Raw genomic sequence first — 56482 nt, 5'->3', positions numbered from 1 at the left:
CACCATGCCCCCGCACGCACCGGGACCAGGCGGCTGCGCGTCGCCTGGAGGAGGGCGCACGCCCCGGTGCCCGGTGTTCCCCGGTGGGCCCGGATCGCCGCCTACGTCATCCCCTTCACCGTGCTTCCCTCCGGCCTGTGGCGGATCATGACCGTGATCTTCCACATCGGCGACGACGCCACGCACGGCAGGGGTCAGCTCCCGTCGTGGCTGCCGGGGCCGGTGTACATCGTCGCCCTGTCCGTCCTCTCCGAGCTGCTGGCCTTCACCGCCGTCGGGCTGATCGCCGCGTGGGGAGAGGTCTTCCCGCGCTGGATCCCGCTGCTGGGCGGCCGCAGGGTGCCGCCCCTCGCCGCCGTCCTGCCCGCCGCCCTCGGCGCCACGGTCCTGACCGCCCTGTGGACCACCGCCTTCGTCACCTCGATGTACGGGTTCACCATCCAGGGCACGCCACTCCCGGACGACTTCCCCACGAAGGCGATGCACGGCTGGCAAATCGCCTTCTTCAACCTCACCTACACCCCGCTCCTGCTGTGGGGACCGCTGCTGGCGGCGGTCTGCTTCGCGTACTGGCGGAGGCGCTGCGGCCGCACCGCCCCCGCGGGCGCGCCCGGGACCGCGTCGTGACCGGTCCGACCACGTACGGGGCACCACCCGGCGGAGGCCGTCCGAACCGGCCGGCCCCGCGCCCCGGGCGGATGACGCCGCTTCCGGACCCCGCCCTATCGGCGGGCCAGGAGCTCCGCGATCCGGGAGAAGCCGTCCGCGCCGTGGCCGAGCGCCACGGCGCGGCGGGCCAGGCCCTCGGCGGCGCGCATCACGCCCGCGTCGATGCCGTGGGCCTCGGAGGCGTGCACGACGTGGGCCATCGTCGAGACCGCGGAGGTCAGCGGATTGCCCTCGCCCGAGTAGCCGCCGTCCTCGATGTCGTCGGCCGTCCCCTGGAAGATCGCCGGCAGGATCGCACCGATGCCCCGGGCGAACGGGGCCAGTTCACGCGGCGAGATGCCCTCCGCCCCCGCCAGTGCCAGCGCGTGCGCGTAGCCGGTCATCGACGTCCAGAAGACGTCGAGCAGCGCGATGTCGTAGGCCGCGGCGCGGCCGATGTCCTCACCGAGGTGGGTGTGGCTGCCGCCCAGGGCGCCGAGCACCTCCCGGTGCTCGCGGTGGAGCTCCTCGCGGCCGCTGAACAGCAGGACCGCCTCCGGCGTGCCGATCGTCGGCGTCGGCGTCATGATGGCGCCGTCGAGGTAGTGGATGCCGTGCTCGTCGGCCCACCGCCCGGTGTCCCTGGCCCGCCCCGGGGTGTCGGCGGTCAGGTTCACCAGGGTGCGCCCCTTGAGCGCGGCCGTGACGGCGTCCCGGCGCAGCACCGCGTCCGTGGCGTCGTAGTTCACCAGGCACACCACGGTCAGCGGGCTCGCCGCGACCGCCTCCGCGGCGCTCGCGGCTCCGATCGCCCCCCGCTCGACCAGTTCGCGGTCCCGGCCCGGGGTGCGGTTCCACACCGTGGTGCGCACCCCGGCGGCCACGAACGCGCCCGCCAGCGCACGGCCCATCGGGCCGAGCCCGATCACCGTGACGGCGGCCGCGGAACGCCCGGATGCGGCCCGAGGGGAAGAAGACATGACGGAACTCCCTTGTACATGAGGTGGAAGGGCAGGAACGGAACAGCCCGGGAAAGGGGCGGACGATGGCACGCGGCAGGGTCGACCGCCCCGGCGTCTGCGGGGTGACCGCGGCCGTCGCCGTGATCGACGGCAAGTGGAAGACGTTGCTGCTGTGGCTGCTGGAGACCGCCCCGCACCGGCCCGGCGAGCTGCGCCGCAAGATCCCGGAGATCAGCGAGAAGGTGCTGACCCAGACCCTGCGCGAGATGGAGTCGGACGGACTCGTCCACCGCGAGGTGTACGACGTGGTGCCGCCGAAGACCGTCTACTCGCTGACCGGGTTCGGCCTCGAACTCTCCCGGGCACTGGCTCCGCTGTCCGACTGGGGCCACCGCCGTCTGGACCGGCTCGCCGCCGAGCACACCGTGTCCTGATCCCGGTCCCTCTTCCTCCCTTTCCCGTTCCGGTTCCCGCTCCCGTTCCCGGTCACCACCAGGCTCTCCCCGCGTGGTCACGGCGACAAGTACCCACAAAAAAGTGGGTACTCGGACGGGCGCCGCACCCCCGGCGCCCGGAGCTCAGCCCACGGCCCGCCCGGCGTAGCGGTGGGCCCACGGCAGTGCCTCCTCCAGCACGGCCGATACGCCCAGCAGCAGGTCCTCGCGCCCCCAGCCGGCCGTCAGCGAGACCCCGAGCGGCAGGCCCTGCGAACTCCAGCCCAGCGGAAGGCTGATGGCCGGGAACCCGGTGGCGTTCGCCAGGACGGTATTGCCCGTGAACGCGGTCATCGCGGCCAGTTCCGCCGCCGGGTCCGCGTCGTCGCGGAGCCGGCCGACGAGCGTCGGCGGGGCCGTCACGGTCGGGGTGACCACCACGTCCACGTCCGCGTGGGCGAGCGCCCAGGCGCGGGCGCGGGCCTGGACGACACCGATCGAGGCGGCCAGCCCGGCCGAGGTGAACTCCCTCGAACGGGACAGGAGATGACGGGTGATCGGCCGCAGGGACGACTCGTCGAGGGCCATGACCCTCGACCCGACCAGCGCCGTGAACATCGCCCGGAACCCCTCGGTCAGCTCGGGGTCCGGCGCCTGGTCCCGGGCGAACACCTCGTGCCCGAGCCCGGCCAGCGTGCGGGCGGCGAGCTCCGCGGCCCCGGCGACCTCGGGATCCACGGGCGCGCCCGAGACCGATCCCTGGGCCAGCGCGATCCGGAGCCGCGGCACGGGTGCGTCGCACGCGCGCTCGTAGCCGTCGGCGCCGTCGATCCGGGGCGGATGCACGGTACCGGCGCCGGTGCGGGCGGTCAGGACGTCGAGGAACGCCGCGGTGTCGCGCACGGTACGGGCGATCGGCCCCTTCACGGAGAGCCCCATCCCGTCGTTGCCCACCGGGCCCGCGGTGACGAGCCCGCGGCTGGGCTTGAGCCCGACCACGCCGCAGGCGCTCGCGGGCGAACGCACCGAACCGGCGGTGTCGCTGCCCTGCGCGATCGGCACCAGCCGGGCCCCGACCGCGGCCGCCGCCCCGCCACTGCTGCCCGCCGCGCTGCGACGGAGGTCGAACGGGCTGCGCGCCGGGGCGGACACCTCGGGCTCGGTGTAGCAGGCGGCCCCGAACTCGGGAACGGTCGTCTTGCCGAGACCGATCAGCCCGGCACCGGCCATGACCTCGACGATCTCGTCGTCGTGCTCCGGAACCCAGTCGCGGAACAGCGCCGACCCCAGCGTGGTGCGTACGCCCGCGGTGGCCTCCAGGTCCTTGACCGCGGTGGGCACGCCGAACAGGCGCGGCAGCCCGGCCCGGTCCGCCGACCGCAGGACCCGTTCGGCCTCGGCCGCCGCGGCGCGGGCCCGGTCGGCCGACACGGTGGTGAACGCCCCCACCCGGTCACCGGCCTCGATCCGGGCCAGCAGGTGGTCCACGACTTCGGTGGGACTCGTGTCGCCGCATGCGTAGGCGGCGACCAGCTCCAGCGCCGTGAGGTCGTGCAACTCCGTCATGCGCCCTCCCATTGAAGTTTCGTTACGCGTATCGATATGGTGCGGGCATGGTGGGCGAAAAGGCAAGCAACCCGAAGAACGGCCGCCCCCGGGCGGTGACGCTCGACGCGATCCTGGACGCGGCGACCGAACTCTCCGACGACCAGGGGCTCGACGCCGTGACCTTCCGCGCGCTGGCCGACCGGCTGGGCGTGTCACCGATGGCGATCCACCGCACGACGGGCGGCATCGAAGCGCTCCAGCACGCGCTGGTGTCCCGGATCGTCGGCGAGGCGACCCGGTCGGTGCACTGGCCGGACGACTGGCTCGGCACCGTCCGGCTGTTCGCGAACACGCTCCACGACCTGCTCATGCGGCACCCCGTCATCCTCGATGCGCACCGCCGCGCGCCGCTCGTCGGGCCCGGCGCCGACGACGTCGCGCACCGGGTCGTGGCGGCGCTGCGCGGTGCGGGGCTCGACGAGGAGGCCGCCGCGTACGCGTACGGCGCCCTGCACGACTTCGTCACCGGCCACGTGGCGATCCGCCTCGGCCGCGGAGACCTGGAACCGCACCGGCTCCCGCCGGAACGCCGGGCCGCGTCGGTGTTCGCGGAACACCACGACTACGACCGGAGGTTCGCCCTCGGCCTCGACTTCGTCATCGGCGGAATCGCCGCAGCGGCTTCGGCGACCCCTTCGCCCCACGCAGCCCGTACAGCCCGTGCGTCCCGCGCATCCCGCGCATCCCGCGAGGAGCAGAAATGACCCCCTCCCCGACGGACCCGACGGACCCGACGAAGACGGACCTGCCCGAGACGCACCACGTGGCGGCCCCGGGCGGGCGCCGTATCGCGTACTGCTCGTACGGCGACCCCGCCGCCCCGCCCGTGATCGTGCTCCACGGGACCCCCGGCAGCCGCTACGAGGGCCTCGCCCTGCGGCGGGCGGCGACGGACGCGGGCCTGCACCTGGTCTTCCCGGACCGCCCCGGGTACGGCGAGACCGACCCCGTGCCCGGTCGCGGCTTCCACCGCTGGAACGACGACTTCGTGGCCCTGCTCGACCACCTCGGCCACGAACGGGCCCCGCTCGTCGCGATCTCGGGCGGCGGCGGGTACGCGCTCTCGGCGGCCCAGCGGCTCCCCGGGCGGGTGACGAGGCTGATCCTCGCCTGCGCCGCCGTTCCCGGAGCCCCCCGCGAGGCGTACGCGCGCCGGATCCCGCTGGTCAAACTGCTGAACCTGATCGCCGTCCGGGCCCCGGGGGTCGCCCGGCGGATGCTCGCGGGGCAGGGCGTCTTCAAGAGGGCCAGGAACGAGCCGAACCTCGACGCCTGGCCCCGCGCCGACCGGCTGATCATGACCACCCCGGCCTTCCGGGCGCTGTCCGGCCTGGACACGGCCGAGGGGCAGCGCCAGGGCACGGACGCGGCCGTCACCGACCTCGCCGGCTACGCCCGCCCGCTGCCGGACCCGCTGGGCTCGGTCTCCGTGCCGACCCTCTTCCTCCACGGCGAGGCGGACGGCAACGTCCCCGTCGAGGTGGCGCGCTGGGCCCACGCACAGATCCCCGGCGCCGAACTGCGCACCGTCCCCGACGGCGGCCACCTCTTCCTGCTCGCGGACCCGGAACCGCTCCTGCGCGAGCTGACCTGAGCGAGGCGCGCGGGCCGGTACGCGTGCGCACCGGCCCGCGCTCCGGCGGTGGCTCAGCCGGCCGTGCCGCCGCCGGCCCGCAGGTCCTCGGCGGTGTCCTGGTACGCCTCGGCGGCGCGGGTGAAGTAGTCGAAGAGGGTGGCGCGCTGCTCGGGGGAGTAGCCGCCGAGCAGTTCGCCGATCCGCCGACGGGCGTCGGCCATGACGTGGTCGAGCTCCGCGGGCCTGCCGACCGGTTCGACGATCACCTTGCGGCGGTCGTCGGACGAGGGAACGCGGCGTACGTACCCGGCCTGCTCCAGCCGGTCGACCAGCCGGGTGGTGGGGCCGGTGGTCAGGCCGACGCGCGTGCCCAGTTCGCCCGGGGTCATCGAACCGGCCAGCTCCAGGACGTTCAGCGCGTACAGGTCCGTCGCGCCCAGACCGCAGGCCCGGGCACTGGCGTGGGCGTGCAGCAGGATCGCGCTCAGGTACCGGCGGTAGACCCGGCTCGCATCCGGCTGCGGATGGGGCGTTGACACGGCGATCCTCCACTCCCTAATCTCTTCCTCAACGAAGAGACTTCTTAAAAGAAGAAGCTTCTTCAGAAAAGTAGCTTCGTTCGCGAAGGTACCACGGGAGGGAATGCCGGATGAGCGCCGAGAGCACCCACACCACCGCCACCACCGAGATCCGGGCCCTGCTGGACCGGGCGCGCGCCGCCTGGAACCGCGGCGACGGCACCGCCTACGGGGACTGCTTCACCGAGGACGCCACCGACGTCACGTTCACCGGCACCGTCTACCGCGGCGGGCAGGAGATCGGACGGGCGCACCAGGCCCTCTTCGACACCTTCCTCAAGGGCACCGAACTCCACCTGGACGTCCGCGACATCCGCACCCACGGCCCCGCCACCGCCGTCGTCGTCACCCGCGGCGAGGTCTCCAGGAAGCCGCCCCGCAGGCTCGGCAAGATCGCCACGTACACCCTGGTCCGCACCGACCGGCGGGGCTGGCGGATCGCCGCCGTGCAGAAGACCCGGCGCAAGGGCCTGCTCGAAGCCGTCTCCTTCGGGCTCCGGCCCGCCACCAGGCCCGCCACCCCGCCGAGTTGAGCCACCCGGGCCGTTCGCCGCGCCCTACTGCCAGGTCGCGGCGTCGGGGTCGATGCCGTGAGCGCGCGCGTCGGCGTCCACGACCTGCCGGAACCAGGCGGCGAGACCGGTCCGGATGCCGTCGTAGTGGGCGGCGAACCCCGGATCGGCCTCGTACATGCGGGCCAGGCAGACCTGCATCTGCCGGGTGAGGGGGAAGTACGAGGCGAAGACCTCGCGGTGCCGTTCGGCGAGCCGGTTCGCCTCCGGGCTGCCGGGGACGACACCGGCGTCCATCGCGTCCGCGAGGGCGCGGTCGAGGCCGGCGACGGCGTCGGCGACGGCCTGCCACTCCTCCGGGCCGCGCGAGGCGGAGAGTTCGGCGTACTGCCGCCACTGCGTCGTGTCCCCGTAGTGGCCGCGGGCCTTGACGGGCCCCTCCGGGTCCCACCCGGGGCCGAAGATCGCGGCCTGCTGCTCGACGGTCAGCAGCAGGCCGCGCTCGTGGGCGTCGATCATCCGGTCCAGGCCGGCCCCGAGCCGCCGGAGGCGTTCGATCCGCTCGGCGACCTGGGCGCGCTGCGCGCGCAGCGCACCGGGCACGTCCGCGGTCGAGTCGTCCAGGACGTCCCGGATCCGGTCCAGGCCGAGACCGACCTCGCGGTAGACCACGATGCGGTGCAGGCGTTCCAGATCACCGGCGGTGTAGAGCCGGTATCCGGCGGCCGTGCGCATCGACGGGCGGGCCAGGCCGATCTCGTCCCAGTGGTGCAGCGCCCGGACGGTCACACCCAGACGCGTCGAGACCTGGCCCACGGTCAGGCCGTCGGCCCCGGACCCGGCCGCGGCTTCCGTTTCGTCTGCGTCAGGCATGCTCCTCATTGTTGTCGGTTCCGTCGCGGTCCAGGTCCGGCGGAGTGATCCCGATGGCCTCAAGGTTCCGCGCCTCCTGGCTCGCCGGGTCGAAGGGCTTCGCCGCGGTGACGACGATCCGGGCGTTCTCGGGAGTGATCACCGTCACGTCACGCGTGTTCCAGGGGGTGTCCCGCGGGCCGTCGACCGAGTCCGGACGCAGGGCGCGGCAGTTCGCGACCACGGAATCGATCTGGCCGAGCACGTACGAGAAGCTGACGCCCATCGCGGGCGGCTGCTCCGGAACGCTCTCCTCCGCGACGAGGAGCACGTCCTGGAACGCCCATCGGCGCAGGTGCACGAGGGTGCCGGGGATGCTGAACAGTTCGAAGAACCCGAGCCCGCGGACCCAGAAGTCCACCGAGGCCGCGAGGTCGTTCGTGGGGATCGTCGCGAACGCGGGCATCCCGTAGATCCCGTGGAACGGCTCCGGCGCAACCGCGTCCGGGCCGGGGTCGGGTACGGGGCTGATCTCGAACGCGTTGTAGTAGTCGCTCATGGGCACCACCCTCCGGCCTCACGCAACGTGAGGGTCAAGCCGGAATTTCCCGGCCCGGCTTCCGGGCCCGGGGGCCCGTACCCGCCCGTGCCGATGCCCCGCCCGGGACCGGTCACCGGGAAGCGCACTAGCCTGCGACGCCATGAGACGCGCCCGGCTGCTGCCCGCACTGTTCCTGTTCGGTGGAGCGGCGGCCGCCGTCGCGCTCGCCCTCGGGGGGAGCCCCGGCTCGGGCGCGGCGCTCCTGCTGGTCTTCGTCCTGGTCGCGGGGGTGAACTCGGCGCTGGTCTTCCCGAGGTCGATCGGGGCGGCGCAGGCGCGGCGCCGCAGCGCGGCCGACGGCCGGCCGATCGTCTTCTGGCGGCCCGGCTGCACGTACTGCCTGCGGCTGCGCATCCGGCTGGGCCGGGACGCCCACCGACTGCATTGGGTCAATATCTGGCGCGATCCGGGCGGTGCCACAACCGTGCGGGAGGCCAATGACGGCAACGAGACGGTACCCACCGTCGTCGTGGCGGGCCGGCCGCACACCAACCCCGGCCCGGAATGGGTGCGCGAGCAGCTCCCCCCGTCCCGGTGATCCGGGGCGCCGGGCGGCGGTCCGGACGGGACGGAGCGCGGCGACACACATCCAGCTGACCAGCAGGTCAGTTGATGCCGACTTGACCAGCGGTCATAATGGACGAGCAGCCCTTCACGCATCCCCCGTCGTGAAGGGCTGCACCCTCAACTGCCCCCATACGCGCCGCTTGTCCGTCTTGTCCGACGGAATGTCGCGCAGGGCAGGGCGACTTCACGGGCAGGACACTCCCCTCGCGGTCCCCTGCCCGTGTTTTTTCGAGTTAACAGTGACGTTGCGTGTTTACGCAAGCCCGTTCCCGTACCGCCCACCGCACCGAGAGCCCCGTCACACGATTCGTTACAGTGCAATCCCGTTGGCCGAGACGACGACCGAGCACCGCTGGTCGGGCGGGGAACGGATACGTGGGGAGCCGGATGGACAGCGTCGAGGAACGCACGCCGGAGCTGCGGACACTGCAGCAAAAGGTCGAGTACATGGTCGAGAAGACGTTCCCCGGACAGAAGGTCTCGGGCCGGGTCTTCGCCGACCTGGTCAAGGAACGCGGCGGTTCCCTCTCGCACAGCTACTTCTCCAACATACTCGCGGGGAAGGTGACGCAGCCGTCCGAGGACATCCTCAAGGCGCTCGGCCTGGGCTTCGGCGTGGACTGGCGGTTCTTCAAGGAGGAGTCCGAGGTCGTCGACGACGTCGTCGCCGGGCTCCAGTTCCTCGCCAAGCGGCGCACCGGGGAGATCAGCGGGGTCGCCGGCCGGGGACTCGACGAGGACGGGCTCCCGCCGGAGCTGCTGCAGTTCGCCCTCTCCCTGCTGGAGGACGCCCGGGGCAAGCAGGACGCGGCCGACGGCGGCGGCGTCCGCGGCGAGCCGGAGGGATAGACCTCCACATGTCCATGCGCGAACTGCGGAAGGAGTGCGAGGCCGGGCTGGCCGACCTGCCCATACCCGCGCCCTTCTCCATCGACGCACTGGTGGCGAACATGGAGGCGGCCCGCGGCCGCACCATCGTGCTGCACGAGATGCCCGACCGGCTGGCCCGCGTCAACGCCGCCTGCGGGCTGCGGCTGAAGACCGGCGGGACGAGCTTCGTGCTCTACCGCCGCCGGCCGACCGAGTACCAGACCCAGCACGTCATCCTGCACGAGCTGTGCCACGAGTGGTTCGACCACGGCACCTCCCTCGACGCCGAGCAGCTCAGGCGGCTGCTGCCGGTCTTCGACACCTCGCTGATCACCCGGGTCCTGGGCGGGGGGACCGCCCCCGTGCCCACGCCCGCGCCGCCGGTCGCCGACACCATCGCCGACGCGATCCGGTCGGGGGACGGCACCGTGCAGGCCCGCGCGCAGTACGACACCCACGACGAGCGCATGGCCGAGTTCGGCGCCTCCCTCATCCCCCGCATGGCCCGGGACGTGTCGAGCGACGACATGGTGGGGCGCCTGGCCAACTCCCTCTCGCGCCCCGTCGCCAGCCGCCGCCGCGGCCTGTTCCGCCGTTCCTGACCCCGCTCGTCCCCTCACCCCCGCCCCCACCCCAAGGACCCGCCGTGACCCCGCTCGACCTCGCCGGCTACCTCATAGCCGTCCTGATGACGGCCGTCGCCGTCTGGCGCATGCCCGCCGCCCTGTGGGGCGACGAAGAAGACAAGCGCCGCCGGGCCCTGTGGGGCTGCTACGCGGGCTTCGCCGCCGCCCTGTGGACCAAGACCCGGGCCGTGCGCATCGCGCTCAACGACAGCGCCGTCACCGACCTCGCCGTCCTGATCAAGCACTACACGGCCACCATCGCGATCCTCGCCATCCTCAGCTACATCGTCGCCATCTACGGCCAGTACCCCGACGGCGGCACCGTCCCGCGCCACGTGCGGTTCGCCCGCGCCATCCAGCAGGTGGCGGCCAAGGCGTCGATCGCCACCCTGGTCCTGCTGACGGTGCTGTTCTTCACCGTCGTCGACCGTTCCGTCCCCTCGGACCGCTTCGTCGCCGACCACGCCGGCCAGTGGGGGGCCACGCTGTACATGAGCGTGTTCTACCTCTACCTGGGCGCCGCGTCCGCCGTCTGCGCGTACCAGTGGGCGCTGGCCACCGCCGGGGCCAGGCTGCGCCATCTGCGGGTGGGGCTCGGCATGATGACGTTCGCCATGTTCATCGGGGTCGGCTACACCGTCAGCCGGACCCTGTTCCTGTGGATCAGCGTCCTGGACACCCCCAGCGAGTCCTTCGCGCTGCGCTTCGACGAGGTCACCGAGGCCGCGCAGGTGGTGCTGTTCGCCTTCTTCGCCGTGGGGGCCTCCATCCCCGCCTTCAGCAAGGGGCAGCGCCGCGCGAAACTGTGGCGGGCCCAGGTCAAACTGCACGGCCTCTGGTACGAGTTGATGACCGCCTTCCCCGAGCAGCCCTTCGACCCGCCCGCCCCGCTGGTCCGGGAACTCACCCGCTTCGACACCCCGGCCGACCTGCGCATCGACCGCTGGGCCGCCGACATCGCGGACGCGGTCGAGAAGCTGCGCCACTACGTCCCCGACACCCTGCTCCCGGCCGCGAAGGCCGCCGCCGCGGCGGACGGCGCCACGGACAGCGAGAAGGCCGGCCCGCTCGCCGAGGCGTACTGGATCAAGGCGGCGCTCACCGCCCGGAACAACGGCGCGGGCGCCACGACCGCCGCCGCGGTGGACACCCAGCACGCCACCGACCAGGACGGCGAGGTCGCCTGGCTGGTGCGGGTGGCCACCGCCTACCGGACCGTCACGGCGGACCGGTCGGCGCAGGTGCTGGAACGGGCCTCGGCCGACGCCGCCCACGAGGCGGACACCGGTGCCGACGCCGGTGCCGCACAACCGCCGCACACCGGTGGATGACGGAAAAACACCGTTGAACGGGGCATCCGGTGGGTACGGGTGCCCCGTGCCGAACTTCGAGATCACCACCGCGAGCGCCGACGACCTCACCCTCCAGGCCGAATGGGCCCACGAGGAGGGCTGGAACCCCGGCCTCACCGACCGCCACGCCTTCTTCGCCGCCGATCCGCGCGGCTTCCTGTTCGGCCGGCTCGACGGCGAACCGGTCTCCTGCGTCTCCGTGGTCCGCTACGGCACCGGCTCCGGCTTCCTCGGCTTCTACCTGACCCGCCCCGAACTGCGCGGTCAGGGCTACGGGTTACAGACCTGGCAGGCCGGCATGGCCCGGCTGGAGGGGCGCAACGTCGGCCTCGACGGGGTGGTGGCCCAGCAGCCCAACTACCGCAAGTCCGGCTTCCGTCCGGTCTGGACGAACATGCGCCACGAGGGCCTGCCGCCGACCGGACTGCCCGCCCCGGCCGGTACCGCCCTCGTGGACGCCCGTGCCGTCCCCTTCGACCGGATCTCCGACTACGACCGCCGGTTCTTCCCCGCCGCCCGGGACGGCTTCCTCGCCCCGTGGATCGCCGGACCCGGACACGTCTCGCTCGCCGCCGTCCGGGACGGGGAGCTGCGGGGGCTGGCCGTGCTGCGCCCGTGCCGCACCTCGTCCCGCATCGGCCCGGTGTACGCCGAGTCGCCCGAGACGGCCGGAGCCCTGGTCAGCGCCCTGGCGGCGACCGGTCCCGGCACACCGGTGGCGATCGACGTGCCCGACGTCAACCCGGCAGCCGTGCGGCTGGCCGAACAGCTGGGCCTCACCCCGTCGTTCGAGACCGCCCGGATGTACACCGGCCCCGCGCCGGACATCGACCACGGCGGACTGTTCGGCATCACCAGCCTGGAACTGGGCTGACCCCGGGACGGTACGGAGCCACCCGGGCGGCCGGTGCCGGTGCCCGGCGGGTCACAGGGGGGCGCGGGGGCGGGTGCGCGAGGCCAGGACCGCCACGTCGTCCTCGGCGCCCGGCCCGAACCGTTCGAGCACCTCGTCCAGCAGATCGTCGAGGCTGCCGCTCCGGGGCATCGTCAGGTCCTCCAGGCGGGCGAGCGAGGTGTCGATGTCCTCGCCGCGCCGCTCCACCAGCCCGTCGGTGTACAGGAACAGCACCGTCCCCGGGTCGAACTCCACCAGCGTCGAACGGTAGCCGCCGAAGCCGGTGCCCAGCGGCGGCCCCACCGCCACCTCCGCACACAGCCTGGCCCCCGCCAGCGGATCGATCAGCACCGGCGGCAGGTGCCCGGCGCTCGCCATCTCGCACGCCCCGCCGAACCGGTCGACGACGGCCAGCAGGCAGGTCGCCGCCCGGTCCGGGCCGGACCGCTCGACCATCCGGTCCAGCCGCTCCAGGATGCGGTGCGGCGGCAGCTCGTCGTCGGCGAGCATCCGCAGCAGCGAGCGGTAGTGGCTCATCGCGACGGCCGCCTCCACCCCGTGGCCCATCACGTCGCCCATCGCCTTCAGATGGCGTCCGTCCCGCAGCGGGATGACGTCGAACCAGTCGCCGCCGACCAGCACGCTCCGGTCGGCCGGCAGGTACCGGGTGGCGATCTCGATGTGCGGGTGCGGGGGGCGTGGCTCGGACAAGAGGGAACGCTGGAGCTCCAGGGCGATGGTGTGCTCGTGGGCGTACCTGCGGGCGTGGTCGAGGTCGACGGCGGCCCGGCCGGCGAGCTCCCGGGCGACCACCACGTCCTCGTCGGTGAAGACCGGTGAGTCCCCGGACCGGATCAGGCCGAGGACGCCGAGCGGCCCGCCGCGCACGGTGACGGGCACGACGACCGCCGAGTGCATCCCGAGGGCCCGGTAGGCGGCGACCCGTTCGGGGGCGGGCGCGGAGCGCAGCAGCTGTTCGTCTTCGGTGAGGTTCTCCACCACCGGCAGGTTGGACGCCAGGCAGCGCTGCACGGCGGCGCCCTCCTGGTAGTCGATGTACTCGCCGGTCAGCCCGAACTCGCGCAGCGCGTCGCGGAGGGCGGGCACGGCGGTCAGCGCCGCCCGGCGCAGCCGCAGCACGCCGGGCGGGGCGGGGCGGACCGGGGCGGCGACGTCGGGCGGGAACACCTCGACCGTCGCGAGGTCCGCCAGCCCCGGCACGACGAGATCGGTGAGCTCGGCGCAGGTGGTGTCCATGTCGAGGGTGGTGCCGATCCGGGCGGCGGCGGCGTCGAGCAGGCCGATGTGGCGCCGGGCCCGCTCCAGCGCGTGCCACCCCTCGTCGGAGGCGGTGACCTCCAGCACGACCCCGGCCAGGCCCATGACCCGGCCGCCGGTCTCCAGGCGGTGGAACGCCCCGTGCCAGTACCGCCGGGACCCGCCGGTCGCCTCGGTGAACCCGCTGGAGGTGATCTCGCGGGGCCTGCCGTCGGCGAGCACGGCCAGCATCATCTCCTCACCGGTGTCGACCAGCGGGAGGACCTCGGCGACGGTGCGCCCGATGTGCTCCGCGGCCGGGATGCCGTTGATCCGTTCGAGAGCCGGGTTGACGTAGAGGAAGCGCAGCCCCGTGTCGAGCACCCCCACCCCGGCCGAGGTCCCGCCGATCAGGGCCGCCAGCACCTCGGGCCCGAAGGGCGGCGGCGGATCGGCGGCGTACGCATCGGCCTGCACGTCAACCTCCTGGGCGGGCGCGGACCACCCGCTGCCCGGCCCTCCATCGTCGGCCGCCGGGTCCCGCCGCGCATCCGCTGAACGGGCCGCTTCCCCCCGCCCCGGTACACCGCCGAGCCCGCGCACCCGCGCCCCGGACGGGGCCGGGCACGGGCCCGGCCCCGGGCTCACGGGCCGCCCGGCACCGCTCAGGTGCTGAGGGGGTGCGAGGTCCGGCCGGACGCCTCGTCGATCTCGTCGTGCGCCTTCGTCAGCATCTTCATCGCCAGCTCGTTGAGGGCTCTGGCCCCCGCGATCTCCTCGCCGACCCTGGGCTGGTCCTTGTCGGAGGGGTGGCGGCTCGCGTATCCGTGGGCCCGCACCTCGTTGCCGTCCGGAAGCCGCACCAGGGCGGCCGCACGGGTCCGGTGGGTGTCCTCCTCGAATTCCATGTCCACGTGCCACCCGGCAGTTGTCCTCATGTCGATCACCTCCCTCCCAGGGTGCTCCCGTTCCCCGGAGGCTGCACCACGGCGGCGCCCCCGTGACAGGGGGGACGCCCGTGCCCCCGGAGGCTCACCGCTCCGGCCGCTCCAGGCGGTCCAGTCCGTCCAGGTCGAGGGTGCCGCGGGTCCCCGGGGCGTCCGGCGGGAGCCGCAGCGCCGCCTCGACCCGGCCGGGCAGCGGGCCCAGGTCCAGCAGACCGGTGACGATCCGGCCGGTCAGCGCGTGCCACGCGCCGGCGCGCCGGAGCATCGCGTGGTCGCTGCCCCGGATCGCGACCAGGCAGGTGCGGGCACCGGCCCGGCGGGCGCGGGCCGTGAGGTCCTGGGAGGCCCGGGGGCTGGTGACCCGGTCGCGGGCGCTGTGCAGCAGGACCACGTCGCGGCCGGCGAGCTGGCCGACCGGGTCGTCGGCCGGGCACCACGGGGCGAGGCCCACCACCGCGCGCACCAGCGGATGACCGGCGGCGCGGAGGGCGGCGCGGGCGCCCATCGAGTGGCCGACCAGGACCACCGGGACCTCTCCGGCCTCGCGGCGCAGTGCGTCCAGCGCCCGCACGGCGTCGTGGAGCGGATCCTCGCGGGAGCCGTTCCAGCCGCGGTGGGCGTAGCGGGCGGTGCGTACGAGGACGTCGGCGGCGGGGCCGCCCGTGGCCGAGGCGATGGCCCGGGCGAAGGGGAGCATCCGCACGGCGGGCAGGTTCAGCGGGCCGGGCGGCGGCGGGGCCAGTCCCGTCTCCGCGCCGCCGTGCAGCAGGAGCACGGCCGCGGACGGCGGTCGGTGGCCTGTCATGTGTACCTCCTGGTGCGCCTCGTCCCTCCCGGTGCGCCTTCGGCGATGACGCGGGAACCGGTCCGGTCCGGAAACCCGGCCCGTATCCGGAATGCCGGCCCCGTACCGGAAGGCCGGTCCGTACCGGTACAACGAACCCGTACCGGAAACCGGTCCCGGTACGGGAACCGAATCCGTACCGGGCGTGCTCTACAGAGCATGGACCGGAAGACTTCCGCAGTACCGGACCACGGAGGAACACGTGGCATCGTCACCACGACTCGGCCTGCCCGCACCGGACTTCACCCTGCCGGGCGGGGTGCTCGTCGAAGGGGCCTTCGAACGGCGCGACTTCGGCCTCTCCGCCGCGCGCGGCCGTGCCGTCGTCCTCGCGTTCTACCCGGGCGACAACACGGCCGTGTGCACCAGGCAACTCTGCTCGTACTCCTCGGGCCTGGAAGAATTCGAGGCGCTCGACGCGGAGGTCTGGGGCATCAGCCCCCAGGGTGTGGACAGCCACGAGTCCTTCGCCCGGGGGCACGGGCTGCGGATGCCGCTGCTCGCGGACACCGACCGGGAGGCGGCCCGCGCCTACGGGGTCGCCGCGCCGGGGATCGGGGTGCGCCGCGCGGTGTTCCTGATCGGGCCCGACGGGGTACTGCGCTGGAAACACGTCGCGCTGCTCGGGGCCACGTACCGGTCCCTGGACACACTGACCGAGCAACTTTCCGGCATCAAATCCCCGTAAAAACCTGCCGGGTTCCGGCAGTGTCCACAGCAAGTGCCGTATGGGACCATCCATCCAGTTCGACAGAAACGTCCGGGGGAGTCCACAGTTCGGGGGAGGTGACCGCGTGACCCTGTTCCTCGGTCTCGGCATCGCGGGCATCGCCCTGCTCGTCCTGTCCCTGATCTTCGACGGAATCCTCGAAGGTCTCTTCGGGGGTGTCCTGGGCGGCTTCTTCGACGGCCTCCTGTCCCTGCCGGTCATCGCCGGATTTCTCTCGATGCTCGGTTTCGGAGGAGCGATCGTGCTCGGCACCACCGGACTCGGCACGGTCGCCGCGATCGTCGCCGGGGGTCTGGCCGGGATCGTCGCGGCCCTGTTGACCTGGAAGTTCAGCAAGGTCCTGATGCGGGACCAGACCGACTCCACACCCCGTGGGGACGACCTGGTCGGCACGTCGGGCTCGGTCGTCACGGCCATCCCGGCCAACGGCTACGGCGAGGTCCTGCTGCGACTCGGGGGCCATACCGTGAAGTTGGCCGCGAAGAGTTCGACTCCGATCGAACGGGGCGCCGAGATCTGGGTGGAGGCCGCGCTGTCGACCACCTCCGTCGCGGTCCGTCCCGTCGAACGCTGACCGTCCACCGACCGATCGCCCCACCCTCGGTGTGCCGCGCCGGACCGCGCCCGCACCGGCCGATCAACCGATACACCCGTGGTGCGCCGCGCCGAACCGCGCCCGCACCGCCCGAATCGAACTGCCGCCCCGCAGGGAGGCAGGGGGGACTTGTCCATGAGCCCAGTCGTGATCGCAATCATCGGAGTCGTCGTACTCCTGGTGGTCCTCGCGCTCGCCGTCATCACCCGCTACAAGGTCGCCGGGCCCAGCGAGGCGTTCATCATCACCGGCCGCCGCGGCAAGAAGTCGACGGATCCGGTGACCGGCCGCACCAGCATCGACAACAGCGGCCAGAAGGTCGTCGTCGGCGGCGGGGTCTTCGTGGTCCCGTTCGTCCAGCAGAAGTTCACCCTGGACCTGTCCAGCCGGCAGATCCCGGTGTCCGTGCGCGGCGCCGTGACCCTGCGCGGCGTGAAGTCCAACCTGGACGGCGTCGCGATCGTCAAGGTGGGCGGCAGCGAGGAGACGATCCGGGCCGCGGCCCAGCGCTTCCTCCAGCAGCAGGACGGCATCGTCCGCTTCACCCAGGAAGTGCTCTCCGGCGCGCTGCGCGCCATCGTCGGCCGGATGTCGGTCGAGGACATCATCCGCGACCGGGCCGCGTTCGCCAGCCAGGTCGCGGAGGAGGCCGAGGCCAGCCTCTCCGGCCAGGGCCTGATCCTGGACGCCTTCCAGATCCAGGACATCACCACCGAGGGCTCGTACCTGGAGGACCTCGGCCGTCCGGAGGCCGCCCGCGCCAAGCAGGAGGCGGACATCGCCGAGGCGGTCGCCCGGCGTGCGGCCGAGCAGGCCCGGCTCAAGGCGGAGGAGGAGATCGCGATCGCGCAGCGGACCCTCTACCTGAAGCAGGCCGAGATCAAGGCGCAGACGGACGAGGCCGCCGCCCAGGCCAACGCGGCGGGTCCGCTCGCCGAGGCCGCCCGTCAGCAGGACATCCTCAGCGAGCAGGAGAAGGTGGCGGCGCGGCAGGCCGCGCTGACCGACCGCGAGTTGGACACCAAGATCCGCAAGCCCGCCGACGCCGCCCGCTACCAGGCCGAGCAGGAGGCGGAGGCCCGCCGGATCGCCCAGGTCAAGGAGGCCGAGGCGGCCGCCGAGCGCGCCCGGCTCACCGGTGAGGGCGAGAAGCTCCAGCGTTCGGCCCTCGCCGAGGCCGTGCGCATCGAGGGCGAGGCGGAGGCCGCGGCCATCGCCGCGCGGGGTACCGCCGAGGCCGAGGCCATGCACAAGAAGGCGGACGCCTTCGACCGGTACGGCGAGGCGGCCGTGATCCAGATGCTGGTCGAGGTGCTGCCGCAGGTCGTCGCCAAGGCGTCCGAGCCGCTGAGCGCCGTGGACAAGATGACCGTGATCTCGACGGACGGCGCGAGCCAGCTGTCGCGCACCGTCACGGACAACGTCGCCCAGGGCATGGAACTCCTCAGCTCCACCACGGGAGTCGACATCGCCGGGCTGCTGAAGAACCTCAAGGCCGGCACCTCCGGGTCCGCCCCGGCGGCTCCGGCCGAGGTGCCCGCGCAGGGCGCGAAGGGCGCCGCGTCCGACGGAAAGATCGAGATCACCGACTGATCCGGCCCCACGCCGCGAAGGTGCCCGGCCGATGTTCCACCGGCCGGGCACCGTCATGTCCGGGCACGGTCATGTCCGGGCGGCACTTTCGAGGGGCGACGGGGGCGACGGGGCGTGGTCCGGGACGGGGCCGGACGGTGTGCCGTGCGGTCCGGGTCCCGCTCCGTGGCGGGGCACGAGGCCCGCAGAAGTCTCCGGATAAGGTAATGCGCCGATAAAGAGTTCACCAAGCATGTCCGAAAACAGCCGTACCTCTCGGGAGGAAGCCATGGGAACCCACCGCATCACGCTGCCCGGAGTCGGTGTGCAGTACGACTACACGACCGAGTCGGGCCAGCACATCTCCGTCGTCGTCCACCACGACGGGCGTCGGTTCATCGGCTTCTACGACCAGGACGACCCCGATTCATGCCTCCTCTCGGTACCCCTGACACCGCAGGAGGCCACCGGGCTGGCCCACCTCATCGACGCCGCACCCATCGACGCCGTGCGGACCGAGGGCATAGATCTGGTCACCGAGCACATCCCGCTCGGGACGCGTTCCCCGTACGGCGGTCGGCTGCTCGCCGACACCAAGGCACGGACCCGGACCGGCGCCTCGATCGTCGCCGTCCTGCGGACGCACAGCGCGCACCCGTCGCCCGGCCCGGAGTTCCGGCTGGCCATCGGGGACACACTCGTCGTCGTCGGTACTCGTGAGGGCGTCGACGCGCTCGCCGACATCATCTCGGAGGGCTGACCGTGCACGACACGACCGCACTGCTGGTGGAGCTCGGCTCCGTCATTCTGGGCCTCGGGCTCATCGGCCGATTCGCCGGACGGATAGGACTCTCGCCGATCCCGCTCTACCTGCTGGCCGGCCTCGCCTTCGGCGACGGCGGTCTCCTCCCGCTGGGGGCCAGCGAGGAGTTCACCGCCGTGGGCGCCGAGATCGGCGTCATCCTGCTGCTGCTCCTGCTCGGCCTGGAGTACAGCGCGTCGGAACTGGTCACCAGTCTCAAGACCCAGTACCCGTCCGGCGCCGTGGACTTCGTGCTCAACGCGACGCCGGGAGCGGTGGCGGCGCTGCTGCTCGGCTGGGGGCCCGTGGGGGCCGTCGCACTGGCCGGGGTCACCTGGATCTCCTCGTCCGGCGTCATCGCGAAGGTCCTCACCGACCTGGGACGGCTCGGCAACCGGGAGACGCCCGTCATCCTCGGGGTCCTCGTCATCGAGGACCTGTCGATGGCCGTCTACCTCCCGCTGCTCACCGCGATGCTCGCGGGGGTGGGCCTCGCCGGGGGCAGCATCGCGCTGCTCATCGCGCTCGGCACCGTCGGCTTCGTGCTCTACCTGGCGCTGCGGCACGGACGGTTGATCAGCCGGGCCGTGTCCTCCGACAACCCGGAGATGCTGCTCCTGGTGGTCCTCGGTCTGACCGTCCTGGTCGCCGGTGTGGCCCAGGAGCTCCAGGTGTCCGCCGCGGTCGGCGCGTTCCTGGTCGGCATCGCGCTCTCCGGTGAGGTCGCCGAGGGCGCGCGCAAGCTGCTGACCCCGCTGCGGGACCTGTTCGCCGCCGTCTTCTTCGTCTTCTTCGGGCTCTCCACCGACCCGGCCGAGATCCCGCCGGTGCTGCTGCCGGCGGCACTGCTGGCCGTCGTGACCGTCTTCACCAAGATCGGCACCGGTTGGTACGCGGCCCGGCGCGCCGGGATCGGCGAGCGCGGACGGTGGCGGGCCGGCGGAACGCTCGTCGCGCGCGGCGAGTTCTCCATCGTCATCGCCGGTCTGGCCGTGGCGACCGAGCCCCGCATCGGCCCCATCGCCACCGCGTACGTCCTCATCCTCGTCATCGTCGGACCGCTCACCGCCCGCTGGACCCAGCCGGTCGCGGCCCGCGTCCAGGCGTGGCGCGGCCGGGGCGAGGAGACCGGCAGGGGCGGCGCCCCCGCGACCCGCCCGGCACCCGCCGCGCAGGGGCCTGCCGCGGAGGAACAGCCGGGGCGGACCGCGCAGACCACGCAGGACCCGCAGGCCGCACAGACCGCTCAGGACGCACAGGACGCGGAAGGGCGGCCCGTGAAGGAGCAGCTCGCCCCGTCCACGGACTGAGGCCGGACACCGTACGGACCACGTAGGGGGCGCGACCGGTCCGGTCGCGCCCCCTACGCGTGTCCGGCCGCCGTGCGGAGTGCCCGCGGCCGGGCCGGCGCGCGCGGGCTTCCCGCCGGGGTCACCCGTTCGTGCGGGTCGTGGCACGGGGCCGGGGGGGCGGGCACTCCGTCGCGGGGTGGTTCGTTGTCCGGGTGGCGCCGGTCGGGCCCGGCCGCGCCGAGGGGGTCGCTGCGCCGCCGCGCCCGCCGCGACGTCGCAGCGACCCGCTCATCACCGGTTCCGGTACGCGGGGGGACGCCCCTGCTGCTAACTTCTACACGTCTGTAGAATTGGAACCCACTCCGGCAACACACGCAACGTATGGAGACGTCATGGCACTGTGGGATCGGATCAAGGAATCCGCTTCGTCGATGCAGTCGCAGCTGGAAGCGAAGAAGAACGACCTCAAGAGCGGGGCGTTCCGCGACGCGAGCATGGCCATGTGCGCCCTGGTCGCCGCCGCCGACGGTTCCATCGACCCGTCCGAGCGTCAGCGCGTCGCCGCCCTGATCACCACCAACGACGTCCTGCGGAACTTCCCGGCGGACGACCTCCAGCGCCGCTTCAACGACTACGTGAACAAGCTCACGGCCGACTTCGCCTTCGGCAAGGTCAGCGTGCTCCAGGAGATCGCCAAGGCGAAGAAGAAGCCGGCCGAGGCGCGCGCCGTCATCCAGATCGGCATCGTCATCGGCGGCGCCGACGGCGACTTCGACAAGTCGGAGCAGGCCGTCGTGCGGGAGGCGTGCTTCGCGCTCGACCTCCCGCCGCACGAGTTCGACCTGTAGGACCCCACCACCGCGACCGGCGGCCCGTACGCCCTCCGGGCCCCGTACGGCGCCCGGCCCCGTGCGGCCTCCGCGCCCGCGCGGCTCCGCCCCGCGGGCCGGGGCCGCCCACGGGCCGGCCGACCGGTCCCCCGAACCGCCGGGACCCCCGCGGACCGACCGACCACCGGTCCGTGCCCGGCCGGCCGGGGGTGCGCAATCCCCCTGCGCGCCCCCGGCCAATCCTTCCCCGGCCCGGCGCCCGTTTCCCGTGCGGGCGCCGGAGCACCGGGCCCCGCCCCCCTGCCCTCCGGCCCGGTCCACGGCCTCCCGCGCACGGCCGGCGGCTCCTCACGCCATCCTCCAAGTTGCCTAAAGGCTTTAGGTAACTCCATAATTGCTTTCGCCGAAGAGGAGAAGGATTATGGTTCGAGTGGGGCTGACCCCGGAGCGCCTGACGCGGGCGGGCGCGGAGCTCGCCGACGAGGTGGGCTTCGACCAGGTGACCGTCTCGGCGCTCGCCCGACGCTTCGACGTCAAGGTCGCGAGCCTGTACTCGCACGTGAAGAGCTCGCACGACCTCAGGACCAGGATCGCCCTGCTCGCGCTGGAGGAGCTGGCCGACCGGGTCTCCGCCGACCTCGCCGGACGGGCGGGCAAGGACGCCCTGGCCGCCTTCGCGAACGCCTTCCGCGACTACGCCCGCGAGCACCCCGGCCGGTACGACGCCGCCCGGTTCAGACTCGACCCCGAAACGGCGGCCGCCAGTGCCGGTGTCCGGCACGCGCAGATGACGCGCGCCGTCCTGCGCGGCTACGACCTGTCGGAGCCCGACCAGACACACGCGGTCCGGATGCTGGGCAGCGTCTTCCACGGCTACATCAGCCTGGAGCTGGCCGGCGGCTTCGACCACACCGCCGTGGACCCGCAGGAGTCCTGGCGCTGGACCCTGGACTCCCTCGACGCCCTGCTGCGCAGCCGGGGCGCGTCCTGACCGACGGGCAACCGCGCCCCGCCGCACCCCGCGTACACCGGTGCCGCCCGGACCGCTCGTACGCCCCCGTACACCCCGCACGTCTCCCTCGTACGCCCCGTACACCTCCCCCGTACGCCCCGTACGTCCTGATCAACAGGCTGGACAGAACCATGAGCACCGAGCACGGCTGGATCACCACGCCCCTCACCGCGGACCTCCTGCGCGGCTTCCTCGACCTGGAGCCGACCGCGCGCGGCCTGCTCCCGCACCGGCTGCCCGCCGCCGCACGCCGTCAGATCCCCGACGAGCAGCTGGCCATGACCGAGGCCCAGCCCTCCGGCGTGCGGCTGGTCCTGCGCACCCGGGCCACCGCCGTCGAGCTGGACACCCTGCCCACCAAGCGCGCCTACCGGGGCTTCCCGGCCCCGGCGGACGGCGTGTACGACCTGCTGGTCGACGGCCGCCTCGCAGCACAGGCCACGGTGACCGGCGGCAACGTCCGCACGATCACCGACATGGTCGCCCAGACCTCCGAACTGACCGAGGGACCGGTCGGCACCGCCCGTTTCACCGGCCTCCCGGCCCGGGACAAGGACGTCGAGATCTGGCTCCCGCACACCGAGATCACCGAACTGGTCGCCCTGCGCACCGACGCCCCCGTCGAACCGGTACCGGACCGCGGGCGCCGGGTGTGGCTGCACCACGGCAGCTCCATCAGTCATGGCTCCAACGCCGCCCGACCGACCGCCGTCTGGCCGGCCCTGGCCGCGGCCCTGGGCGGGGTGGAGCTGATCAACCTGGGGTTCGGCGGCGGCGCCCTGCTCGACCCGTTCACCGCCCGGGCCATGCGGGACACCCCCGCGGACCTGATCAGCCTCAAGATCGGCATCAACGTCGTCAACGCCGACGCGATGCGCCTGCGGGCCTTCGGCCCCGCGGTGCACGGCTTCCTCGACACCATCCGCGAGGGGCACCCGACCACCCCGCTGCTGGTCGTGTCCCCCGTGCTGTGCCCGGTCCAGGAGGACACCCCCGGCCCGCTCGCCCCCGACTTCTCCGAGGGCACCCTGAAGTTCAGGGCGACGGGCGACCCTGCCGAGCGCGCCGCCGGGCGCCTGACGCTCAACGTCGTCCGCGACGAACTCGCCCGGATCGTCGGGCAGCGGGCGGCCGACGACCCGAATCTGCACCACCTCGACGGCCGCGAGCTGTACGGCGAGCGGGACCACGCCGAGTTCCCGCTGCCCGACGGGATCCACCCCGGCCCCGAGGGGCACCGCCGCATCGGCGAGAACTTCGCGCGGCTCGCGTTCGGCCCGGACGGCCCCTTCGCCCCCGAGGCCGGCTGACCGACCAAAGGACCGGGACCGACCGGCCGTCCGTCCGTTCACAGGGCCGGCCGGTCAGCCGTCACAGTTCGTTGGCGGGCCAGTCCAGCAGCCGGGCCCCGATGACCGCCGTCTGCAAGGTGTAGCGGTGCATCGGGTCGGACGGGTCGGACCCGGTCAGCTGGTGTATCCGCTCCAGGCGGTAGGTGAGCGCCCGTACGCTCAGCGACAGCCGGCGGGCCGTCTCGGCCGCCACGCAGCCCGCGTCGAAGTAGACGGCGAGCGTCTTCAGCAGGGGCACGGCGCCGCCGCGGGCCTGCTGGAGCGGACCCAGTTCGTTGCGCACCAGATCCGCCATCGCCTGCCGGTCGCGGGTCAGCACCGGGTAGACCAGCAGGTCCGCCGAGTGCAGCACCGGGTCCTCCAGGCCCATCCGGTCCGCGAGGTCGAGGGCGTCGAGCGCCTCGTCGTACGAGTGGACGACGCCGCCGGGGCCCTTGTGCGGGCGGCCGATCGCGACCCGGCCGCCGTCCGTCGCCGCGTGCGCCTGCTTGGCGAAGTACCGCAGGACGTCGGGCTGGCTGCCCGGCGCGATGCAGACCAGCCGCCCGTCCTTCGTCGTGATCAGGATCTTCCGGCCGCTGAACCGGGCGAGCAGCGCCGTCTCGACCGTGCGCGGCACGGAGTCGGTCTCCGTGTACGCCTCCGGGCCCGTGGCCACCGCGACCGCGTGGGCGCGCGAGAGCCGCAGCCCGAACCGGGTGGCCCGCTCGGCGAGCCGGCCCAGGTCGCTGCGCCCGTACAGCAGGTCGTCGATGAACTCGCGGCGCGCCGCCTCCTCCCGCCGCACCGTCAGCCGCTGGGCCCGCTCGAAGCCCTCGGCGAAGGCGTCGACGGCCTGCTCGACCGCGGCCAGCACCGATTCGGTGGCCGCCGTGTCGGCCGTGGTGCCCAGCGGCCAGGAGGTGCGGGTCGCCGCGAGGTGCATGGCGACCAGGGCCCGCAGCTGGTACCCGGCCTCGGCGGCCTCCCGGCCCAGCCGACGGCGGTCGTCCAGCTCGTCCCGGGTGAGACGGCGGCCGGTGGCGGCGGCATCGGCCAGGATGTGGATGTAGTCCCCCAGACACTCCTCGGGGATCTCCGGCTCCGCCACGCGCTTCTCCTCCGGTCCTGACGCGACTTCGACAATCGCTCAACGCCTATCGGGCGATGCCGGTGCCCGGCATCAAGGACGAGTAAAGATTGCCGGACTCCGGCAGTGCGACACCGGCCCCCCGAATGACACGATTTCATCAGCACCACAACGGGGGAACACGGGGGAAATCGGGGGAAATCCCGGCTGCCGCGGAGTCGCTTCACGCTGCCCGCGACAGCCGGGACCGCCCCGCCCGGACCGGAAAGACAGCAGGGGGAGGACCGATGCGGGAGTTCCTGAACGCGGCAACGTCCTTTCCGGCCGTTCCGTTCGGCGCCGCCCTCGCCGTCGTCGTCTTCTTCTGGCTCCTGGTACTGGCCGGAGCCGCCGATCACCACTCCTTCGACGGGGACCTCGACACCGACGTCGCCGGGATCGGCGGGGTGCCGGTCACCGTCACGGTGTCCGTGCTGGTCGTCGTCGGCTGGTTCACCAGCCTCACCGGCACCGTCCTGATGCACCGCAGCGGCACCACCGGGCTCGTCCGGGCCGGATTCGCCTGCGCCGTGTTCGCCGGGGCGCTGCTGATCGGCTGGATCGCGACGCGGGGCTTCGTACGCTGCTTCCGCCGGCGCTTCCCGGACGAACCCCCGCCCTCGCGGCAGGACTTCCTCGGCCGGGTCTGCACCATCCGCACCGGCTCCGTCAGCTCCGACTTCGGCCAGGCCGAGGTCGTGGCGGCCGACGGGTCCACCGCCATCGTCCAGGTCAGACTGGCCGGACCGGCGGACGGCGCGGCCCTCGGCCCGGGCGGCGCGGACGCCCTCACCTCGGGCAGTGCGGGACTGCTGTACGCGTACGACGAGGCGGGCGAGTTCTTCTGGGTCTCCGCGTACGACAAGGCCCTGGACCCGGGACCGCCGCCACCACCGCGACCACGCACGGCGCAGCGCACGGGCGCGCGCCGCACCCCACGCCGCACCGGCTGACCCGACCGGACCCACGGCACCACCCGCCGAGTCCCGTCGTGCCCGCCGCACGGTGAGCCGCCCGGCGCCCCGTCGCGCCGCCGGCCCCGCCGCTCCACCTTCTTCATCACCAGCCGCCAAGGACTGTCATGGATGCCATCACCTGGGGCTTCGGCGTTCTCGTAGCCGTCGTCCTGCTCATCGCCATCGCCCTGCTCCTCGTCATCACCCGGCTCTTCCGCAAGGTGGAGCAGGGCAAGGCGCTGATCATCTCCAAGACCAAGAAGGTCGACGTCACCTTCACCGGTGCCGTCGTCCTGCCGGTGCTCCACAAGGCCGAGAGCATGGACATCTCGGTGAAGACCATCGAGATCCGCCGCACCGGGCGCGAGGGGCTGATCTGCCAGGACAACATCCGCGCCGACATCCACATCACGTTCTTCGTCCGGGTCAACAAGACCGTCGAGGACGTCATCAAGGTCGCCCAGGCCATCGGCACGGAGCGGGCCAGCGACAAGGTCGCGATCCAGGAATTCTTCGCCGCGAAGTTCTCCGAGGCGCTGAAGACCGTCGGCAAGCAGCTGGACTTCGTCGACCTGTACACCAAGCGTGAAGAGTTCCGGGACCGGATCATCCGGGTCATCGGGACGGACCTGAACGGCTACCACCTCGACGACGCCGCGATCGACTTCCTGGAACAGACGCCGATGACGCAGCTCGACGGCGCGAACATCCTGGACGCGCAGGGCATCCGCAAGATCACGGAGCTGACGGCGATCGAGCACGTGCGCACCAACGAGTACCAGCGCACCGAGCAGAAGGAGATCACCCGGCAGGACGTCGACGCCCGCGAGACCATCCTGGAGCTGGAGCGCCGGCAGGCCGAGGCCGAGATCAAGCAGCGCCGCGAGGTCGAGACGCTGCGGGCCCGAGAGGAGGCCGCCACGGCCAAGGTCCAGGAGGAGGAGCGGCTCGGCGCGCAGGCCGCGTTCATCCGCACCGAGGAGCAGCTCGGCATCCAGCGCGAGAACCAGGCCCGGGAGATCGCCGTCGCGCAGAAGAACCGCGAGCGGGTCATCGCGGTGGAGAACGAGCGGATCGAGAAGGACCGCCTGCTGGAGGTCATCGGGCGCGAGCGGCAGACCGAGCTCGACCGGATCGCCGCGACGAAGGAGGTCGAGGCCGAGCGCCGCGAGGTCGCCGACGTGATCCGCGAGCGGATCGCCGTGGACCGCACGGTCGCCGAGCAGGAGGAGTCCATCAAGACGCTGCGGGCCGTCGAGGAGTCCGAGCGCACCCGCAGGTCGGTCATCATCGCCGCCGAGGCGGAGGCCCAGGAGAAGCTGGTCAAGGACATCAAGGCCGCCGAGGCCGCCGAGGCCGCGGCCTCCCACCTGGCCGCCGAGCAGCTGACGCTCGCCGAGGCCCGGCTGAAGACCGCGGACCTGGACGCGCAGGCCAAGCTGCGGCTGGCCGAGGGCATCCAGGCGGAGTCCGCCGCGCCCGGCCTCGCGGAGGTCCAGGTGCGGGAGGCGGAGGCCGACGTCATCGAGAAGGCCGGTCTCGCCGAGGCCGAGGCCACGTCCGCCCGGCTCAAGGCCGAGGCGGAGGGGGCCCGGCTCAAGGCCCTCGCCGAGGCGGAGGGCACGCAGGCCCAGGCGGTGGCCGACGCCGCGATGATCGGCGAGAAGCTGAAGGCCGAGGCCGCGGGCCTCACCGAGAAGGCCGCCGCGATGGCGGCGCTGGACGACGCCTCGCGCGGCCACGAGGAGTACCGGCTGCGGCTCGCCGCGGAGAAGGAGATCCGGCTGGCCGGGCTCGACGTGCAGCGGCAGGTGGCCGAGGCCCAGGCGACGGTGCTGGCCACCGGCCTGGAGAACGCCGACATCGACATCGTCGGCGGGGAGTCGGTCTTCTTCGACCGGCTGGTCTCGGCCGTCTCGATGGGCAAGGGCCTCGACGGGTTCGTGGAGAACTCGGACACGGCGAAGGCCCTCGCCGGTCCGTGGCTGAACGGCACCTCGTCCTTCACCGAGGACCTGACCCGGATGGTCGGATCGGTCTCGACGGGCGACGTCCGCAACCTGACGGTGTCGGCGCTGCTGACCCGGATGATGCGGGCCCCGGGCACCGGTGTCGCACCGGGACAGGTGCAGCAACTGCTGGCCGCAGCACGCGAGTTGGGACTCGCCGATGTGCCGGTCTCCGCAGTGGGCGGGGCACTGGCGGCGGGTGACGCGTCCGCGGTCGTCGAGGCGCCCGTACCGGCGGGAACCTCGGCACCGGTCGAGGCCGCGGCCCACAACGGGACGCCGGTCGCCGGGTAACGACCGCCCGACCGGCCCGGCCCGGGGTCCACCGCACAGGCCCCGGGCCGGGCCACCCGCCCAGAAGCGCCCATCGGGAAGCGCCCGCCCCGCGCCCCTCTCACACCTCGCAGAAAGAGCCGCACGTATGGACACCGACACCACGACCGCGACGCCCGCCGGCGGCCCCGTGGACGCGGGAACGTACGACGTGCTGCGCCGCCGGCTGGGCGACCGGGCCGCCGAACTCGCCCGCCGCGCCGAGGCGCTCAACACCCGGCGCACCGAGGAGTTCGGCTCGACCGAGCTGCGGCTCACCGGCACCGAGCAGATCCGCACCGAGCAGGCGTCGGTCCCCCGCGACCTGGTGGCCGTCGGCGGCCGGCTGCTGTTCGGCTTCGAGCGGGGCCCGGGCGCGACCGGGACCGCCGAGGTGTCCGACGTGCTCGCCCTGTACGGGCCCGAGCTGGACGCCCCCGTTGCGGGCGGCCCGCCGGCCGACGAGGACTTCGTCCGCGAGTTCACCGCCCTGCACCGCTACTACCGCGACGCCCGGCTGCTGCGGCTGCGCCGGGTGGACGGCAGGCTGCTCGCCGTCTTCCGCACCGGCGAGAGCGCGGACGGCATCCGGGTGCTGCGCTGGGCACTCGCCGCGGACGGTTCGCCGGGGGCCTTCCTCGACGCGCGCGGCGACCGCGACCACGTCTTCCCGCCCTCGCACGACTTCACCTGGACCGTCGCGGGCCGCGAGTCGCACGTGCCGGGCCGGCACCCGCACATCGCGGTGGGCGGCGACGGCGACGGCGCGCGGGCCGTCCTGTTCGTCGACACGCTCGGCGGCACCCTCACCGTCAAGACGGAGAACGACACCGACACCCCGCACGGCATCTACGAGGAACCGGTCACCGAACCCCTCCAGTCCCTCGCCGACGCCGAGGTGGAGCACGCCACGATCGGCCCGCTGGTCCTGCTCCGGGTCCGCCCGTACAACGAGGAGTCCTGGCGGCACCTGGTCTTCAACTCGCTGCTCGGCACCGTGCTGCGACTGGACGGCATCGGCCCGGCCTGCCACCGGCTGCCGGAGGACCAGGGAATCATCTTCCCCGGCGGCTACTACCTCACCACCGGCACCGCCAAGACCTTCGACATCGCCGAGCCGCTCTCCGCCCCGCTCTTCGAGGGCGCGGTCCGCTCCCCGAACGGCGAGGACGTCCTGTACGTCTTCCGCTCCCCCGACGACGGCCGCAGCCTGCTCCTGCCGTACAACCTGATCCGGCAGGAGGTCGCCACCCCGCTCCAGGGCCGCGGCCACGCCCTGCTCGACGACGGCACGCTCGTCCTGCTGCGCACCACCGCCACCGGCGACGAACCGGCCCGGGTCCACCAGGTGCAGCGCTGGCACACCCCGTACGTCTCCGACACCCACGCCGCCTCCCGCCCCGCCGCCGACGGGCCGCTGGCCCGGGTCGGCAACGCCGATCTGGTGCGCGGCATCTCCGACTGCCTGGCCCTCGCCCACGGCGCCACCGAGACCACCCCGACCGCCGCCGTGTACGCCCGGCTGGTCGCGGACTGCGTCCGCGCCACCGACCGCTACCACTGGCTCACCGACCCCGAACTCGGCACCCTCGCCGACCCGTTGGCCGAGCTCAGGGCCACCGCCGAGCAGGTGCTGACCGAGTTCGAGACGGTGCGGGAGCTGACCCGGCAGGCCGCCGACGCGCTGACCGAGGCCACCGAGCGCATCACCGCGCTCGTCCGCCGCAGCCGCGGCGAGGTCCCGCGCACGGCCGCCGAGTGGGTGGACCGGCTCACCGAGCTGCGCCGCGCCCACGGCCATGTGGCCACCCTCGCCGAGATGCGGTACGCGGACACCGAACGCGTCGCGGAGCTCTCCGCCGACACCGCCGCCGACATCGAGGCGGTGGCCCGGCGCGCCGTCTCCTTCCTCTCCCGGGACGACGCCTTCGCCGGCTACCACGAGGACATCGCCCGCCTCACCGCCGAGGCGGGCGCGCTCGCCACCGTCGCGGACGCGGCGGCGCTCGGCGACCGGCTGACCGAGACGACGGAGGGGCTCGGCACCGTCACGGACGTCGTCGCCGGGCTCGACATCGGCGACGCCACGGTCCGGACCTCCATCCTGGAGCGGATCGCGGAGGTGCTCGGCGGGGTCAACCGGGCCCGCGCCACGCTCGACGCGCGCCGCCGCGAACTGCTCGACCACGAGGGCCGGGCCGAGTTCGCCGCCGAGTTCGCGCTGCTCGGGCAGGCCGTCACGGGGGCGATCGCCGCCGCCGACACCCCGGACGCCTGCGACGACCAGCTCGCCCGGCTGCTCGTGCGGCTGGAGGACCTGGAGTCGCGGTTCGCCGAGTTCGACGACTTCCTCACCGAGCTGGCCGAGCGGCGGACCGAGATCCACGAGGCGTTCTCGGCCCGCAAGCAGACCCTTCAGGACGCCCGCGCCCGGCGGGCGGAGCGGCTGGCCGATTCCGCGGCCCGCATCCTGGAGACGGTCTCCCGGCGGGTGTCGGCCCTGGCCGACCCGGACGCCGTGCACACCTACTTCGCCTCCGACCCGATGGTCGCCAAGGTCCGCCGCACCGCGGACGAGCTGCGGGAACTCGGCGACCCGGTGCGCGCGGAGGAACTCGACGGACAGCTGCTGGCCGCCCGCCAGGAGGCCGGCCGGGCGCTGCGCGACCGCAGCGAGCTGTACGCGGACGGCGGCGCCACGATCCGGCTGGGCCGGCACCGGTTCGCGGTGAACACCCAGCCCTTCGACCTCACGCTCGTCCCGCACGGGGACCGGCTCGCGTTCGCGCTCACCGGCACCGACTACCGGGCGCCGGTCACCGACCCGGGGTTCGAGGAGACCCGCCCGTACTGGGAGCAGACCCTCCCCTCCGAGTCCCCGCGGGTCTACCGGGGCGAGCACCTGGCGGCCCGGCTCCTGGCCGAACGGGGCGCGGACGCCCTGGCCGCCCTGTCCCCGGACGAACTCGCCGCGCTGGTAAGGGAGTCGGCCGCCGCCGCGTACGACGAGGGCCATCAGCGCGGGGTCCACGACGAGGACGCCACCGCGATCCTCGCCGCCCTGCTGCGGCTGCACCCGGCGGCCGGTCTGCTGCGCCGGCCGCCCGCCGTACGCGCGGCGGCGCAACTCTTCTGGGCGTACGGCACGGACGAGGCCCGGCGCGGCTCGTGGACCCGGCGGGCGGTCTCGCTCGCCCGCGCCCGCGACACTTTCGGTCTCGCCCCGGCCGTCGCCGCCCTCCAGCGGGAGTGGGCGGCCGCCATCCGGGACGACAACTCCTGGGCCTCTCCCGTCATTCGGGATGAAAGCACCAGGGCCGACGGCGCCACGCAGGACGGCATCGCGTCCGACGGGACCGGGCCCGGGAGCGCCGGGACGGTCGACCCGGCGGCCGTCGCCGAGTACCTCTTCGAAGAATTGACAAGTGGCCCGGCCGGTTTCGTCACCAGCGCCACCGTCCGCACCTTCCTCGACAAGTTCCGCCGTACGACCGGAACTTCGGCCTACGACGAGGACCTGGCCGCACTCGGTGACGACCTCCACGCCCGCCGTCAACTTGTCGAGGGGTGGCTCACCTCGTACGCCGCGTCGAGCGGCACCCCGCTCGACGCGGGGGATTTGGCCGAGTCGGTCGCCGTGGAGCTCTGCCCGGAACCGGTGCTCGAACGGTACGAGTGCGAGGCCCCGCTCACCGAGCGGGTGGACGGCCTCCTCGGCACCCACCCGCGCATCGACCGGGGCACGCTGACCGTCCGCATCGACGAACTCCTCGCCCGCACGGATAAGTTCCGCGCCCGTGTGGTACCCGGCTTCCGCGCCTACCAGCGCCGGCGCACCGCCCTCGTGGACGCCGCGCGCTCCCGGCTGCGGCTGGACGACCTCCGGCCGCGCGTCATGTCGGCGTTCGTCCGCAACCGGCTGCTGGACGAGGTGTACCTGCCGCTGATCGGCGACAGCCTCGCCAAGCAGATCGGCACCGCCGACGCGGACCGGCGCACCGACTCGCAGGGCCTGCTGCTGCTCGTCTCGCCGCCCGGCTACGGCAAGACGACGCTGATGGAGTACGTCGCCGACCGGCTCGGCCTGGTCCTCGTCAAGATCAGCGGACCCAACCTCGGCCACGACGTGACCTCGCTCGACCCGGCCCAGGCCCGCACCGCGACCGCCCGCCAGGAGATCGAGAAGATCAACTTCGCGCTGGAGTCCGGCAACAACACCCTGCTCTACCTCGACGACATCCAGCACACCTCGCCCGAACTGCTCCAGAAGTTCATCCCGCTCTGCGACGCCACCCGCCGCATCGAGGGCGTCAAGGACGGCGAACCGCGCAGCCACGACCTGCGGGGCAAGCGGTTCGCGGTGTGCATGGCGGGCAACCCGTACACGGAGTCGGGGGCCAGGTTCCGCATCCCCGACATGCTCGCCAACCGGGCCGACGTCTGGAACCTCGGCGAGGTGCTGAGCGGGCGCGAGGACGTCTTCGCGCTGAGCTTCGTGGAGAACGCGCTGACCGCCAACCCGGTGCTCGCCCCGCTCGCCGGGCGCTCCCGCGAGGACCTCGCCCTGTTCGTACGGCTGGCCTCCGACGATCCCTCGGCCCGCGCGGACCGGCTCGAACACCCCTACCCGCCCGCCGACGTGGAACGGATCGTCGCCGTCCTGCGCCATCTGCTGACCGCCCGGGAGACGGTGCTGGCCGTGAACGCCGCGTACATCGCGTCGGCGGCGCAGACGGACGCGACGCGCACCGAACCGCCGTTCCGGCTCCAGGGCTCCTACCGCGACATGAACAAGATCGCGGCGCGGATCGTGCCGGTGATGAACGCGGCGGAGATCGACGCCGTCATCGACGACCACTACGCGGGCGAGGCCCAGACGCTGACCTCGGGCGCCGAGTCGAACCTGCTCAAACTGGCCGCGCTGCGCGGCCGGCTCACCGACGGACAGGCCGCGCGCTGGTCGGAGATCACCGCCTCCTACGTGCGCACGCAGGCGCTCGGCGGACCGGACGGCGACCCCATGACCCGGGCCGTCGCCGCGCTGGGCCTGCTCGCGGACCGGATCGCGGCGGTCGAGTCGGCCATCGTCCGGGTCGCCGACCCGCGCCATCTGCTCACCAACCCGCAGGCCCGGCACGCGGCACCGCAGGCCGGCCCGCCGCCGGAGGACCGCTGACGGCCGACCGCCCGACACGCACCGGCCACCCACGGAGGAGAGGAGCAAGGCATGCTGGGACACGTGCCTCAGCTTCCCCAGCAGCCCCAACGTTCCCCGTTCAGCGGACACATGGTCGTCTGCGGAGACGACGCACTGGCCCGGCGGCTCGCCGTCGAGCTGCGCTACGTGTACGGGGAGCGGGTGACCCTCGTCCTGCCGCCCGGCCGCGACGACCGCAGACCCGAACTGCCGCTGGCCGGGCGGGGCCTGGCGGCGGCGCTGTTCGGCCGGATGTCCTCGGCGATGAACCGGTCCGGCGGCACCGGCGGGGCCGACGCCCTCGGCGACGACACCAACGCCGGTGTCGAGGCCGTCCGCGTCACGGAGGCGGCGGAACCGTCCGACGAGGCGCTGGAGGAGGCGGGCGTCGCGTCGGCCGCCGCGCTGGCACTGGTCTACGAGGACGACGAGCGCAACATCCGCGCCGCGCTGACCGCCCGCCGCATCAACCCCCGGCTCCGGCTGGTCATCCGGCTCTACAACCGCAAGCTGGGCCAGCACCTGGAGACCCTGCTCGACCAGGCCGCCGCCCTCGCCGTGCCCGGCCTGGACCCGGCCGCCCTGGACGCCTCCACCACCGTCCTGTCCGACGCCGACACCGCGGCCCCCGCCCTCGCCGCGACCGTCCTCACCGGCTCCAGCAAGGTCATCCAGGCGGAGGGCCTGCTGCTGCGCGCCGCCGAACGCACCCCGCCCGGCGAGGGGCAGATCGCCGACCCCGGCCTGTGCACCCTCGCGCTGCTCTCCTCCACCACCCATGACCCGGCGGGCACCGAGGGCTCCGACAGCAGCGGCGCCGAGGGTCCCCAGCTCCTGCCGGACGAGCGGCAGTTGTCGGCCGCCACGAACCGGGGCACGGTGGTCCTGGAGGCGGTCAGCCAGGCGGGCCCGTCCGGGCCGCCGCCCCCGATGGGCGGCCGGGGAGCACCGCTGAGCCAGGTCTTCTCGCGGCGGCTGCGCTGGTCGGCGCTGGGGGTCGGCCTGGCCGTGGTGGGCCTCGCCGTCGCCTCGACGCTCACCACCGGCGACGACCCGCTGCACGCCACGTACCTCACGCTGCTCGACCTGTTCGCGATGGGCGACCCGGCGGTCGGCGAACCGACGGCCCGCCAGCTCATCCAAATCCTCTCCGGAGTCGCCGGGTTGATGCTGCTGCCGCTGCTCGTGGCGGGCGTGCTGGAGGCGTTCGGCTCGATCCGCACGGCGTCGTCCCTGCGCCGCCCGCCGCGCGGCCTGTCCAACCACGTGGTGCTGCTCGGCCTCGGCAAGATCGGCACGAGGGTCCTCGTCCGGCTGCGCGAGCTCGGCATCCCGGTGGTGTGCGTGGAGGACGACCCGGACGCGCGCGGCATCCCCGTGGCCCGGCGGCTGCACGTACCGGTGGTCCTGGGCGACGTCACCCAGGAGGGCGTCCTGGAGGCGGCGAAGATCCAGCGCGCCCGCGCGCTCCTCGCCCTGACCAGCATCGACACCACCAACCTGGAGGCCGCGCTGTACGCCCGCTCGGTCAAGCACGACCTGCGGGTGGCGCTGCGCCTGTACGACGACGAGTTCGCCACCGCCGTCTACCGCACCCTGCGCACCGCGCATCCGCAGGCCGTGACCCGGTCCCGCTCCGTCTCCCACCTGGCCGCCCCGACCTTCGCGGTCGCCATGATGGGGCGCCAGATCCTGGGCGCGATCCCGGTCGAGCGGAAGGTGATGCTGTTCGCGGCGATCGAGGTGGCGGGCCACTCGCAGCTGGAGGGCCGCACGGTGGAGCAGGCGTTCCGGGCCGGTGCCTGGCGGGTCCTCGCCCTGGACGCCACCCCGCCCGAGGACCGCCTCCCGGACCTGGCCCTCCCCTCCCCGGCCTCCCCCGACCGCCCGTCCGGCCTGGTCTGGGACCTGCACCCCGGGTACGTGCTGCGCCCCCAGGACCGCGTGGTGATCGCCGCCACCCGACGCGGCCTGGCCGAACTGCTCCGCCGACGCCGCCCGGTGGCACCGACGAGGCCCTGACACCGACGGGGCGTGCCGGGAACGCGCCGGACCCTCGGCGAACCGTGACCCGCCAAAGAACCGGAGTCCGGCGAAGAACCGGGACCCGGCGAAAGCCCGGGACCCGGCGGAAAACCGGGTGCCCGGCATCCGCCCGCCCCCCTACCCTCCCCCCATGGACACCGACGCCGCCGGCCTCCTCAACGTGATCGACATCGAGGCGACCTGCTGGGACGGGCAGCCGCCGCCCGGCGCGGTCAGCGAGATCATCGAGATCGGACTGACCGTCGTCGACCTGCGCGCGGCCGGCGCCGCCTCCCCGGCCCGGCCGGGGTCGAGGAAGCCGGTGCTCCCGGGAAGGATCGCCCGCCACCGCATCCTGGTCCGGCCCGCCCGGTCCACGGTCAGCGCCTTCTGCACCGAGCTGACCGGCCTCACCCGGGCGGAGGTGGACACGGGGGTCTCCTTCGCCGAGGCATGCCGGCTGCTGGCGGCCGAACACCGCTCGGGGATGCTGCCCTGGGCGAGCTGGGGCGACTACGACCGCAACCAGTTCGTCCGCCAGTGCCGGGCGACCGGCACCCCGTACCCGTTCGGCCACCGCCACACCAACGCCAAGATCCCCTTCACCGCCGCCCACGGACTGCGCAAGCGCCCCGGCATGGCCCGCGCCCTGGAGATCGCGGGCCTTCCCCTGGAGGGCCGCCACCACAGCGGCGCGGACGACGCCTGGAACATCGCGGCCCTGATCCTGGACCTCGCGGCCCGGAACGCCTGGCCGGGGGAGCCCACCGCCTGACGGACCGGCCGGGCACACCACGGGAGCACCGGCCGGGCCGCCCGCACCGCACGCCTCGGCTCAGAGCACGCCGCCCATGGCCCCGCGCACCTCGTCCAGCGTCGCCCCGGCGATCTCGACGGCGCGCTCGTTCCCGGCCCGGAGCACCGACCGTACGTACCCCATGTCCCGCGCGTACTCGGCCCGCCGGGCCCGGATCGGCGCCATCCGGGTGTTGACGGCCTCGGTCACCGTCCGCTTGAGGACCGCCGCGCCGCCCCCGCCGATCTCCTGTGCCACCGCGTGCGGGTCGCGGTCCAGGCAGAGCGCCGCCAGCAGCACCAGCGACGACACCCCGGGCCGGGTCTCCGGTTCGTACGTGATGTGCCGCTCGGCGTCCGTCCTCGCCCCCTTGATCAGCCGGGCCGTCTCGTCGGCGGTGGCCCCGAGCGCGATGGAGTTGCCCCGGCTCTTGCTCATCTTGGTGCCGTCGGTGCCCAGGAGCAGCGGCGCGGCGGAGAGCAGCGCGTCCGGTTCGGGGAACACCGCCCCGTACCGCTCGTTGAAGCGGCGGGCGACGGTCCGGGTCACTTCGAGGTGCGGCAGCTGGTCCTGCCCGACCGGCACCAGGTTCCCCTTGCAGAACAGGATGTCGGCGGCCTGGTGCACGGGGTACGTGAACATCAGCCCGCTGACGGCGGACTGCCGGGAGTGCGCGATCTCGTCCTTGACGGTGGGGTTGCGGTTCAGCTCGGCGACGGAGACGAGACTGAGAAAGGGCAGCATCAGCTGGTTCAGCGCGGGCACGGCGCTGTGGTTGAAGACGGTCGAGCGTGCCGGGTCGATGCCGACGGCCAGGTAGTCCAGCAGCATCGCCTCCGTGTGCCCGGTGAGCCGGTCGGCGACGTCCCGGTCGGTGAGCACCTGGTAGTCGGCGATGATCACGAAGACGTCCACCCCGAGGTCCTGGAGCCGGACGCGGTTGTGGAGGGTGCCGAAGTAGTGCCCGAGGTGCAGCGGCCCGGTGGGCCGGTCCCCGGTCATCACCCGGAACCGCTCCGGGGCCCGCCGGATCTCCTCCTCCAGCTCGGCGCTGCGCCGCCGGGCGGACACGGCGGCGGCGGACACGGACTCGACGGCGGCGTCGGGGGCGGTGGCGGTGGCGGTGTTCATGGGATCTGTCTCCTCGCGGTGCTGGTTGCGTGGAGGACGGCCCGCCGGGATCGGCATCCGCACCCGTACGAGGGCAGAGAAAAGGGCCGTCCGTTTCGAACGGCCCTGATTCCGTGCAGAGGGAAGGCGGCCGCTCCTAGAAGGAGCGCCACCAGTTCCGGCACGGTGCAGAAGTCATGGGGCAGAGCCTAACGCGCCCCACCGCCCGGGGCACCGGTCTTTCCGGCCTCGCGTTCCTCGTGCGGCAGCACGGGATCACGTGGCGTAAGGGTTGCTGATGGTGTGATGCCGACGTGCTGTGGCCAGCACCCGCTCCGGAAACCGTGGTCCCGCGACGTAGTGACGGCCTTTCGTCCGGCCCACGGCCGTCAGCAACTGCGCCTTGGTGAGTGCCTGCAGATCCCGCGTGGCCTGCTGCGTGTTGAGCGCTTCGGCCTTCTCGTAGCGGCTGCGCCGCACCCGGCCGACCATCGCCACCTCGTGCAGCGCGGTGACCTGCCGCTCCGTGACGCCGTGCGCGCTCGTCTCCTCCATCAGCTGCATCCAGCAGTCGTTGGAACGGTCGACACGGCGCTGCACCCGTTGGGTCTGCTGGTGGTAGGCGAGCAGATTGAACCTGATCCAGGGCAGGGTGTCCCGCTCCGGGGACCAGACCGGCCCTCCGACCTCTCGCAGCACCTTGTAGTACTCCCAGGTGTTGCCCGGCATGCCCAGCCACTCCTCGATCGAGGAGAACTCCGGAGCGAGAACGCCGCCGCGCGCGATGAGGAGGGTCTGCAGCGAGCGGGACATACGGCCGTTGCCATCGGACCAGGGATGGATCTTCACCAGGTTCAGGTGGGCCATGGCGGCACGGAGCAGGACATGACTGTCCAGGTCCCCTTCGTCGAGCCACTCCACGAACTCGCTCATGAGCCCGGGAACCCGCTCCTGATCGGGCCCTTCGTAATCGGTGGCGAGCTCGTCGCCCGGCGCGGTGATCCGGATCGAGGTCCTGCGCCACTGCCCGGCGAGCTTGCGGGGGTGATGATGTCCCTGGAGCATCCAGTGCAGGCTGTTGAGGAGTTCCTTGCTGTAGCGGAAGTCGGCCACGTCGTGCAGTGACTGGATGTACGTCATGGCCTGCTGGTAGGCCAGTGTCTCCGCCTTGTTCTCGTCGCTGGCCTCGACCTCGCGCTCGCCGTCCATCAAGTCGGCGACGTCCACAGCATCGACCCGGTAGCCCTCGATCGTGTTCGACGCCGCGATGGCGCTGGCCGTCAGGGCCTTGCGCAGGTCAAGAGTCCATTTCGTCGGAACCTGCTGCACCGCGTGCCGCAACTGCTCGCGCAGACCGTCGATCTGCTCCAGGACCTGAAGGTCGGCCGAATCCAGGTGTGGCATCCCATACAGCATGACGCAATGATACCCAGCAACTATCATTCCTGCCCGGCGTGCCTTCTGCCGCCGTCAGGCGTTGGACCAGCTGCGGCGGCAGAGGACGAGCCGGTAGCCGTCCGGGTCCTCGACGGTGACGCCCCACTCGTTCCAGTACGGGTTCGGCGAGGGGACGCGGGTGCCGCCGTGGGCCAGCAGGCGCTGCACCGTCTCTTCCGGCACGGGTCCGTCGAAGTACAGGACGAGCAGGTCGTCGTCGGTGGGGCGCGGTTCGACGGGGTGGTCGCCGCCGTGGACGAGTTCGAGGTGCCAGGACGCCTCCGGGTGGCCGACCATCAGGAGGTCGTGCGTGCCGGCGGCCCGGCCCGCGTCGGCGCGGAACAGGACCGTGAGCCCGAGGCCGTCCGCCCAGAAGCGTTCGGCGGCGGCGAGGTCCCGGGACGGCCGGGCGAGGCGGATGTGGGTCTGTCCGGTGAACGGCACGCGGCGGGGGCTCCTCTGCGGTCGGCGGTGCGCCCTTCCGCGTACCGGCGACCGCAGCGTAGGCGGGCGGGGTGCCGGGCCGCATCGGTCCGGGGGCCGGTCGTGGTGCGGCCCGGGTCCTACGACCCCGGAAGGGGCCGCGCTCCCCGCGTTTTCCCGTACGACGAGCCGGGGTGAAACATCCTGCCGCCCCCGGCGCATCTGAAGGGTGTGGATGACGGGGCAAGGGGGAGGGTGGCGGATGAGACGGTCCCAGGAGAACGCCTTCCGGGAGTTCGCGGCGGCCCGCATGGGCCATCTCTTCCGTTCGGCGTGCCTGTTGACCAGCGGCGACACCCATCTCGCCGAGGATCTGGTGCAGGAGACGCTGGGGCGGATGTACGTGGTGTGGGGCAGGTCGTCGAAGCTCGGCAATCCGGCGGCGTACGCCCAGACCGTGCTCGTACGGGTCTTTCTGGCGCACCAGCGGAAGCGTTCGGCGGGAGAGCGGCCGAGCGACGACCTGCCCGAGGGGCCGGGGGCGAGCACGCAGGGTGACTCCCCGCTGCGGCTCACGCTCCTGGACGCGCTGCGGAAGCTGCCGGCGAAGGACCGTGCGGTGGTCGTGCTGCGGTACTGGGAGGACCGGTCCGTCGCGGAGACCGCGGACGTCCTCGACGTCAGCTCCGCCGCGGTGCGCACCCGCAGCACCCGTGCCCTCGCCCGGCTGAGGGCGCTGCTGGGCGACAGCATCGGAGAACTCTCCGCGCACTGATCGGCCCGGCGGTCAGCCCGGCGATCAACTCGACCGACGACGAGAAAAGGGTGGTGATTCGGCATGTCCGGAATGCAGGAGGACCTGGACGCCTTCGAGGGCGGGCTCGGTGACGCGCTGCGGCGCACCGGGGAGGGTTTCGCCATGGAGGGGCGCCCGCTGGTGGACGGCGGCGTCATGCGTGGCCGGCGCAGGCAGCGGCGCAGGCGGATCGCGGCCGTGACCGGCAGCGTCACGGCGCTCGCGGTCGTGGGGTTCGGGGCCTCGTACGCCACGGGGGCGCTCGGTGACGGTTCGGGACGCGGCGGGTCGGGCGTGGCCGCGGGGCCGACGGCGCAGGAGACTCTCCCCGCGGCGAAGACGTCGCCCGGCAGGGGGCCGGAACTCTCGGCGCAACAGGTGATCAGGACGCTGGAGGGGCTGCTGCCGGAGGGGAAGGTCAGCGGGCGGTCGGGGCGCGGCACGGCCGACCGGCTCGGGCCGTGGGCACACCTCGTCCTCGACGACGGCAGGGGCGGGGCCGCGATCGGTGTGAGCGTGGGAACCGTGGACCCGGACGGCACGAAGGCGAAACAGCTGCTCGAATGCCCCGACAAGGTCTTCACGCCCTACGACTCCTGCCGGACGGAGACCCTGGCCGACGGTTCGCGCCTGACGCTGCTGCGCGGGTACGAGTACCCCGACAAGCGCGTGGACACCAAGCGGTGGAACGCCCATCTCGTGACCCCCGACGGATACTCGGTCGACGCCAGCGAGTGGAACGCGCCCGCGGAGAAGGGCGCCGCCGTCACCCGGGACACCCCCCCGCTCACGGAAGGCCGGCTGAAGGCGCTCGTCACCTCCGCCGCGTGGCGGCCCGTGATGAACGCACTGGACAGGGCGGCCCCGGAGCCGGCCCGGCAGCCGTCGGCGCAGGGGCAGGACGGCCGGACGATCCTGCGGAAGTTCAAGTCGCTGCTGCCCCCGTCCGCGAAGGTGACCGCCGAACGCGGTGACGACGGGTACGCGTACGTCGTCGTGGACGACGGCAGGGGCGCGAGCCTGGTGCAGATCAACGTGCAGCCGAACATGTCGGATGTGGAGGAGAGCCTGTTCGGGGCCGGGGCGGAGGTGCTGCCGGACGGGACGAAGGTCGTCACGCACAAGGCGCCGGGCGAGAAGGGCGGCGCGGGCGTGGTGATGTGGACCGCCGACACCATCCGTCCGGACGGCCTCCGGGTCGTGGTGTCCGCGTTCAACTCCGGTTCCCAGCGGACGGAGGCCACCCGGGAGACGCCCGCACTGACCATGCGGCAGCTGAAGTCCGTCGCGACGAGCGGGAAGTGGGCCACGAAGTAGGGAGGCGGGGGCGGGCCCGCGGAGCCGTGGGCCCGCCCTACAGCCGCCCCAGCACCTCGTCGAACGCCGTGCTCCAGCCCCCTTCCGGGCCCCGGTTGTCCTCCGCCCTCGACAGGAGCAGGACCCTGGCGGGCACGCCGGCCGCCGCGTGGGCGGCGAGCCGGTGGTGGCCGTCCAGGACGGCGGCGACCAGGAAGCGCTCGGGGTACTCGGCCTCGACGTAGTTGTCCTCGACCCAGGCCAGGGCCAGGGCGGTGGGGCGGCGGCCCGCCGCGATCGCCGAGGCGTGCCGGGCCACCGTGTCCGCGTCGAGCGCGTCCAGGGGCTGGGACGGGAGCAGCACCCCGTACGTCGGGACCTCGCCGGGGACGCGGTCGCGCAGCTGGAAGTGGCCGGTGCCCGGCCAGTCGTCGCAGGGCTCCCCGCCGTACCGCTCGTCGTCCCCCCGCAGCCCGTGGCGGCGGGCCGTCCAGGACGCGGCCGGGTCGGTCACCCGCTCCAGGCCGAGGTCGAGCAGATGGGCGCGGTAGTGGCCGGACGGGAGCTCCTCGACGACCGGGGCCAACGCGTCGAGGACACCGGCGCCCAGCTCGTCCACGTCGGCCAGCGCGGCGCGCAGGCGGTCCGCGCCCGTCCGGGCCGTCCGGGGCGGCCAGCCGAGCAGGCCCAGGGTCGTCTCGCAGGTGCCGCAGTCCGAACCGACGTGGTAGACCCGCTCCCCGTCGATCCGCAGGGACTTGTCCCAGCGGGGCCAGGAGGAGCCGGGTGCGGGCGGGTCGTAGTCGATCCGGACGCGGCCCCGGCCGTCGTCGAGAGCGAAGTGCGCACGGCGCGGCGAATCGAGGACGAGGGGGCCGATCGACGGGGCGGGGCGGTGCTCCGGCGACCGCCGCGCCCAGGCGCGGCGCAGGGCCTCGTCGTGGTCGCCGTCCGGGGGAGTCAGGGGGAGCAGCGGGTCCTGGCCGGTCAGGGCGACCAGGGCGTGGTGCGCGTCCCAGGCCGGGACCCGCCCCTCCGCCAGTACCCGCAGGAGATGGGGTATCGCCGCGGGGTCGCCCAGCAGCTCCAGGGCCACGACGAAGGTGGCGTGGTCCAGGCCCGTCAGACCGGGCAGGCGCCGGGCGATCGCCGTCGTCCGCTCCCGCGCCCCGAGCCGCCCCAGCGCCAGGGCCGCGCGCCCGCGCAGGCGCTCGTCGTCCAGCAGTCCGTCGAGGAACGGTACGAAGCCCGGGTCCCCGGACAGCCCCATCGCGTCCACCAGGGGTTCCGTCGCGCCGAGCTCCCCGGCGAGCCGGTGCAGCTCGGCCGGCGGAAGTTCCAGCCGCCGCTGCACCGCCGTGCCCAGCAGCTCCCGTGCGTCGTCCCCGTCGATCGCGCCGGGGCCGTCCCCGCCGACCGTGCCCAGCAGGCTCAGGAACACCGGTACGGCCTGTTCGCCGAGGGCCCCGAGCAGCCAGGAGAGGTACCGCCGCCGGTCCTTCGGCGCCCGGCCGTAGCGGGCCCCGATCGCGTCGGGCAGCCCGGCGGGCGCCTCCTCGGCCAGCGCGAACACGGCGCTCCAGATGTCGTCCGCCGCGAACAGCGCGTCCAGCCGCGCCCCCGCGGCGCTGGCCGTACCGGTGCCGCCCACATCCCCGCGCCGTTCCGCCCGTCTCACTTCTTGGCGTGCTCGCCGACGTAGAACAGGATCCAGACGAAGCCCGCGAAGAGGTGCGTGGCGAAGACGTACACGAAGACGCGCAGCGCGACGCCGCGCTCCTTCCAGCGCTCGCTCCCGCCGCCGCTCTCGCCCACAGTGCCGCCTCCGTCCGGGCCCGGGTCCCGTCGTCGGCCCGCGCGTACCGATCCAGGGTACGCGCGGGGGCGCGACCCCTCCGCGAACCGTGGAATAGGTCAGGGGGGCACTCCGTTGTAGGGTGTGACCACATAGTTCAACGTTCAACCAAACTAGGTTTCTGGAGGCGGGCCATGGAGTTCGGCATCTTCACCGTCGGAGACGTCACCACCGACCCGACGACCGGCAGGACCCCGACCGAGAACGAGCGGATCAAGGCCACTCTCGCCATCGCGCAGAAGGCCGAGGAGGTCGGTCTGGACGTCTTCGCGACCGGCGAGCACCACAACCCGCCGTTCGTCCCGTCCTCCCCGACCACCACCCTCGGCTACATCGCCGCCCGCACCGAGAAGCTGATCCTCTCCACGTCCACCACGCTGATCACCACCAACGACCCGGTGAAGATCGCCGAGGACTACGCGACGCTCCAGCACCTCGCGGACGGCCGCGTCGACCTGATGATGGGCCGCGGCAACACCGGACCGGTCTACCCCTGGTTCGGCAAGGACATCCGCCAGGGCATCCCGCTCGCCATCGAGAACTACGCCCTGCTGCACAAGCTGTGGCGCGAGGACGTCGTCGACTGGGAGGGCAAGTTCCGCACGCCGCTGCAGTCCTTCACCGCGACCCCGCGCCCGCTGGACGGCGTCCCGCCGTTCGTCTGGCACGGCTCGATCCGCTCGCCGGAGATCGCCGAGCAGGCCGCGTACTACGGCGACGGCTTCTTCCACAACAACATCTTCTGGCCCATCGAGCACACCAAGAAGATGGTGAACCTGTACCGGCAGCGCTACGCCCACTACGGGCACGGCACCGCCGAGCAGGCCATCGTCGGCCTCGGCGGCCAGGTGTTCATGCGGAAGAACTCGCAGGACGCGGTACGGGAGTTCCGCCCGTACTTCGACAACGCGCCGGTCTACGGCCACGGCCCCTCCCTGGAGGACTTCTCCCGGCAGACGCCGCTGACCGTCGGCTCCCCGCAGGAGGTCATCGAGCGGACCCTGTCCTTCCGGGACGCCGTCGGTGACTACCAGCGCCAGCTGTTCCTGATGGACCACGCGGGACTGCCGCTGAAGACGGTCCTGGAGCAGCTCGACATCCTGGGCGAGGAGGTCGTCCCGGTGCTGCGCAAGGAGTTCGCCAACCTGCGGCCGGCCGGGGTCCCGGACGCCGCCCCCGCGCACCCGGCCGTCGTCGCCGCCCGCACCGCCACGAAGGAGGTCTGACCACCGTGTCCACCGAGCCCACCGCGTTCCTCACCGAGCCGCTGCGGATCGTCGCCGTTTCGGCGGGCCTGAGCAGCCCCTCCTCGACCCGGCTGCTGGCCGAGCGGCTGGCCGGCGCCGCCCGCGAGCGGCTGCTGACCGAGCAGGACCGCGCCGTCGAGGTCCGCGTGATCGAGCTGCGCGACCTGGCCGTCGACATCGCCAACCACCTGGTCACCGGCTTCCCGCCGGCCGCCCTGGACGAGGCGGTCAAGGAGGTGACGCAGGCGGACGGCCTGATCGCCGTCTCGCCCGTCTTCACCGCCTCGTACAGCGGACTGTTCAAGTCGTTCTTCGACCTGATCGACAACACGGCGCTGACCGGCAAGCCCGTCGTCGTCGCGGCGACCGGCGGCACCGCCCGCCACTCGCTGGTCCTGGAACACGCGATGCGCCCGCTCTTCGCCTACCTGCGGGCCACCGTCGCCCCGACGTCCGTGTACGCGGCGTCGGAGGACTGGGGCTCGTCCGGCGACGAGTACACCGACGGCCTGCCGTCCCGCATCCGGCGGGCGGGCAACGAGCTCGCGGCCATGATCACGGGCGGCGGGGCCCGGTCCGGGGCGTCGCGGACGCTCGGGCTCGACGACGAGGTCGTGCCCTTCGAGCAGCAGCTCGCCGACCTCCGTCTGGACTGACCGCACCCCGCGGCCGGTCCGGTGACCCGACCGGACCGGTCGGGGGCCCCGCCCCGGCGCCCCCGACCGGTTTGATTAGAGTTGGGGCGAAAGATGCGTCGTGCGGCTTTCTTTCCGTACGACGCCTCTGCGCACTGAGCCGAACCGAGCTGGAGGCAGAGATGGGCAGGATCGTGGTGGGCGTTGACGGCTCCGAGTCGTCGATCAAGGCACTGCACTGGGCCGTGCGCCAGGCGGAGCTGACCGGTGACACGGTGGAGGCCGTCAACAGCTGGGAGTACCCCGCGACGAGCTGGGCGTCGATGATGCCGGGCATGCCGGAGGACTTCGACCCGCAGGCCGTGGCGACCGTGGCCCTCAACGAGACGCTGGAGGAGGCCCTGGGCGCCGAGGGCGCGGCGGCGGTCGGCAAGGTCATCGTGATCGGCAATCCGGCCCAGGCCCTGCTGGACCGTTCGAAGGGCGCGAACCTGCTGGTCGTCGGCGCGCGCGGCTACAGCGGCTTCAAGGCGACCCTGCTGGGCTCGGTCAGCCTGCACGTCACCCAGCACGCGACCTGCCCGGTGACGGTCGTGCGCGACGCGTGACGCGTCCCGTGTGACACGGGGAGAGGGGGCCGCCCGCCGGGCGGCCCCCTCTCCCGTACCCGCCGGGCGGGCCCGTGCTCACGCGTTCCGGCGGACCGGGGGCGGCGGCGAGGAGGGCTTCGGCAGCAGGGGCCAGGTCCGGGAGAGCTTCATCGCCGCCTCGGTCACCGCGGGATCGCTCGACCGCTCCACCACCCCCTCCAGGAAGGCGTGGGCCGCCGCCTCGTACAGCTCCTCGGTGGCCCGCACCCGGGCGTCCACCGCCTCCCGGCGCCGGTCCGCGCGCTCCTGCGCCGTCTCGGTGAGCGAGCGGGCGCGGTCCACGGCGATCCGGGCCTCCTCCCGCTGCCTGACCCGCTCGGCCCGGCGTTCCAGGGCCGAGCGGTACGCGTCCAGGTAGGGGTGCTCCTTGAGCAGCCCCAGCAGGAAGCCGATGCCGCCGGACAGGAAGAGCAGCGCCACGAACATCCAGGTGATGGTCTGCGGGGCCAGGTGGAGGCTGTCCGCCAGCGTCGACGGCTGGGCGAGGTCCCCCGCGCCGTCGAAGTCCTCGATGTCCGACGACATCTCGACGGAGTCGGGGCGCCTGAGCACCAGCCTGGCCCGCAGATCGCCCAGGGCCCAGCCGGAGAACCCCCAGACCCCCAGCAGGGCCAGGGCCGGAAGGGCGGCGGCCTTGAGGGAACCGGTCGCCGCACGGTTGCGCAGGGTCCGCCCCGCCAGGTGCGGCAGCAGCACCATCAGCACGGCGGTGGAGATCGCCAGGGTGCCGGACAGGAAGTCGCTCTCCATGCTGCCCGTGCCGTGGAAGGGCTGGAAGGCGACCCAGTAGATCGGTATCTCGACCGCCGCGATGACCAGGAGCATCGCCCAGACCAGCCAGGCGGGCAGGCCCGGACGGGTCGGCATGCCCTCCCAGCCCGGTTCCCGGCCGGGCGGCGGGACCATGCCGCCGAGGAGTTCCGGCCCCCGCTCCCCCACCGGGGCGGGGCCCCGGCCGTGGACGGGCCCGCCGGGGCCCGGGTCCCCGGCGGGATCGAGCGACTGCCAGTCGTCGTCGGCCGCACCGTCGTCCGGCACCGGCACCGGCGCGGGCCCGGCCGCGGGATCGCGCCCGTCCCGCCGGGCGGGTTCCTCCCCGGGGCGGGCACCGGCCGGTTCCCCCGCCGGGCGGCCTGCCCCCTCGTCGTCGCCGGGGAACTCCGCGTCGGGGAACCGGGCCCGGATCCAGCGGCGTTCGACCCGCTCCCGGACCCCGTCGCGGAACCGGTCCCACCGCACGGCACGGGCCGCGAGCCGGTTCAACTCGCGCCAGGAGGACCGGACCTGCTCGTCGGCCTCCCGCACCAGCGCGTCCTGCAGGCGGCTCTCCACCTCGGCCGCCTCCACGTCCGACCTGGCGCGCGCGTCCCGCACCAGCTCCCGGTCCTCCCGGTCCGCCGCCTGCGCCCACAGCTGCGCCCGGAGCGTGTCGCGCACGGAGGCGAGTTCGGCGAAGTAGGACGCCCGGCCCGCACCGCCCAGCACCCAGGGGTCGAACGCCCCCGACCGGACGGTCCGGCCGCGCACCAGGAGCCGCTTCCTGCTCGCGGCCTCCTTGGCCCCGCGCTTGCGGGCCTGCTCGATCAGCCGCCGTTGCTCCCGGTCCGTCAGGACCAGCGGACGGCGCTCGGGCCCCTCGTCCGGGGCCGTGACCCTGCGGTCCGCGCCCCGGCGCCCGTCCCTCGCGCGCAGCGGCCCCGGAACCCTGGCCCGCCGACGGCGCGGCTCCCCGGGGTCACTTCCGGTAGTCGTCGTGGACATGTGCCTTCGCCCTCCTGCTCAGGATCTCGGACCAGAACGCGTCGAACGGCCGGTACTCGCTCGGCCTGGCGTCGTGGCGCATGCCGTAGCCGACGGGGTAGACGTCCATCCCGGCGATCCCCGGCACGCCCCGAGCGCCGAGCAGGGTGTCGACGGCCCGTTCGCGGCTCTCGTCCGTCCCGATCTCGCTCACCCGGAGCGTGAACTCCTTGTCGGCCTGCTCGAAGTCGCTGACCACCAGCAGGCTCGGCGTCTCCTTGCCGGACGGCATGGCGTCCCCGATCCGCGCCAGGGCGCCGATCACGTCCGAACCACCCTGGGTGCGGGCGCACTTGAGCATGGTGAGCGCGCCCTGGATCGCCACGACCCGCGCCGACCTGCGCAAGCTGTCGCGGTCGGTGGTCTCCTCGGCCGGCGGGTCGAGGTCCACGTCCCCGACCCGGCAGGAGGAGGTCTGCGAAGAGCGGGTGACCGGGGCGAAGGCGAGGGTGCCGCAGCGCCGGTCGGTCAGGAAGGGGACCAGCGTGGACTTGAGCTTGGCCTCGGCGTCGAAGCCCCGGCTGCCGGCCGCCCCGGAACCCGATCCGTCGATGACCAGCCCGCACGGCGTGCGGGGGGCGTCGGCCTCGGCGGAGGCGGTGCAGCCGGTGACGGCCGCGAGCGACGCCATGAGCGACGCCGCGAGCACCAGGGCGCGGGCGGTGCGCCGGAAGCGGCCGGACCGGGGCGGACGACCGGGCGGGTGGGGCACGTTCATGGCTCTCTCCGTGTTCGTGCGGTGGTTCGCGGTCTCCTGGCAGCGGTGGGGCCCGGCCCCGTGGAAGCGGTGGTTCGCGGTCTTTCCGCGCCGGTGGTTCGCGGCCCCTCGGAAGCGGTGGGTCCCGGTCTCCCGGAAGGCGTCGGCGGTCGTCGGCCGTGCGGCGCGCACCGGGGCGCCGGCCGGGTCCGGGCGGGTCATCCGGGGCCCCGTCCCGCCCCCGCCGGGGTGCCGTTCCCGGCCCCCCGCACGGGCTGTGCGTCGAGGACGGCCAGGGCGCGGGTCACCGGGTGGCCGGCCCGGTCCGGGGCCGGGGAGGGCCACAGCCCGCCGTCCCCCCGCAGCCAGTCGTCGGTGTGCTGCCAGGACTCGTGGAGGACGACGCGACCTGGCAGCCAGTGCGGCCCGCACGACGGGAACGGCCCCTCGTCCGGCAGCGGATGAACCTGCGTCAGGACGGCCGTCCAGTAACGGGCGAGCCGCTGGTTCGCCTCGTGGGTCAGGACCTCGGCCCGGGACCGGCACACCCCCGCCGAGGCCCGCCACACGCCGATGAGTTCGCCGTACCGGGCGAGGGCGGCCGGAGCGGACTCCCCCGGCTCCTCGTAGCGGTCGGCCACCCGCACCGACTCGGAGTGGATCCGCGCGCACAGTTCGCGCTCGTCGTGCAGCAGCCGCGAGCGCAACTGGTCGGCCCCGCGCGCCGCGGCCGCCCGGATGCCCTGCACGTGCGGGGTCAGCAGCTGCGGGAACTGATCGGTGACGTCCCGCGGCAGGTCGTCCGGGTGCGGCAGCGCGGCGATCCGGTCCCGGAGGCCGGGTGCGTCCCTGCGGCCCTGATGTCGGTCGTGAATTGCCGTGACCCGGTTGTGCCAGGCATACCGGGCCGCACTGATGAAACCATTCGTGTCGGCTCTCATGGCGAAATCCCCTTCCCCCGCGCGGCCGCCTTCCGGCAGCCACCCTTTCTCCGTCCGGGCCCGCTGCGGCATCCCGTTCCGAGCGGCGCGACCCGGCCGCCGCTCCCGCCGTTCCGCGCCTTCCGGCGGGTCGCCCGAAGAGCCCCGAAGCCGGCTCGGGGAAGCGGGCCGCAATCGACCGGACAATAGAAATTACCGGCCTTTCACCTGCGCATTCGGCCCTGCGGGCATTTCCCGGAATACATCCGGAACAGGCCCGGAAATCGACCGGACGGCACCCGGAAACGCCCGGAGAACAACCGGAGGAAATGTGCCGTGCCCGGCCCGTCCGCCGGATACTCGTTGGCGGGGGGACGTCGACGGCGCCCGGCGGCATCCGCGGGGCGTCGTCGGCGTCCGACGGCATCCGCCGGCGTTCCCGGGCCCGCTCGGCGGCACCGGGGCGGGCGGTCCGGCGGGAAAGGGGGAGGGCCGGTGCGGATCGAGGTCGACGCGACGCACTTCCCGCTGGAGACGCTGGGGCCGGGGCGCCGGCTGGGCATCTGGTTGCAGGGCTGCCCACTGGCGTGCCCCGGCTGCATGTCGCGGCACACCTGGGACCCGCGGGGCGGTGAACCCATGGACGTGGAACGGCTGTTGGGGCTGTGGCGGGACGCACTGGACCGGGGCGCCGCGGGCCTGACGGTGAGCGGCGGCGAACCGCTCGCCCAGCCCGCGGCCCTGGCCGAGCTGCTCCGGGGCGCCGCCCGGCTGCGGTCCGGACTGACCCGCCCCGGCGCGACCGGTGACGGGCTCCCCGCCGACCTGCTGGTCTACACCGGCTACGAGGAGTCCGAGCTGGACGCCGCCCGGCGCGCCGCCCTGGCGTCCGCGGACGCCGTGGTGACCGGGCGGTTCCGGGTCGCCGAGCCGACCGGGCTGGTGTGGCGCGGCTCCGCGAACCAACGGCTGACGCCCCGTACCGGCCTCGGCCGGATCCGGTACGCGCCGCACCTGGACCGGGAGGCGGACGGACCGGCGGTCCAGGTCGTCGTGGAGTCCGGGCGGACGTCCGGCGAACCGGCCGGGCTTCCCGCGGTACGGCTCTACGGCGTACCGCGAATGGGCGAACTACCGCGTTGGGAAAGGTGGCTGAAGGACCGTGGGCTACGACTCAGGGAGCGGAGCTGGCGACCGTGAGCAGCTTCGCCAGTTCGGGGCGCTGGGCCACCAGGTGCACCGTCCAGGACGGGTCGCGGCTCAGCTCCTCGCGGACGGCCCAGCACAGCCAGCTCGCCGCCTTCTCCGGCGGCAGCCCGTGCCCCGCGCCGAGCAGCGGGAAGCAGAGGGAGGAGAGCGGCGGGTCGTACTTGTCGCGTTCCGCGCGGGCCAGCCGGAAACTGGCCGAGACCGCCTCCGCGAGAACGTGCGGATCGACCCGGTAGCCGTGGCCGTCACTGGTCGGCGCCGCGACGGCCGCGTGGTGGATACGGCGCACACCGCGCTCGGCGAGGGCGCCGGGCGAGGTCGGCACGACGGTGCCGGGACGCACCGGGAGCCCGGCCCGGCCGTGGGCCCGCATCCACTCGACCAGTTCCCGCACGAGGACGTCGTCGACCGTCTCGCCGCTCTCGTCGCGGATCGCGGCGGCCCGGCGCAGCGACCCGGAGACGGTGGAGCGGAAGGTCTTGGACATCTCCAGGTAGATGTTCTCCGAGGACACCAGGATGTCGATGTCCCGCAGCAGTTCGATGGACGCGACGTGCACGGTGATGCGGTGCGCGGCGGCGGCCGGCAGCGGCGGCCCGGTCAGCCGGGTCGGCGGATCGGGCACCGGGTCCGAGGACCGCACGGACAGCGTGCCGGCCTCCGGCACGGCCGGCACCGCGGGGAGTTCCGGGGCCGTCGGGGGCGGCCCGGCGGCGGACGTCCGGGCCACCGCCAGTACCGCCAGCGCCAGTTCCGCGATCACCTCCCGCTCCTGGCTCTTGCGGAAGCGTTCGGGCGTGACGCCGTAGACGGCCGCCGCGGCCCTGCGGCGGTCCTGGCCCGGTACGCCCCGCCGGTCCGGCAGCAGCCCGAAGGTGTGGGCCGCCGCCCTGGCGAGCGGATCGCCGCGGGTGCCGTCGGCGGACAGGGCGTTCCCGCCGAGGTGCCGGACCCCGGCCTTCAGCAGCGTCTCCACGCCGGCGGCCTCGTCGTCGAACCCCCTGCACAGGCCCGCGGCAGCGGCCACCCTGATCAGGGCCTCGGGCCGCAGGGTGCGCAGGCCCGACAGACCGGGCCGGCGCAGCGCCCGCAGCTCCGCGGCCAGCCGTTCGGCGCCGGGCAGCGGCGGGACGGGGGCGGGCGGGGTCTTCGGGGGCGTGGGTTCGTGGGGCTCCGGAGCGGACGAGGAGGGCGGGGTCTCCTGGCTCATGCCCGACACGATATGCCCGCCCGTCCGCCTGCGGGAGCGCCTTTCGGCAACCTTGTCGGGCCGTCCGAAACCGAACGGCGGACGCGCCGCCCCGACGCCCGCGCCGATGCCTGCGCCCATGCCCGTACCGGCTCCTGCCCCGGCAACTCCCGCGCCATGAAACGGAATTCTTCGATCCGGACCGGTGCGGCGGCTGCCGCGCCCGTATCCGCGCCCGCGCCCGTCCTCGTCACCATCACCGGAAGGCATGTCGCATGACTGTTCCGCCGCCGCCCACCGAAATGGATGTCGACGAGACCGGTACCGGCCACCACGATCCGCGGGACGCGGAAACCCGCAGGGGGCTGGACCGGGTGCCGGCCGCGCTGGCCGGGCGCTTCGACCTGACCCAGGTGCTGAGCGACGTCCGCCGCCCGTCCCAGGCCGTGGTGCTGCGGGTCAAGGACCGGGAGGCCCGGCACGCGCCCGCCGACGTGCCCCTCGTGCTGAAGTGGTACCACCACCGGTTCGGCCCCGACCCCGGCGTCCGCCGCATCCTGGCCGAAAGGCCGGACGGACCGCACGGGCCGGGCGGGCCGAGCGGATCGGGCGGGCCGGGCGGGCCGAGCGGATCGGGCGGGCCGGTCGCCCGGCTGCTGGAGAGCGGGACCGCCGACGGCCACCCCTACGACCTGACCCTCTCGTACGGCGAGACCGACCTCGCCCGCTACCTCGCCGACCACCCCGGGCCGCTGCCGCCCGCCCTGGTCCGGGCCGTCGTGGAGCAGCTCCACGCGGCGCTGGTCGCCATGCACGCGCGGGACGTCGTGCACCGCGACGTCACGCCCGACAACATCATGGTGCGCATCCAGAACGAGGACCGCCCCGAACTGGTGCTGATCGACTTCGGCGCGGCGGTGCACGAACCGCAGCGCGACCGGCCGCGGCGGCGCGGCTGGGTGGGCAAACCGCTCTACCTCGCGCCGGAGGCGGCCCCGCACCGGCAGGCCGTGACCCCCGCCGTCGACTGGTGGTCGCTCGGCATGGTCGTCGCCGAACTGGCCGGCGGCAGCCACCCGATCGACTTCCGCGGCGACGAGGAGGTCCTGACCGAGGTCGCCACCCACGACCCCGAACTCCCCCTGGTGACCGACCCCCGGCTGCTGACGCTCTGCCAGGGGCTGCTCACCCGCGCCCCGGAGAACCGCTGGGGCGGCGAGCAGGTGGCGGCCTGGCTGCGCGGGGAGAACCCGCCGGTCGCGCCCCGCACGTCCGGCGCCGCCCCGCACGACCTGCCGCCCCGGCGCACCCTGCGTCCCTTCCCCTTCATGGGCCGGGAGGTCACCGGCGCCGAGGAGCTGGCCCGCCTCCTGGACATCAACCGCGTCGCCACCGGCCGGCTGCTGTCCCGCCGGGCCCGGCGGGCCGAACTGGTCGAGTGGCTGGGGCAGTTCATCGGCTCGCCCGACCGCGACGCCGAGGAGAACGAACGGCTCGTCGCCCTGCGCACGGAGCTCGCCGAACCGCCGGACGCCCGGACCACCACCCGGCTGATCAACTGGCTGGGCCCGCGGCTGGAGGTCTCCCACCACGGGCAGCGCCTGGACACCCTGGGCATCCGGGAACTGACCTCGGCGGTCGTGAACGGCGACGCCGAGGCCCACGCACTGCTGGACGACCTGCTGCGCCACGAGCTGCTGCCCCTGCTCGCCGAACGGCCGGGCGGCGCCGGGCTCGACGAGGTGCACCGGCGGTGGATGCGACACCGGGCCGCCTGGCGGCCGTTGACGGACGAGATCCTGGCGCGCGGCCCCCGGGACCGGGGCGCCGCCCGCGCCCGGCTGCGCCGCGGCCGTACCGTCGACGCGCTGCTGCTGCGGCTGGCCCACGAGCCGGGCCGGGTCACGGTGGAACTGACCCGGGACGCCGACGCGACGCGCGCCGCCATGCCCGTACCCGTCGACTGGTACACCCGGCTCGTCGCCGACCCGGACGACGCCCCGCGCCTGCTCGTCGCACGGCTGCTGGCCGACGTCGCCACCGCCGAGGCCGTGGTGCGCCGGCGGGAGCTGGCCGAGGCGGAGGCCGTCCGGCTGCTGGCCGCCGACCAGGACGCCGCCCTGGCCTGGATGCGGCGGATGGAGCGGCCGCCGACGCTGGGCTGGGCGCTGCTCGGCGCCGTGCTGGCCACCGTTCCGTGGGGGTTCCTGATCGGTCTCGCCGATGTCGTCGGATGGGCCGATCAGGAGGCGGTCGTGCTCGCCTGGGCGCTGGCCCTGCCCGCGGCCGCCGCGGTGTTCGCCCTGGAGCTGTCCGCCGCGGCGTTCATCGGGCCGCCCCAGTACCACCCCCGGCGGTCGCTCGCCGGACGGCTGATCGCCACGTCGGAGCGGCCCGCCCGGTTCGCCCGGTCCCGCGGTCTGCGCACCCTGCTGCCGTCGGCCGCGCTGCTGGCCGCGGTGGTGGCCCTGGGCGTCCACTCCGTCACCACCGCGCCCTGGGCCTGGCCGGTCGGCACCGTCGTGGCCCTCGCCGTCTGGACGGTGTACCGCGCGGTCTCCTGGCGCCTGGAGGTGTCCCGGCTGCGCACCGCACAGGCCCTGAACCGGAGCGGAAACCGGGCCGGACCCCGTGCCGGGAACCTGAACGGAAGCCAGGCCGGAAGCCGGGACGGAAACCCTGGAGGACGCCGATGAGCGCCGGAATCGCCCTGCCGTCGGTCACCGAAGTGATGCCCGGGGTGGGCTACGCACCGGCCGACGGCCTCGCCTCGCACATCCAGACCCTGGCGCACCCCGACGTCGCCCATGTGCCGGGGGTCGCGGACGCCGCCCACCAGGCCGCCGGGCACCTGACCGATGCCGCCGCCCAGGGCCTCCAGGAACTCCTCGCCCCGGCGGCCGCCGCCCTGGGCGCGCTCAGCGGGGCGCTGCTGGCCGGCCGGGCCGCCCTCGTCACCACCCAGGTGCTCGCGGCGGCGGCCGTACGGGCCGCCGAGGAACAGTCCTGCCTCGAACACCGGCAGGAGGTGGCCGCCACCGCCGCCCGGCAGTGGGAGGCCGCCGCCTTCGCCGCCGCACGGGCGAACGCGCGGCGGGCGGCGCTGCTCGCCCGGGTGCGGCGGGCCGCGCGCACGGCCCCGCCCGGCGCGCCCCGGCCGCCGCGCCCCGGCCTTCCCGGCCCCCTCGACCCGGTGGGCACGCCCCTGGCCCGGCTGCGCGAGGAGCTGGCCGTCCTGGAGGACCGGACGCTCCGGGCCGAGGCCGCGCACGCCGACTGGGTACTGCGGACGACCCCGCCTCCCTTCGCCGAACCGGAGCAGGACGACGCCTGGCAGCGCGAACTGCGGGCCCGGCGCGCCGCGGTGCTGGACGGGCACCGGTCGGGGCCGGACGCCGCGCGGGACGCCGACCCCTCGGTGGCCCGCCGGGCGGACGAGGCCCTTCCGCAGCCGCCCGGCGCGGAGGAGCTGCGGCACGAGGACGCCGTACGGATCGGGGCCGAGCTGCTCGCCCGGCTCGACGTGGCCGCCACCGCCGAGGACGCCGCACCGGCCACCGCGGCGGTGCGGCACGCCATCGCCGCCGCCGCGACCCGCCCGCTCAAGGCCCGTACCCATCTGCGCGAGGCACGCCGCTTCGTCGCCGACACCAACCGGGCCGTACGGGCCCGCCGGTACGCCGAGGAACGGGCCGCCGCACAGCTCCACTTCCTGGAGACCACCGCCCCGCGGGACGCCGACCCGCTGCCGCCCGCCCCGGCCGAGACCGCGCTGCTGCGCCGGATGCTCGACGAGGGCCGCCGGCTGGAACCCCACGAGCAGCGGCAGGTGGACGACCGGGTGGCGGAACGGCTGGCGGAGCTGGAACGCCGTTACGTCGAGCGGATGTTCCGGATCGCGGTGTCGGGAACGGACCGCTGCGACGCCCCCGCCGCCGACTCCTCGCACCCGCGCGAACGGCTCGTCCGCCTCGACTGGACCCCGCCCGGCTGGGGCGACGAGCACTGGCTGCGGATCGTCCTGGACGGGGAGCGGGCCAGGGTGGCCACCATGCGCCGCGAGCAGCCGGGGCCCGGGGCCCGCGACGCCGCCGCGCTCGCCCTGGACGGGGAACGGTGCCGCGGGGCCGCCGGTCACCTGGACCGGCTGCGGGAGATCACCCACCGGCTCGGCGTGGCCCTGGACTTCGTACTGGAGGAAAGCGGGACCGTGCCCGGCACCCGGGGCGAGGACGGCGTCCTCGTGCTCGACGAGGACACCGCCCGCACCGAAGAAAGCAGGGGCCGCAGGGACGTCAGGGACGAGGTCCGGCCCCGGCACCGCACGGCACCGGCCGACGAACGCTGACGGCCCACGCGCACACGATCGGGAACAACGGGAACGAGAACGAGGATGCGGAGGCACGGCGTGGACGTCCACGGCACCGAGGACACCCGGCCCCACGGGGACCGCACGCACCGGCCGGGCCACGGCCCACGGCTGGTCAAGGACCGGGACGACAGGGCGGAACACGGCCCGGAGCGCCCCGAACCCCCGGAGCGCACGGTCCCGCTGTTCGTCGAGGAGCTGACGAGCACCCTGGGCGTGCACTCCCAGTACGTCCTGCACGGCAACATCCAGGACCTCCACCTGGTGCGCCGCCGGTCCCGGGACGCCCACCACCCGCTGGCCGAGGTCGTCTGGAACGCCCTGCGCAGACTGGGTTACCAGGCCCTGATCCGCTACGACCAGATCCGGGGCTTCCGCGTCGTGCCGGGCCCCGAACAGCTGATGGTCGAGGAACTGCTGCGCGTCACCCAGCAGTCCGGCGGCCGGGACCGGCACCGCCCGCCGGTCCTCATGGAGATGGAACCGCAGCTCCGCGGCATCGTGACGGGCTGGGCCGAGCACCGGCGCGCCGGTCACGGCAACGGCCGTCCGCTGGAGCCCCTCCGGGTCGTCCTGCTCATCGAGCACGCCGCCCGGCTCACCACCGACGTCACCCGGCTCACCGAGGCCGAACGCGACTTCTTCGTGTCCTGCCTGGAACTCGCCGAGCAGGCCAGGCCCGTCCCGCTGCCGCCGGGCGTGCCGCCGTCGGCCGTGAGCACCGGCGCCGCGCCGCTGTTCAACCCGGTCATCTGGCTCGCCGAGGGCGAACGCGACCTGCCGAACTGGCTGGTCTCCGGCAGCGAACGCATCCGCACCATCGCGGTGCCCGACCCGGACGCCGACGAACGCCGGCGGATGGCCGCGCTCCTGCGCCACGAGCACACCGGGCCGGACGACGACGGGCCGCGCACCGGCGGCGGGACGACGGGAAAGGACCCGGTGGACGCCTTCGCCCGGGCCAGTGTCGGGCTGCCGCTGCGGGCCATGCGGCAGTCCCTCGACCTGGCCCTCGCCCGGGGCATCCCGTTCGACGCCATGCCCGACGCGGTGCGTATGTACCGGCTGGGCGTGGAGAAGAACCCGTGGCGGCGCGACGAGATCCGGCAGCGGATCATCGAGGGCGAACGCA

The 56482-nt window shown here is 73.8% G+C and carries 50 protein-coding genes (2 of these 50 running past the window's edge); 32 read left to right on the top strand and 18 right to left on the bottom strand.

What is annotated here, in order from left to right; translation table 11 throughout:
* Positions 1–627 carry the 3' portion of a hypothetical protein gene (locus ACFYW1_RS08420; protein ID WP_388988983.1) on the top strand. It extends 9 nt beyond the left edge of the window, so the window shows 627 of its 636 coding nt (coding positions 10–636); its start codon lies beyond the left edge, outside the window; its stop codon occupies positions 625–627.
* 95 nt (positions 628–722) lie between these two features.
* Here ACFYW1_RS08420 and ACFYW1_RS08415 read toward each other — a convergent pair whose 3' ends face one another.
* A complete protein-coding gene (locus ACFYW1_RS08415) occupies positions 723–1628 on the bottom strand; it encodes an NAD(P)-dependent oxidoreductase (protein ID WP_388988980.1) in 906 nt (301 codons plus the stop codon).
* Positions 1629–1693: 65 nt separating this feature from the next.
* On the opposite strand from ACFYW1_RS08415, the gene ACFYW1_RS08410 reads away from it, so the two are divergent.
* Complete coding sequence (locus ACFYW1_RS08410; RefSeq protein WP_388988977.1) at positions 1694–2044, top strand: winged helix-turn-helix transcriptional regulator; 351 nt, start codon at positions 1694–1696, stop codon at positions 2042–2044.
* A gap of 144 nt (positions 2045–2188) precedes the next feature.
* Here the strand turns inward: ACFYW1_RS08410 and ACFYW1_RS08405 are convergent, their stop codons facing one another.
* Positions 2189–3610 carry an amidase gene (locus tag ACFYW1_RS08405; protein WP_388988974.1) on the bottom strand — a complete coding sequence of 474 codons (1422 nt, stop codon included), beginning with the start codon at positions 3608–3610 and terminating at the stop codon, positions 2189–2191.
* Between the two features lie 47 nt (positions 3611–3657).
* On the opposite strand from ACFYW1_RS08405, the gene ACFYW1_RS08400 reads away from it, so the two are divergent.
* Both ACFYW1_RS08400 and ACFYW1_RS08395 read left to right on the top strand, forming a co-directional pair.
* Positions 3658–4356, top strand: a complete 699-nt coding sequence (locus ACFYW1_RS08400) for a TetR/AcrR family transcriptional regulator (RefSeq protein WP_388988971.1) — start codon at positions 3658–3660, stop codon at positions 4354–4356.
* Entirely contained in the window at positions 4353–5246 is an 894-nt protein-coding gene (locus ACFYW1_RS08395) for an alpha/beta fold hydrolase (RefSeq protein ID WP_388988968.1), read from the top strand. Before ACFYW1_RS08400 ends, ACFYW1_RS08395 begins: the two co-directional genes overlap by 4 nt.
* 53 nt (positions 5247–5299) lie before the next feature.
* On the opposite strand, the gene ACFYW1_RS08390 is transcribed toward ACFYW1_RS08395, so the two are convergent.
* A complete protein-coding gene (locus ACFYW1_RS08390) occupies positions 5300–5767 on the bottom strand; it encodes a MarR family winged helix-turn-helix transcriptional regulator (RefSeq protein ID WP_388988965.1) in 468 nt (155 codons plus the stop codon).
* A 110-nt stretch (positions 5768–5877) separates the two neighbouring features.
* Here ACFYW1_RS08390 and ACFYW1_RS08385 point away from each other — a divergent pair, with 110 nt between their 5' ends.
* Complete coding sequence (locus ACFYW1_RS08385) at positions 5878–6339, top strand: SgcJ/EcaC family oxidoreductase (protein WP_388988961.1); 462 nt, start codon at positions 5878–5880, stop codon at positions 6337–6339.
* A gap of 24 nt (positions 6340–6363) precedes the next feature.
* Here ACFYW1_RS08385 and ACFYW1_RS08380 read toward each other — a convergent pair whose 3' ends face one another.
* Positions 6364–7200 carry a MerR family transcriptional regulator gene (locus ACFYW1_RS08380; RefSeq protein ID WP_388988958.1) on the bottom strand — a complete coding sequence of 279 codons (837 nt, stop codon included), beginning with the start codon at positions 7198–7200 and terminating at the stop codon, positions 6364–6366.
* Positions 7184–7729 carry a VOC family protein gene (locus tag ACFYW1_RS08375; protein ID WP_388988955.1) on the bottom strand — a complete coding sequence of 182 codons (546 nt, stop codon included), beginning with the start codon at positions 7727–7729 and terminating at the stop codon, positions 7184–7186. Before ACFYW1_RS08375 ends, ACFYW1_RS08380 begins: the two co-directional genes overlap by 17 nt.
* A 142-nt stretch (positions 7730–7871) precedes the next feature.
* Here ACFYW1_RS08375 and ACFYW1_RS08370 point away from each other — a divergent pair, with 142 nt between their 5' ends.
* The 5 genes from ACFYW1_RS08370 to ACFYW1_RS08350 all read left to right on the top strand — a co-directional run bounded on the left by ACFYW1_RS08370 (position 7872) and on the right by ACFYW1_RS08350 (position 12060).
* Positions 7872–8309, top strand: a complete 438-nt coding sequence (locus ACFYW1_RS08370; RefSeq protein ID WP_388988952.1) for a glutaredoxin domain-containing protein — start codon at positions 7872–7874, stop codon at positions 8307–8309.
* A 416-nt stretch (positions 8310–8725) separates the two neighbouring features.
* Positions 8726–9187, top strand: a complete 462-nt coding sequence (locus ACFYW1_RS08365) for a hypothetical protein (protein ID WP_388988949.1) — start codon at positions 8726–8728, stop codon at positions 9185–9187.
* Positions 9188–9195: 8 nt separating this feature from the next.
* A complete protein-coding gene (locus ACFYW1_RS08360) occupies positions 9196–9810 on the top strand; it encodes a toxin (RefSeq protein ID WP_388988946.1) in 615 nt (204 codons plus the stop codon).
* Between the two features lie 44 nt (positions 9811–9854).
* Complete coding sequence (locus ACFYW1_RS08355) at positions 9855–11165, top strand: MAB_1171c family putative transporter (RefSeq protein WP_388988944.1); 1311 nt, start codon at positions 9855–9857, stop codon at positions 11163–11165.
* Between the two features lie 46 nt (positions 11166–11211).
* Entirely contained in the window at positions 11212–12060 is an 849-nt protein-coding gene (locus tag ACFYW1_RS08350) for a GNAT family N-acetyltransferase (RefSeq protein WP_388988941.1), read from the top strand.
* A gap of 51 nt (positions 12061–12111) precedes the next feature.
* On the opposite strand, the gene ACFYW1_RS08345 is transcribed toward ACFYW1_RS08350, so the two are convergent.
* From ACFYW1_RS08345 to ACFYW1_RS08335, 3 genes are all read right to left on the bottom strand, one after another.
* Complete coding sequence (locus ACFYW1_RS08345) at positions 12112–13815, bottom strand: SpoIIE family protein phosphatase (RefSeq protein ID WP_388988938.1); 1704 nt, start codon at positions 13813–13815, stop codon at positions 12112–12114.
* Between the two features lie 188 nt (positions 13816–14003).
* The gene (locus tag ACFYW1_RS08340) at positions 14004–14276 is read right to left on the bottom strand and encodes a DUF1876 domain-containing protein (RefSeq protein WP_148832057.1); all 273 of its coding nucleotides are present in this window, start codon (positions 14274–14276) and stop codon (positions 14004–14006) included.
* Positions 14277–14370: 94 nt separating this feature from the next.
* Positions 14371–15090: an alpha/beta hydrolase gene (locus ACFYW1_RS08335; protein WP_388988934.1), complete on the bottom strand. Its 720-nt coding sequence runs from the start codon at positions 15088–15090 to the stop codon at positions 14371–14373.
* A 241-nt stretch (positions 15091–15331) separates the two neighbouring features.
* Between ACFYW1_RS08335 and ACFYW1_RS08330 the strand changes: the two genes are divergently transcribed.
* From ACFYW1_RS08330 to ACFYW1_RS08295, 8 genes are all read left to right on the top strand, one after another.
* Positions 15332–15817, top strand: coding sequence for a peroxiredoxin (locus ACFYW1_RS08330; protein WP_388988931.1), 486 nt, complete (start codon positions 15332–15334; stop codon positions 15815–15817).
* A 106-nt stretch (positions 15818–15923) separates the two neighbouring features.
* Complete coding sequence (locus ACFYW1_RS08325) at positions 15924–16433, top strand: hypothetical protein (RefSeq protein WP_388988927.1); 510 nt, start codon at positions 15924–15926, stop codon at positions 16431–16433.
* 156 nt (positions 16434–16589) lie between these two features.
* On the top strand, positions 16590–18047 hold the full coding sequence (locus ACFYW1_RS08320) for a flotillin family protein (RefSeq protein ID WP_388988924.1): 1458 nt from the start codon (positions 16590–16592) through the stop codon (positions 18045–18047).
* A gap of 268 nt (positions 18048–18315) precedes the next feature.
* A complete protein-coding gene (locus ACFYW1_RS08315) occupies positions 18316–18786 on the top strand; it encodes a cation:proton antiporter regulatory subunit (protein WP_388988921.1) in 471 nt (156 codons plus the stop codon).
* A 2-nt stretch (positions 18787–18788) separates the two neighbouring features.
* A complete protein-coding gene (locus ACFYW1_RS08310) occupies positions 18789–20138 on the top strand; it encodes a cation:proton antiporter (RefSeq protein ID WP_388988918.1) in 1350 nt (449 codons plus the stop codon).
* 374 nt (positions 20139–20512) lie between these two features.
* On the top strand, positions 20513–20968 hold the full coding sequence (locus ACFYW1_RS08305) for a tellurite resistance TerB family protein (RefSeq protein WP_388988915.1): 456 nt from the start codon (positions 20513–20515) through the stop codon (positions 20966–20968).
* A 403-nt stretch (positions 20969–21371) separates the two neighbouring features.
* Positions 21372–21941 (top strand): TetR/AcrR family transcriptional regulator, encoded by a 570-nt coding sequence (locus ACFYW1_RS08300; protein ID WP_388988911.1) that lies wholly within the window; start codon positions 21372–21374, stop codon positions 21939–21941.
* 152 nt (positions 21942–22093) lie between these two features.
* On the top strand, positions 22094–23272 hold the full coding sequence (locus ACFYW1_RS08295) for a GDSL-type esterase/lipase family protein (protein ID WP_388988908.1): 1179 nt from the start codon (positions 22094–22096) through the stop codon (positions 23270–23272).
* 61 nt (positions 23273–23333) lie between these two features.
* Here ACFYW1_RS08295 and ACFYW1_RS08290 read toward each other — a convergent pair whose 3' ends face one another.
* Positions 23334–24404: a PucR family transcriptional regulator gene (locus ACFYW1_RS08290; protein ID WP_388988905.1), complete on the bottom strand. Its 1071-nt coding sequence runs from the start codon at positions 24402–24404 to the stop codon at positions 23334–23336.
* A gap of 266 nt (positions 24405–24670) precedes the next feature.
* Here ACFYW1_RS08290 and ACFYW1_RS08285 point away from each other — a divergent pair, with 266 nt between their 5' ends.
* The 5 genes from ACFYW1_RS08285 (at position 24671) to ACFYW1_RS08265 (ending at position 35696) form a co-directional block, all read left to right on the top strand.
* On the top strand, positions 24671–25375 hold the full coding sequence (locus tag ACFYW1_RS08285; protein ID WP_388988902.1) for a hypothetical protein: 705 nt from the start codon (positions 24671–24673) through the stop codon (positions 25373–25375).
* A 128-nt stretch (positions 25376–25503) separates the two neighbouring features.
* A complete protein-coding gene (locus ACFYW1_RS08280) occupies positions 25504–27681 on the top strand; it encodes a flotillin family protein (protein WP_388988899.1) in 2178 nt (725 codons plus the stop codon).
* 127 nt (positions 27682–27808) lie between these two features.
* Positions 27809–32875 (top strand): DNA repair ATPase, encoded by a 5067-nt coding sequence (locus tag ACFYW1_RS08275; RefSeq protein ID WP_388988896.1) that lies wholly within the window; start codon positions 27809–27811, stop codon positions 32873–32875.
* A 51-nt stretch (positions 32876–32926) separates the two neighbouring features.
* The gene (locus ACFYW1_RS08270) at positions 32927–34918 is read left to right on the top strand and encodes a potassium channel family protein (RefSeq protein ID WP_388988893.1); all 1992 of its coding nucleotides are present in this window, start codon (positions 32927–32929) and stop codon (positions 34916–34918) included.
* Between the two features lie 154 nt (positions 34919–35072).
* Positions 35073–35696, top strand: a complete 624-nt coding sequence (locus ACFYW1_RS08265; protein WP_388988890.1) for an exonuclease domain-containing protein — start codon at positions 35073–35075, stop codon at positions 35694–35696.
* Between the two features lie 60 nt (positions 35697–35756).
* On the opposite strand, the gene trpS is transcribed toward ACFYW1_RS08265, so the two are convergent.
* The 3 genes from trpS to ACFYW1_RS08250 all read right to left on the bottom strand — a co-directional run bounded on the left by trpS (position 35757) and on the right by ACFYW1_RS08250 (position 38708).
* Positions 35757–36848, bottom strand: coding sequence for a tryptophan--tRNA ligase (trpS, locus tag ACFYW1_RS08260; protein ID WP_388988887.1), 1092 nt, complete (start codon positions 36846–36848; stop codon positions 35757–35759).
* Between the two features lie 255 nt (positions 36849–37103).
* Positions 37104–38243 (bottom strand): Fic family protein, encoded by a 1140-nt coding sequence (locus ACFYW1_RS08255; RefSeq protein WP_388988884.1) that lies wholly within the window; start codon positions 38241–38243, stop codon positions 37104–37106.
* 54 nt (positions 38244–38297) lie between these two features.
* On the bottom strand, positions 38298–38708 hold the full coding sequence (locus ACFYW1_RS08250) for a VOC family protein (protein ID WP_388988881.1): 411 nt from the start codon (positions 38706–38708) through the stop codon (positions 38298–38300).
* 241 nt (positions 38709–38949) lie between these two features.
* Here ACFYW1_RS08250 and ACFYW1_RS08245 point away from each other — a divergent pair, with 241 nt between their 5' ends.
* Together ACFYW1_RS08245 and ACFYW1_RS08240 are read left to right on the top strand one after the other, a co-directional pair.
* On the top strand, positions 38950–39462 hold the full coding sequence (locus tag ACFYW1_RS08245) for a SigE family RNA polymerase sigma factor (protein ID WP_388988878.1): 513 nt from the start codon (positions 38950–38952) through the stop codon (positions 39460–39462).
* 63 nt (positions 39463–39525) lie between these two features.
* Positions 39526–40800, top strand: a complete 1275-nt coding sequence (locus ACFYW1_RS08240; RefSeq protein WP_388988875.1) for a hypothetical protein — start codon at positions 39526–39528, stop codon at positions 40798–40800.
* A 37-nt stretch (positions 40801–40837) separates the two neighbouring features.
* Here ACFYW1_RS08240 and ACFYW1_RS08235 read toward each other — a convergent pair whose 3' ends face one another.
* Positions 40838–42430: a hypothetical protein gene (locus ACFYW1_RS08235; protein WP_388988872.1), complete on the bottom strand. Its 1593-nt coding sequence runs from the start codon at positions 42428–42430 to the stop codon at positions 40838–40840.
* Positions 42431–42453: 23 nt separating this feature from the next.
* Positions 42454–42594 (bottom strand): DUF6126 family protein, encoded by a 141-nt coding sequence (locus ACFYW1_RS08230; protein WP_384222821.1) that lies wholly within the window; start codon positions 42592–42594, stop codon positions 42454–42456.
* A 174-nt stretch (positions 42595–42768) separates the two neighbouring features.
* Between ACFYW1_RS08230 and ACFYW1_RS08225 the strand changes: the two genes are divergently transcribed.
* From ACFYW1_RS08225 to ACFYW1_RS08215, 3 genes are all read left to right on the top strand, one after another.
* The gene (locus tag ACFYW1_RS08225) at positions 42769–43860 is read left to right on the top strand and encodes an LLM class flavin-dependent oxidoreductase (RefSeq protein ID WP_388988867.1); all 1092 of its coding nucleotides are present in this window, start codon (positions 42769–42771) and stop codon (positions 43858–43860) included.
* A 5-nt stretch (positions 43861–43865) separates the two neighbouring features.
* A complete protein-coding gene (locus ACFYW1_RS08220; protein WP_388988864.1) occupies positions 43866–44537 on the top strand; it encodes an FMN reductase in 672 nt (223 codons plus the stop codon).
* Positions 44538–44698: 161 nt separating this feature from the next.
* Complete coding sequence (locus ACFYW1_RS08215) at positions 44699–45124, top strand: universal stress protein (protein ID WP_388988861.1); 426 nt, start codon at positions 44699–44701, stop codon at positions 45122–45124.
* A gap of 78 nt (positions 45125–45202) precedes the next feature.
* On the opposite strand, the gene ACFYW1_RS08210 is transcribed toward ACFYW1_RS08215, so the two are convergent.
* Genes ACFYW1_RS08210 through ACFYW1_RS08200 form a run of 3 tightly spaced genes read right to left on the bottom strand, consistent with a single transcriptional unit; the run spans position 45203 to position 48604 of the window.
* Positions 45203–46927 carry a hypothetical protein gene (locus tag ACFYW1_RS08210; RefSeq protein ID WP_388988858.1) on the bottom strand — a complete coding sequence of 575 codons (1725 nt, stop codon included), beginning with the start codon at positions 46925–46927 and terminating at the stop codon, positions 45203–45205.
* Entirely contained in the window at positions 46902–47885 is a 984-nt protein-coding gene (locus tag ACFYW1_RS08205) for a hypothetical protein (protein WP_388988855.1), read from the bottom strand. Before ACFYW1_RS08205 ends, ACFYW1_RS08210 begins: the two co-directional genes overlap by 26 nt.
* The gene (locus ACFYW1_RS08200) at positions 47882–48604 is read right to left on the bottom strand and encodes a hypothetical protein (protein WP_388988852.1); all 723 of its coding nucleotides are present in this window, start codon (positions 48602–48604) and stop codon (positions 47882–47884) included. Before ACFYW1_RS08200 ends, ACFYW1_RS08205 begins: the two co-directional genes overlap by 4 nt.
* Before the next feature lie 474 nt (positions 48605–49078).
* Between ACFYW1_RS08200 and ACFYW1_RS08195 the strand changes: the two genes are divergently transcribed.
* Positions 49079–49783, top strand: coding sequence for a 4Fe-4S single cluster domain-containing protein (locus tag ACFYW1_RS08195; protein WP_388988849.1), 705 nt, complete (start codon positions 49079–49081; stop codon positions 49781–49783).
* On the opposite strand, the gene ACFYW1_RS08190 is transcribed toward ACFYW1_RS08195, so the two are convergent.
* Positions 49758–51002, bottom strand: a complete 1245-nt coding sequence (locus ACFYW1_RS08190) for a macro domain-containing protein (RefSeq protein ID WP_388988846.1) — start codon at positions 51000–51002, stop codon at positions 49758–49760. The two genes, ACFYW1_RS08195 and ACFYW1_RS08190, sit on opposite strands and share 26 nt — an antisense overlap.
* 254 nt (positions 51003–51256) lie before the next feature.
* On the opposite strand from ACFYW1_RS08190, the gene ACFYW1_RS08185 reads away from it, so the two are divergent.
* The 3 genes in view from ACFYW1_RS08185 to ACFYW1_RS08175 are tightly spaced (at most 45 nt apart) and all read left to right on the top strand, a layout consistent with a single transcriptional unit that may run on beyond the window.
* The gene (locus ACFYW1_RS08185; RefSeq protein ID WP_388988843.1) at positions 51257–53677 is read left to right on the top strand and encodes a serine/threonine-protein kinase; all 2421 of its coding nucleotides are present in this window, start codon (positions 51257–51259) and stop codon (positions 53675–53677) included.
* The gene (locus ACFYW1_RS08180) at positions 53674–55329 is read left to right on the top strand and encodes a hypothetical protein (RefSeq protein ID WP_388988840.1); all 1656 of its coding nucleotides are present in this window, start codon (positions 53674–53676) and stop codon (positions 55327–55329) included. The genes ACFYW1_RS08185 and ACFYW1_RS08180 overlap by 4 nt, the downstream gene beginning before the upstream one ends.
* A gap of 45 nt (positions 55330–55374) precedes the next feature.
* On the top strand, positions 55375–56482 hold the 5' portion of the coding sequence (locus ACFYW1_RS08175; RefSeq protein ID WP_388988837.1) for an AAA family ATPase. The gene runs 995 nt beyond the window's last position; the window shows 1108 of its 2103 coding nt (coding positions 1–1108); the start codon lies at positions 55375–55377; its stop codon lies beyond the right edge, outside the window.

Origin of the sequence: Streptomyces sp. NPDC002669 (assembly GCF_042889165.1) — a bacterium.
Classification (GTDB): domain Bacteria; phylum Actinomycetota; class Actinomycetes; order Streptomycetales; family Streptomycetaceae; genus Streptomyces.
Note: the sequence above shows the minus strand (reverse complement) of the source record. Positions and strands in the feature narration are given on the sequence as shown.

Bases quoted from the DNA above. Each gene is read 5' to 3' on its own strand.
- ACFYW1_RS08305 (WP_388988915.1), top strand. From the start codon at position 20,513: ATGGCACTGTGGGATCGGATCAAGGAATCCGCTTCGTCGATGCAGTCG.
- ACFYW1_RS08270 (WP_388988893.1), top strand. From the start codon at position 32,927: ATGCTGGGACACGTGCCTCAGCTTCCCCAGCAGCCCCAACGTTCCCCG.
- ACFYW1_RS08320 (WP_388988924.1), top strand. From the start codon at position 16,590: ATGAGCCCAGTCGTGATCGCAATCATCGGAGTCGTCGTACTCCTGGTG.
- ACFYW1_RS08245 (WP_388988878.1), top strand. From the start codon at position 38,950: ATGAGACGGTCCCAGGAGAACGCCTTCCGGGAGTTCGCGGCGGCCCGC.
- ACFYW1_RS08205 (WP_388988855.1), bottom strand. From the start codon at position 47,885: ATGACCCGCCCGGACCCGGCCGGCGCCCCGGTGCGCGCCGCACGGCCG.
- ACFYW1_RS08225 (WP_388988867.1), top strand. From the start codon at position 42,769: ATGGAGTTCGGCATCTTCACCGTCGGAGACGTCACCACCGACCCGACG.
- ACFYW1_RS08210 (WP_388988858.1), bottom strand. From the start codon at position 46,927: ATGTCCACGACGACTACCGGAAGTGACCCCGGGGAGCCGCGCCGTCGG.
- ACFYW1_RS08185 (WP_388988843.1), top strand. From the start codon at position 51,257: ATGACTGTTCCGCCGCCGCCCACCGAAATGGATGTCGACGAGACCGGT.
- ACFYW1_RS08295 (WP_388988908.1), top strand. From the start codon at position 22,094: ATGAGCACCGAGCACGGCTGGATCACCACGCCCCTCACCGCGGACCTC.
- ACFYW1_RS08410 (WP_388988977.1), top strand. From the start codon at position 1,694: ATGGCACGCGGCAGGGTCGACCGCCCCGGCGTCTGCGGGGTGACCGCG.
- ACFYW1_RS08215 (WP_388988861.1), top strand. From the start codon at position 44,699: ATGGGCAGGATCGTGGTGGGCGTTGACGGCTCCGAGTCGTCGATCAAG.
- ACFYW1_RS08190 (WP_388988846.1), bottom strand. From the start codon at position 51,002: ATGAGCCAGGAGACCCCGCCCTCCTCGTCCGCTCCGGAGCCCCACGAA.
- ACFYW1_RS08285 (WP_388988902.1), top strand. From the start codon at position 24,671: ATGCGGGAGTTCCTGAACGCGGCAACGTCCTTTCCGGCCGTTCCGTTC.
- ACFYW1_RS08335 (WP_388988934.1), bottom strand. From the start codon at position 15,090: ATGACAGGCCACCGACCGCCGTCCGCGGCCGTGCTCCTGCTGCACGGC.
- ACFYW1_RS08405 (WP_388988974.1), bottom strand. From the start codon at position 3,610: ATGACGGAGTTGCACGACCTCACGGCGCTGGAGCTGGTCGCCGCCTAC.
- ACFYW1_RS08180 (WP_388988840.1), top strand. From the start codon at position 53,674: ATGAGCGCCGGAATCGCCCTGCCGTCGGTCACCGAAGTGATGCCCGGG.
- ACFYW1_RS08255 (WP_388988884.1), bottom strand. From the start codon at position 38,243: ATGCTGTATGGGATGCCACACCTGGATTCGGCCGACCTTCAGGTCCTG.
- trpS (WP_388988887.1), bottom strand. From the start codon at position 36,848: ATGAACACCGCCACCGCCACCGCCCCCGACGCCGCCGTCGAGTCCGTG.
- ACFYW1_RS08400 (WP_388988971.1), top strand. From the start codon at position 3,658: ATGGTGGGCGAAAAGGCAAGCAACCCGAAGAACGGCCGCCCCCGGGCG.
- ACFYW1_RS08395 (WP_388988968.1), top strand. From the start codon at position 4,353: ATGACCCCCTCCCCGACGGACCCGACGGACCCGACGAAGACGGACCTG.
- ACFYW1_RS08385 (WP_388988961.1), top strand. From the start codon at position 5,878: ATGAGCGCCGAGAGCACCCACACCACCGCCACCACCGAGATCCGGGCC.
- ACFYW1_RS08315 (WP_388988921.1), top strand. From the start codon at position 18,316: ATGGGAACCCACCGCATCACGCTGCCCGGAGTCGGTGTGCAGTACGAC.
- ACFYW1_RS08380 (WP_388988958.1), bottom strand. From the start codon at position 7,200: ATGAGGAGCATGCCTGACGCAGACGAAACGGAAGCCGCGGCCGGGTCC.
- ACFYW1_RS08370 (WP_388988952.1), top strand. From the start codon at position 7,872: ATGAGACGCGCCCGGCTGCTGCCCGCACTGTTCCTGTTCGGTGGAGCG.
- ACFYW1_RS08240 (WP_388988875.1), top strand. From the start codon at position 39,526: ATGTCCGGAATGCAGGAGGACCTGGACGCCTTCGAGGGCGGGCTCGGT.
- ACFYW1_RS08200 (WP_388988852.1), bottom strand. From the start codon at position 48,604: ATGAGAGCCGACACGAATGGTTTCATCAGTGCGGCCCGGTATGCCTGG.
- ACFYW1_RS08340 (WP_148832057.1), bottom strand. From the start codon at position 14,276: ATGAGGACAACTGCCGGGTGGCACGTGGACATGGAATTCGAGGAGGAC.
- ACFYW1_RS08265 (WP_388988890.1), top strand. From the start codon at position 35,073: ATGGACACCGACGCCGCCGGCCTCCTCAACGTGATCGACATCGAGGCG.
- ACFYW1_RS08415 (WP_388988980.1), bottom strand. From the start codon at position 1,628: ATGTCTTCTTCCCCTCGGGCCGCATCCGGGCGTTCCGCGGCCGCCGTC.
- ACFYW1_RS08280 (WP_388988899.1), top strand. From the start codon at position 25,504: ATGGATGCCATCACCTGGGGCTTCGGCGTTCTCGTAGCCGTCGTCCTG.
- ACFYW1_RS08360 (WP_388988946.1), top strand. From the start codon at position 9,196: ATGTCCATGCGCGAACTGCGGAAGGAGTGCGAGGCCGGGCTGGCCGAC.
- ACFYW1_RS08300 (WP_388988911.1), top strand. From the start codon at position 21,372: ATGGTTCGAGTGGGGCTGACCCCGGAGCGCCTGACGCGGGCGGGCGCG.
- ACFYW1_RS08375 (WP_388988955.1), bottom strand. From the start codon at position 7,729: ATGAGCGACTACTACAACGCGTTCGAGATCAGCCCCGTACCCGACCCC.
- ACFYW1_RS08275 (WP_388988896.1), top strand. From the start codon at position 27,809: ATGGACACCGACACCACGACCGCGACGCCCGCCGGCGGCCCCGTGGAC.
- ACFYW1_RS08365 (WP_388988949.1), top strand. From the start codon at position 8,726: ATGGACAGCGTCGAGGAACGCACGCCGGAGCTGCGGACACTGCAGCAA.